This window comes from Rhizobium sp. USDA 3886 (assembly GCF_056279785.1).
In genome coordinates this window covers 337513-395183 of the sequence record NZ_JBWCDC010000002.1, presented here as the reverse complement: position 1 = coordinate 395183, position 57671 = coordinate 337513, and the positions used below count along the sequence as shown (strand labels likewise).

Annotated in this window: 33 protein-coding genes and 22 pseudogenes (2 of these 55 only partly in view); 25 read left to right on the top strand and 30 right to left on the bottom strand. The window is 57.7% G+C overall.

Annotated features, from left to right (window positions below; translation table 11 throughout):
- The 3 genes and pseudogenes from tnpA (ACZ9BX_RS22150) to ACZ9BX_RS22140 form a co-directional block, all read right to left on the bottom strand.
- Positions 1-79 carry the start of an IS66-like element accessory protein TnpA gene (gene tnpA / locus ACZ9BX_RS22150; RefSeq protein WP_132568908.1) on the bottom strand. It extends 284 nt beyond the left edge of the window, so only the first 79 of its 363 coding nucleotides appear in the window; its start codon is at positions 77-79; its stop codon lies off the left edge, out of view.
- 107 nt (positions 80-186) lie between these two features.
- Positions 187-348 (bottom strand): annotated as a pseudogene (locus ACZ9BX_RS22145) (IS6 family transposase); the annotation flags it as partial.
- A 159-nt stretch (positions 349-507) separates the two neighbouring features.
- Positions 508-1161, bottom strand: a complete 654-nt coding sequence (locus ACZ9BX_RS22140) for a hypothetical protein (protein WP_132568939.1) — start codon at positions 1159-1161, stop codon at positions 508-510.
- Between the two features lie 220 nt (positions 1162-1381).
- Between ACZ9BX_RS22140 and ACZ9BX_RS22135 the strand changes: the two genes are divergently transcribed.
- Together ACZ9BX_RS22135 and ACZ9BX_RS22130 are read left to right on the top strand one after the other, a co-directional pair.
- A complete protein-coding gene (locus ACZ9BX_RS22135) occupies positions 1382-1729 on the top strand; it encodes a hypothetical protein (RefSeq protein WP_132568940.1) in 348 nt (115 codons plus the stop codon).
- A 191-nt stretch (positions 1730-1920) separates the two neighbouring features.
- Positions 1921-2283, top strand: a pseudogene (locus ACZ9BX_RS22130) (DDE-type integrase/transposase/recombinase); the annotation flags it as partial.
- Positions 2284-2663: 380 nt separating this feature from the next.
- On the opposite strand, the gene ACZ9BX_RS22125 reads toward ACZ9BX_RS22130, so the two are convergent.
- The 5 genes and pseudogenes from ACZ9BX_RS22125 to ACZ9BX_RS22105 form a co-directional block, all read right to left on the bottom strand.
- A complete protein-coding gene (locus ACZ9BX_RS22125; protein ID WP_051336868.1) occupies positions 2664-3428 on the bottom strand; it encodes a sulfotransferase in 765 nt (254 codons plus the stop codon).
- A gap of 185 nt (positions 3429-3613) precedes the next feature.
- The gene (nodC, locus tag ACZ9BX_RS22120; RefSeq protein ID WP_087006290.1) at positions 3614-4924 is read right to left on the bottom strand and encodes a chitooligosaccharide synthase NodC; all 1311 of its coding nucleotides are present in this window, start codon (positions 4922-4924) and stop codon (positions 3614-3616) included.
- Between the two features lie 22 nt (positions 4925-4946).
- A complete protein-coding gene (nodB, locus tag ACZ9BX_RS22115; RefSeq protein ID WP_132568941.1) occupies positions 4947-5579 on the bottom strand; it encodes a chitooligosaccharide deacetylase NodB in 633 nt (210 codons plus the stop codon).
- Complete coding sequence (locus tag ACZ9BX_RS22110; RefSeq protein WP_425299113.1) at positions 5576-5629, bottom strand: hypothetical protein; 54 nt, start codon at positions 5627-5629, stop codon at positions 5576-5578. The genes nodB and ACZ9BX_RS22110 overlap by 4 nt, the downstream gene beginning before the upstream one ends.
- A gap of 5 nt (positions 5630-5634) precedes the next feature.
- Positions 5635-5760 (bottom strand): annotated as a pseudogene (locus ACZ9BX_RS22105) (acyltransferase); the annotation flags it as partial.
- A 236-nt stretch (positions 5761-5996) separates the two neighbouring features.
- Here ACZ9BX_RS22105 and ACZ9BX_RS22100 point away from each other — a divergent pair.
- Positions 5997-6529, top strand: a pseudogene (locus ACZ9BX_RS22100) (LysR family transcriptional regulator); the annotation flags it as partial.
- Between the two features lie 145 nt (positions 6530-6674).
- On the opposite strand, the pseudogene ACZ9BX_RS22095 reads toward ACZ9BX_RS22100, so the two are convergent.
- Positions 6675-7426: pseudogene (locus tag ACZ9BX_RS22095) on the bottom strand (IS6 family transposase).
- A 462-nt stretch (positions 7427-7888) separates the two neighbouring features.
- On the opposite strand from ACZ9BX_RS22095, the gene ACZ9BX_RS22090 reads away from it, so the two are divergent.
- Complete coding sequence (locus tag ACZ9BX_RS22090; RefSeq protein ID WP_027513916.1) at positions 7889-8479, top strand: NodA family N-acyltransferase; 591 nt, start codon at positions 7889-7891, stop codon at positions 8477-8479.
- A gap of 69 nt (positions 8480-8548) precedes the next feature.
- Positions 8549-9167: pseudogene (locus ACZ9BX_RS22085) on the top strand (carbonic anhydrase).
- A 716-nt stretch (positions 9168-9883) separates the two neighbouring features.
- Here the strand turns inward: ACZ9BX_RS22085 and ACZ9BX_RS22080 are convergent.
- Positions 9884-10824, bottom strand: a pseudogene (locus tag ACZ9BX_RS22080) (IS630 family transposase).
- A gap of 794 nt (positions 10825-11618) precedes the next feature.
- Here ACZ9BX_RS22080 and ACZ9BX_RS22075 point away from each other — a divergent pair.
- A pseudogene (locus ACZ9BX_RS22075) lies at positions 11619-11807 on the top strand (IS6 family transposase); the annotation flags it as partial.
- A 121-nt stretch (positions 11808-11928) separates the two neighbouring features.
- Here ACZ9BX_RS22075 and ACZ9BX_RS22070 read toward each other — a convergent pair.
- The 5 genes and pseudogenes from ACZ9BX_RS22070 to ACZ9BX_RS22050 form a co-directional block, all read right to left on the bottom strand.
- A pseudogene (locus tag ACZ9BX_RS22070) lies at positions 11929-12450 on the bottom strand (IS6-like element ISRH1 family transposase); the annotation flags it as partial.
- A 108-nt stretch (positions 12451-12558) separates the two neighbouring features.
- Positions 12559-13335, bottom strand: a complete 777-nt coding sequence (gene istB, locus ACZ9BX_RS22065) for an IS21-like element helper ATPase IstB (RefSeq protein ID WP_132568962.1) — start codon at positions 13333-13335, stop codon at positions 12559-12561.
- Between the two features lie 18 nt (positions 13336-13353).
- Positions 13354-14907, bottom strand: coding sequence for an IS21 family transposase (istA, locus tag ACZ9BX_RS22060; RefSeq protein ID WP_027513949.1), 1554 nt, complete (start codon positions 14905-14907; stop codon positions 13354-13356).
- Between the two features lie 187 nt (positions 14908-15094).
- Positions 15095-15846, bottom strand: a pseudogene (locus ACZ9BX_RS22055) (IS6 family transposase).
- A gap of 71 nt (positions 15847-15917) precedes the next feature.
- Positions 15918-17972 carry a carbamoyltransferase family protein gene (locus ACZ9BX_RS22050; RefSeq protein ID WP_027513857.1) on the bottom strand — a complete coding sequence of 685 codons (2055 nt, stop codon included), beginning with the start codon at positions 17970-17972 and terminating at the stop codon, positions 15918-15920.
- 942 nt (positions 17973-18914) lie between these two features.
- Between ACZ9BX_RS22050 and ACZ9BX_RS22045 the strand changes: the two are divergent.
- Positions 18915-19866 (top strand): annotated as a pseudogene (locus ACZ9BX_RS22045) (IS481 family transposase).
- A 12-nt stretch (positions 19867-19878) separates the two neighbouring features.
- Here the strand turns inward: ACZ9BX_RS22045 and ACZ9BX_RS22040 are convergent.
- Positions 19879-20835 (bottom strand): annotated as a pseudogene (locus ACZ9BX_RS22040) (IS630 family transposase).
- Between the two features lie 109 nt (positions 20836-20944).
- Between ACZ9BX_RS22040 and ACZ9BX_RS22035 the strand changes: the two are divergent.
- From ACZ9BX_RS22035 to ACZ9BX_RS21995, 9 genes and pseudogenes are all read left to right on the top strand, one after another.
- Positions 20945-21808, top strand: coding sequence for a tyrosine-type recombinase/integrase (locus ACZ9BX_RS22035; protein ID WP_132568935.1), 864 nt, complete (start codon positions 20945-20947; stop codon positions 21806-21808).
- A 4-nt stretch (positions 21809-21812) separates the two neighbouring features.
- Positions 21813-23000: an IS91 family transposase gene (locus ACZ9BX_RS22030; RefSeq protein ID WP_087006119.1), complete on the top strand. Its 1188-nt coding sequence runs from the start codon at positions 21813-21815 to the stop codon at positions 22998-23000.
- A gap of 128 nt (positions 23001-23128) precedes the next feature.
- A pseudogene (locus ACZ9BX_RS22025) lies at positions 23129-23879 on the top strand (IS6 family transposase).
- A gap of 347 nt (positions 23880-24226) precedes the next feature.
- Complete coding sequence (locus tag ACZ9BX_RS22020) at positions 24227-24508, top strand: acyl carrier protein (protein ID WP_027513873.1); 282 nt, start codon at positions 24227-24229, stop codon at positions 24506-24508.
- Positions 24508-25716, top strand: coding sequence for a beta-ketoacyl-[acyl-carrier-protein] synthase family protein (locus ACZ9BX_RS22015; protein ID WP_027513872.1), 1209 nt, complete (start codon positions 24508-24510; stop codon positions 25714-25716). Before ACZ9BX_RS22020 ends, ACZ9BX_RS22015 begins: the two co-directional genes overlap by 1 nt.
- A gap of 455 nt (positions 25717-26171) precedes the next feature.
- Positions 26172-26909 carry a 3-oxoacyl-[acyl-carrier-protein] reductase gene (gene fabG, locus ACZ9BX_RS22010; protein ID WP_027513871.1) on the top strand — a complete coding sequence of 246 codons (738 nt, stop codon included), beginning with the start codon at positions 26172-26174 and terminating at the stop codon, positions 26907-26909.
- A 375-nt stretch (positions 26910-27284) separates the two neighbouring features.
- Complete coding sequence (cysD, locus tag ACZ9BX_RS22005) at positions 27285-28184, top strand: sulfate adenylyltransferase subunit CysD (RefSeq protein ID WP_027513870.1); 900 nt, start codon at positions 27285-27287, stop codon at positions 28182-28184.
- The gene (nodQ, locus tag ACZ9BX_RS22000; RefSeq protein ID WP_027513869.1) at positions 28184-30085 is read left to right on the top strand and encodes a bifunctional sulfate adenylyltransferase/adenylyl-sulfate kinase NodQ; all 1902 of its coding nucleotides are present in this window, start codon (positions 28184-28186) and stop codon (positions 30083-30085) included. Before cysD ends, nodQ begins: the two co-directional genes overlap by 1 nt.
- A pseudogene (locus ACZ9BX_RS21995) lies at positions 30082-30688 on the top strand (3'(2'),5'-bisphosphate nucleotidase CysQ family protein); the annotation flags it as partial. The gene nodQ and the pseudogene ACZ9BX_RS21995, both read left to right, overlap by 4 nt.
- A 36-nt stretch (positions 30689-30724) precedes the next feature.
- On the opposite strand, the pseudogene ACZ9BX_RS21990 reads toward ACZ9BX_RS21995, so the two are convergent.
- Positions 30725-31475 (bottom strand): annotated as a pseudogene (locus tag ACZ9BX_RS21990) (IS6 family transposase).
- A gap of 156 nt (positions 31476-31631) precedes the next feature.
- Here ACZ9BX_RS21990 and ACZ9BX_RS21985 point away from each other — a divergent pair.
- Both ACZ9BX_RS21985 and virG read left to right on the top strand, forming a co-directional pair.
- Positions 31632-32210 (top strand): annotated as a pseudogene (locus tag ACZ9BX_RS21985) (NodA family N-acyltransferase).
- A gap of 186 nt (positions 32211-32396) precedes the next feature.
- On the top strand, positions 32397-33122 hold the full coding sequence (gene virG / locus ACZ9BX_RS21980; RefSeq protein ID WP_027513861.1) for a two-component system response regulator VirG: 726 nt from the start codon (positions 32397-32399) through the stop codon (positions 33120-33122).
- 96 nt (positions 33123-33218) lie between these two features.
- On the opposite strand, the gene virD4 is transcribed toward virG, so the two are convergent.
- Positions 33219-34934 carry a type IV secretion system ATPase VirD4 gene (gene virD4 / locus ACZ9BX_RS21975; RefSeq protein ID WP_037144402.1) on the bottom strand — a complete coding sequence of 572 codons (1716 nt, stop codon included), beginning with the start codon at positions 34932-34934 and terminating at the stop codon, positions 33219-33221.
- A gap of 1225 nt (positions 34935-36159) precedes the next feature.
- Here virD4 and ACZ9BX_RS21970 point away from each other — a divergent pair.
- Positions 36160-38715 carry a two-component system VirA-like sensor kinase gene (locus ACZ9BX_RS21970; RefSeq protein ID WP_051336862.1) on the top strand — a complete coding sequence of 852 codons (2556 nt, stop codon included), beginning with the start codon at positions 36160-36162 and terminating at the stop codon, positions 38713-38715.
- 72 nt (positions 38716-38787) lie between these two features.
- Here the strand turns inward: ACZ9BX_RS21970 and ACZ9BX_RS21965 are convergent.
- The 5 genes and pseudogenes from ACZ9BX_RS21965 to ACZ9BX_RS21945 form a co-directional block, all read right to left on the bottom strand.
- Positions 38788-39666, bottom strand: a pseudogene (locus ACZ9BX_RS21965) (IS3 family transposase); the annotation flags it as partial.
- Between the two features lie 43 nt (positions 39667-39709).
- Positions 39710-41302 (bottom strand): IS66 family transposase, encoded by a 1593-nt coding sequence (tnpC, locus tag ACZ9BX_RS21960; RefSeq protein WP_027513938.1) that lies wholly within the window; start codon positions 41300-41302, stop codon positions 39710-39712.
- A 73-nt stretch (positions 41303-41375) separates the two neighbouring features.
- On the bottom strand, positions 41376-41720 hold the full coding sequence (tnpB, locus tag ACZ9BX_RS21955; protein WP_018329060.1) for an IS66 family insertion sequence element accessory protein TnpB: 345 nt from the start codon (positions 41718-41720) through the stop codon (positions 41376-41378).
- Complete coding sequence (locus tag ACZ9BX_RS21950; RefSeq protein ID WP_280173993.1) at positions 41717-42067, bottom strand: transposase; 351 nt, start codon at positions 42065-42067, stop codon at positions 41717-41719. Before ACZ9BX_RS21950 ends, tnpB (ACZ9BX_RS21955) begins: the two co-directional genes overlap by 4 nt.
- A gap of 105 nt (positions 42068-42172) precedes the next feature.
- Positions 42173-42439: pseudogene (locus ACZ9BX_RS21945) on the bottom strand (transposase); the annotation flags it as partial.
- A gap of 271 nt (positions 42440-42710) precedes the next feature.
- On the opposite strand from ACZ9BX_RS21945, the gene tnpA (ACZ9BX_RS21940) reads away from it, so the two are divergent.
- The 4 genes and pseudogenes from tnpA (ACZ9BX_RS21940) (at position 42711) to ACZ9BX_RS21925 (ending at position 46490) form a co-directional block, all read left to right on the top strand.
- Positions 42711-43166, top strand: a complete 456-nt coding sequence (tnpA, locus tag ACZ9BX_RS21940) for an IS66-like element accessory protein TnpA (protein ID WP_087005347.1) — start codon at positions 42711-42713, stop codon at positions 43164-43166.
- Positions 43163-43516 (top strand): IS66 family insertion sequence element accessory protein TnpB, encoded by a 354-nt coding sequence (gene tnpB / locus ACZ9BX_RS21935; RefSeq protein WP_087005350.1) that lies wholly within the window; start codon positions 43163-43165, stop codon positions 43514-43516. The genes tnpA (ACZ9BX_RS21940) and tnpB (ACZ9BX_RS21935) overlap by 4 nt, the downstream gene beginning before the upstream one ends.
- 64 nt (positions 43517-43580) lie before the next feature.
- Positions 43581-45231: pseudogene (tnpC, locus tag ACZ9BX_RS21930) on the top strand (IS66 family transposase).
- Between the two features lie 124 nt (positions 45232-45355).
- A pseudogene (locus ACZ9BX_RS21925) lies at positions 45356-46490 on the top strand (IS110 family RNA-guided transposase).
- 40 nt (positions 46491-46530) lie between these two features.
- Here ACZ9BX_RS21925 and ACZ9BX_RS21920 read toward each other — a convergent pair.
- Both ACZ9BX_RS21920 and ACZ9BX_RS21915 read right to left on the bottom strand, forming a co-directional pair.
- Complete coding sequence (locus tag ACZ9BX_RS21920; protein WP_244564782.1) at positions 46531-47355, bottom strand: class I SAM-dependent methyltransferase; 825 nt, start codon at positions 47353-47355, stop codon at positions 46531-46533.
- Positions 47356-47399: 44 nt separating this feature from the next.
- Complete coding sequence (locus ACZ9BX_RS21915) at positions 47400-47987, bottom strand: recombinase family protein (RefSeq protein ID WP_027513912.1); 588 nt, start codon at positions 47985-47987, stop codon at positions 47400-47402.
- 152 nt (positions 47988-48139) lie between these two features.
- Here ACZ9BX_RS21915 and ACZ9BX_RS21910 point away from each other — a divergent pair.
- Positions 48140-49502 (top strand): annotated as a pseudogene (locus tag ACZ9BX_RS21910) (DUF4158 domain-containing protein); the annotation flags it as partial.
- Between the two features lie 107 nt (positions 49503-49609).
- On the opposite strand, the gene istB (ACZ9BX_RS21905) reads toward ACZ9BX_RS21910, so the two are convergent.
- The gene (istB, locus tag ACZ9BX_RS21905; RefSeq protein ID WP_132568962.1) at positions 49610-50386 is read right to left on the bottom strand and encodes an IS21-like element helper ATPase IstB; all 777 of its coding nucleotides are present in this window, start codon (positions 50384-50386) and stop codon (positions 49610-49612) included.
- 18 nt (positions 50387-50404) lie between these two features.
- On the bottom strand, positions 50405-51958 hold the full coding sequence (istA, locus tag ACZ9BX_RS21900; protein WP_027513949.1) for an IS21 family transposase: 1554 nt from the start codon (positions 51956-51958) through the stop codon (positions 50405-50407).
- A 196-nt stretch (positions 51959-52154) separates the two neighbouring features.
- Here istA (ACZ9BX_RS21900) and ACZ9BX_RS21895 point away from each other — a divergent pair.
- Positions 52155-53775, top strand: a pseudogene (locus ACZ9BX_RS21895) (Tn3 family transposase); the annotation flags it as partial.
- Positions 53776-54719: 944 nt separating this feature from the next.
- Here the strand turns inward: ACZ9BX_RS21895 and virB11 are convergent.
- The 3 genes in view from virB11 to virB9 are tightly spaced (at most 38 nt apart) and all read right to left on the bottom strand, a layout consistent with a single transcriptional unit that may run on beyond the window.
- Positions 54720-55760, bottom strand: a complete 1041-nt coding sequence (virB11, locus tag ACZ9BX_RS21890; protein ID WP_027513742.1) for a P-type DNA transfer ATPase VirB11 — start codon at positions 55758-55760, stop codon at positions 54720-54722.
- Between the two features lie 38 nt (positions 55761-55798).
- Entirely contained in the window at positions 55799-56908 is a 1110-nt protein-coding gene (gene virB10, locus ACZ9BX_RS21885; protein WP_132568905.1) for a type IV secretion system protein VirB10, read from the bottom strand.
- Positions 56905-57671 carry the 3' portion of a P-type conjugative transfer protein VirB9 gene (gene virB9, locus ACZ9BX_RS21880; protein WP_027513744.1) on the bottom strand. It continues 115 nt past the right edge of the window, so only the last 767 of its 882 coding nucleotides appear in the window; its start codon lies off the right edge, out of view — the gene reads right to left on this strand; it ends in the stop codon at positions 56905-56907. Before virB9 ends, virB10 begins: the two co-directional genes overlap by 4 nt.

The window sequence follows — 57671 nt, the reverse complement described above, 5'->3', positions numbered from 1 at the left end:
CCGCCAATATCCTCAGTTTCGCCTCGTCCGACCAGCGCCGTCTGCGCTCAGTACCGGACATGATCTCAATTCGAGCCATGAAACCTCTTTGATCTGGTATTAATGTCAGCACTAATGCTGGTTCTAATGCCAGAACATCGCCTGATTTGCCCGATCAGCAAAAACCGCTCACCGGACGCTCACACCCCATCTCCGGATCGTCTCATGGGAGACGACGATACCGCGCTCCAGCAGCATCTCCTCGACCATCCTCAGGCTCAAAGGGAACCGAAAATACAGCCAGACCGCACGGGCGATGATCTGCGGTGGAAAGCGGTGGTTCTTGTAGCTTACGGCCGGACTGTTCATCCCAACCCGTTACCCGACAACCGTTAAGCCGCTGACAACGTGACATCACCCGACGAAGTGATGATCGGCTGCAGCAGTGAGATTATTGCCCTCGGCTCGTATCGGCGTCGCCCGTTCCGACCTACGTCTAACGGTCCCAGCCTGAAGGGTTCAGATCGACTATAGATGCGGCGGACGGTCGGGCGAAAGTCCCATTGTGGAAAAGAACTCGTCCCACGCCTTATAATTGTCTGGTTGATCAGGCACATGGTGCTCCTGATGGACACTGCAGCGCTCTGGGACTGGCCCTCTAAATTCCGAATCATCGTAAGCCCCTCCGATGGCGCGAAAATAGGCGATGTGGAAGCTTGAGTGTCCTAATTTTTCCTCAAGGAGAGTGACCATCTTCTGGAGATCATCTGCTCCAAACGGCTTCCCTCGCTGCTGATCCCCCGGAGAATCTGTCCCCGCAACATAGCGGACGAACAACGTTTTGCGAGTCCGAGCGATGTTGATCATCTTGTTGTATTTGTAAGTCAGCTTCTCGCGACAAGACTGTAACGCCTCCGGTGTGAAAATAACGGCGCCCGACTTCGTTCGCTCAAATTCATGATGGTAAAGAACTCCGTAATTCTCACATAGAGCAGTCGTCCCATTTAAAGCAGATACACGAAGTCCAAATTGTGCTCCATCGTCTGCCAGTATTCTCTCGATGGAGGCCACAGGCGTCACAAGCCAATCAAAACAGCTACTTGGGCGCCCTTTGAAATATCGTATAAAATGGGACGCAGGCCTGCAGTCCGAGCCAAGACTAAAGATTGCTTCGTATGACATTGTACCGGTCCTTACGGGTTCATCAGGAATGAAAAAGGAGTAGGGCGCTTCTCTGAAGCCTGGTATTCAACGAAAATCACTTCCAGAGTATGCGGCAAGATTCCAGATGGCTGCTCCTGCTCTACAGCCGTCGCGCTCGACAGGACAATCGCCCAGTCATACGTCAGGTGATGCTAACGCTCGCAATTCGATTCGTCCTAAGGACGAAATCGCGTGAGCGGTGAGCAAGCTGTCTTCGTTGATGCATCCTGGCATTCCTGCGCACCCGACGGCGAGTGCATTTGTGATGGAACTTTGGGAACGAGAACCGGCGGGCGATCGCGTGATGCTCACTCGAACTGGTTCTGTCGCGCTGCCACGGATCGTCTACGGCTTATTCCCCATTTGTGTCCTGTTCGGGCCTGGTCCGGCCGCTCTCGCCGAAAACTCCGTCAGAAGGTTCTCCGCAACGTTGCCCGCCGGCAGATTTCGCGTCTATCCGTTTGGTTTCGTGTTTGGTAATGAAGCACTTCATACCATCAGTAAAATCGTACGTTTGGATGCATTCCATCCGCGCCATGGATACTAAGCAGGCAACATCGAACTGAGCCAGCGTGAGGACGTGACATCGCGCGCGGCTATGAACCGAAAGGGATGCCTGAATTGCGGCACTAAACACTTCCTTCAGCTCTTCCGGAGGGTGCCGACCTCAAGTCCGTCACAATGACAATCGCCATCACGCCGTTTTCCCTGCAGATGCTCAAACACGAAATGTGGGCTCAGGGCCGAGCCCTCTTGCTGGTCAGGCTGCTGAAGAAGCAAGGCCTGACGCCGAAGCGGATCGTCACCGACAAATTGCGCTCATATGGTGCTGCAAGACGGGAGGTGATGCCCGCCGTCGAACATCGATCGCACAAGGGCCTGAACAATCGAGCCGAGAATTCTCACGTGCCGCTTCGAAAACGGGAGCGGATGATGCAGGGATTTCGATCCGTCGGCGGCTTGCAACGGTTCATATCGATCTTTTCGGCACTCCGAAATCTTTTCGTCCCCCCGCACCAGAAAAACTCAGCCCTCGCCATCCACATCCATCGGATCCGCGCAATGGCGCAGTGGAAAGCCGTGACCGGCGCAACCGCCTGACGTCTCACATAAGCGCCTTGTTCCGACCTTGATCAAACAACGTGACATCGCCGCTCTCGGCTTCCAATCGGCTGAGATAATCGCTCTTAGGTTCCGCGAATTAATTATGATGGGTAATCTCAAAGGTCTTCAAGCTCGTCGTCCAGTCTTGTTTCTAAAGCAAATTCCCAATGTGGATACTCTTTCTCGTCCGACACCCCCCGCAGGCAGCGAGGTGCGTAGAGAGAATTCCTTCGCTGGACTAAGGAGCGAGCCGCTGTCAGCATCAGATATATCCCTCGACTTTCTTCATCCCGGTAGAGAACGGGTAAGCGCCATCGAGCTGCTTGCTACTCTGGATTGCTGAATTGAATGGGTCGACATACCTGCACTTTTTCTAGTCAGCCTTGATCAAGATCAACGAATTTCGCGTAAGGTCCATATGCGAAGTGATCCCGCAACTCTCGGAAATTCCGTACCGTTTCACTCAACGGGCGCGATTCTTGTCGTTGTAGAATGCCGCGACCCCAAAGTTTTAGGGGTGAAACATCAAGGAAATTGAAGACGGTTGCCACACAAGCTCTAGGATCGCGAAGAAGGTCCTCGTATTCGATTTGAATTATGCTTGTAGGCTCGAAGGCGCTTGCGACGCGGGCGTGGAAATCTTCGGCAGCTTTGAAATAGGCCTCGCAGGCGGCGATTGACAATTTCACGGGTCGCGGTGGAGCGGCCGGCTTGTCGGAACTGAACTTAAGCCACCTCCGGGTCTGCCTTGCCTGCACGAGCGATCTGAGAGATTCCAAGGTGTTCCTGCGAACCACAAGGACAACCTTAAGCAGCGGCCAGCGGGCCAGCTCGGAAAAAAAGTTCGGACGCTCGCGAAACTGAGGTTCGTTGATCTTGCAGCCGACATGCGTCACCTCCTTATTTTCTCTCGTCGGGTGGCGCACGAAGGCACGCTCAAGGAGCTCGCAGTCACTACCTGACAGGCGATCTTTATCGCCCCAATTCGCATCATAGGTGTTGAGCAGCTCGCCGTTGCTCAACACATTCGGATGCTCGTTCAGCAGTTCTTCAAGATAATGCGTGCCGGTTCTTGGCATCCCGAGGACTACAAATGGCTCAGGCGAGAGTGTGGATCGGATCGTGCGTGTTCCAATTAGCATCTGCGGTAACTCCAGCAAAAGTCCTGACTGTCATTATGTGCGCCAGCCCGTTCAATCTGAGCTAGCGGTGCTCCAAGAGCCCGGCAAACTTGCTCCGGTTTCAGAAGGGACTGCAAGCTCTGCCCTTGCTCGCGAAGCTGTACTTCGTTGCGCCTGCGCCTCAGCCCTATTTTCTGTTTGGCCATTCATTTCCGTCCACCTGCGGAAACGCGGCGATCACTCGCCGCTGCAAGTGCCTCAAGCGCCGCCGGCCTCGACTCTTGGGTGGCGTCATGCGTTCTGCTAATGTCTTGCACATTGGCCGCGCTCCCGCGCGATAGCCAATCGCTATTGGACAAGGTACACAACGCATAAGCCTTCAAGGGAAGTAAGAGAAAGATGTTCACAAGCGTGTGCAGCGAAAAGCCAATAAATCTTAGTTGGCGAGCGCGACACGCAGCCACGCTGCACCGTATCAGAGTCATTAAGGCGATCATCAGGATCGTCCACCAGGGGAGCGTGCCTGTCAGTATGAACTGCCCCGCTCCTGTGACTACCGACAGGGCGAGAAGCAGTGGTCCGAGGTTCTGCCCGACCACGTCCAACGTGAGATACCGATCGAGCCCAGGTAGGAGGGGAAACGCGAGCAACGTGTCACGGAACGTACTACGTGCCCAGCGCAGTTGTTGGAGCAGATACGGCCCCAACTTGTCCGGAACAACTGTCGCCGCTATGGCGTCTGGGACGTACTCCGTCCGAAAACCAGCCTTCAGCATGAGGATCGTCAGATGGCGGTCCTCACCAAAATCGCTTGGTTTGCCTCGATAAAGCTGCGTCTCGTACTGGTCCAACAGCGAGAGCAGCGCGGATCTGCGGTACATTGCACACGGGCCGCAGCAACACATGACGGCACCGAAGCGAGCCTGTGCCGCGCGCTCTTCGTTGCAGGCAAGCCAATATTCCATGTCAATCAACCGCGTCAGCCATGTTTCGGTCCGGTTGCTGGCCGTCAACTGGCCCATGGCCGCACCCAGCACTAAATTTTGCATTTTGCGCGCAAGTTTGGCGACCACATCAGGCGCGATAGTGCTGTCCGAGTCTACATTCAGGATGAGGTCTCCGCTTGATTGCCTAATCGCGGCAATCTGCGCTTTGCGCTTTCCGACGTTCTTCGGTAGCAAAATGAAGTTGAATCTCGGATCGTATGCATAGGCTTCACGTACAGCCATGACTGCGTCACGGTTCCTGGAACCATCATCGACCACAAAAAATCGCAACTCTCCCGGATAGTTCTGGTCTGCAAGGGACGCTAGGCACGCTGACAGAACGCGCGGGTCCTCATTATAGGAGGGTACAATGATATCCACACTCGACAGAGCACTAGCTTCGACTGTTTTGGCCGGTACCGCTGATCCGTTTGCGGGGCGAGCATAAAGGACCTGCATGCTCTTGTAAGCGGTCGAGAGCAGGGCATACATCGATATGGCGGCGATGCTGGTTGTAGCAAGCAGGGTCATGGTTTCTCGTCGTCCAGTGATGCTAGGGAAGTAACCGAATTGCAAAACCACGGCTGTGCAGCGCCGGGATGAGACGTGAAAGCGCCAAAAGAGTTTGGTCACGCAGACCCGAAAGCCCAACCTCATCGGGAGGACAGCCGTCGTGCAAAAGCACGATTGCGCCAGGTCGAGCAGTAGAAAGTACTGCATCAACAATCGCGTCGACGCCCGGCCGAGACCAATCTCTCGGGTCTGACGACCAGTGGACGGCCTCAAGTCCGGCGCTCGCTGATTTGGAAAGCACGTCCTCGGTCCAAGCCCCGTAAGGCGCTCGTATATGGCGGACCGCAGCCTCGGGACACGCCGAGAGAATGGCTCTACTCGCCTCGTTTATCTCACGTTCTATATCTTGGGGTTCGCAGGCCGTAAGATCGGGATGGGTCATCGTATGGTTGGCGACGTCGTGACCTTCCGCCACGATCCGCCGGATGAGGTCAGGCTGCTCTTTCGCAAACACACCGACCACAAAAAATGTGGCCGGCACGCGGTGTTCAGCCAGGACATCCAATATCTGTGGCGTAGAAAATGGGTTAGGACCGTCGTCAAACGTCAAATAAACGCTGCGATCATCGGCGCCAGCAACGGGCACTTCGCGTAAACAGTCGCGCTGAATCATAGTTCAGGCCCATTTCGTTCTATTATCGTGCCGGACGGCCACTCGCTCATCATGCGCCGCCCTCGAACCGTTCAGCGTGATATGCCCCTGTCGGCCCAAAGGTCGATAGAAAGAGCTCTGAGTGGTCTGATCGTCGCAACTCATTTTCCCAGCATAGCTTCCATTGCACCTTCGAGGACATGCAAAAACTCCTGTTTGTTGTTTTATTATCGGGCACGATCGAAGTAGTGGTAAGATCTGGTAATCTGGTGTGACGCTAGTTTGACGAACTCTTAAGTAGAAAGCGGAACCGTCCTACGCTTCTTAAGCTTGCGTCGACGCCTTGATCACGGAATGTAGTGGGTTTCTAATAGCACCCCGGGAGAGGGGTAAAATTGATTGTTTGAATAGCAATCATCTAAGAGATGGATAACCCAAATGCGTTTCAGGGGCCTGGATCTAAATCTCCTCGTAGCGCTTAATGCTTTGATGACCGAACGCAGCTCACCGCAGCGGCGCAGCATCAACCTCAGTCAAGCCGCCATGAGCGCGGCCATCGCCAGGCTGCGCGCCTATTTCGGTGACGAGCTTTAATAATGCAGGGACGCGAACCTATTCCAACGCCACGTGCGGAAGCGCTTGCCCCGCCGTGCGGGAGGCCCTACCGCATATTCAGGTCTCCGTCATTGCTTGGAATCCAATAATTCCAGGCGAATCCGACCGCTGTTTCAGGATTATAATTTCTGACTTCATGACAATCGTGTTCTTTGACAGGGTCGCGAAACGCGTGGCTCGCGAAGCTCCCGGCATCAGCTTCGAATTGCTGGCTCTCGACGACAAACCTGATGAGCTTCTCCGTCGTGGACTTGTCGATTTCCTTATTTTTCCGGATTTGTTTATGTCACGCACATCCCAAAGCGAAACTGTTTGACGATAAACTGGTGTGTGTCGGCTGCCCTTCCAACAAACGTAAGGGACAAGCTGACCCCATCTGGCGTCGGTAGCGTTGGCCCCTGTATTGCGGACAGACGATTCACAAACTGTGAGCTTCTATGTCTGCGCCTGGCGATGTCACGTTGTTTGATCAAGGTCGGAACAAGGCGCTTGTGTGAGACGTCAGGCGGTTGCGCCGGTCACGGCTTTCCACTGCGCCCTTGCGCGGATCCGATGGATGTGGATGGCGAGGGCTGAGTTTTTCTGGTGCGGGGGGACGAAGAGATTTCGGAGTGCCGAAAAGATCGATATGAACCGTTGCAAGCCGCCGACGGATCGAAATCCCTGCATCATCCGCTCCCGTTTTCGAAGCGGCACGTGAGAATTCTCGGCCCGGTTGTTCAGGCCCTTGTGCGATCGATGTTCGACGGCGGGCATCACCTCCCGTCTTGCAGCACCATATGAGCGCAATTTGTCGGTGACGATCCGCTTCGGCGTCAGGCCTTGCTTCTTCAGCAGCCTGACCAGCAATCGCCTGGCGGCTTTGGGTATCGCGGCGGGCTTGAACGATCTCGTCGAGAACGTAACCGTCTTGGTCAACGGCACGCCAGAGCCAATGTTTGCGGCCGCCGATGGAAATCACCACCTCGTCCAGATGCCAGATATCCTTTCGCGAAGGCCTCTTTCTGCACAACTGCCTGGCATAAGCCGTTCCGAATTTGCGACCCCATCTCCGGATCGTCTCATGGGAGACGACGATACCGCGCTCCAGCAGCATCTCCTCGACCATCCTCAGGCTCAAAGGGAACCGAAAATACAGCCAGACCGCACGGGCGATGATCTGCGGTGGAAAGCGGTGGTTCTTGTAGCTTACGGCCGGACTGTTCATCCCAACCCATTATCCGACAACCGTTAAGCCGCTGACAACGTGACATCACCGTTCTACGGGCTCCCTGAGTAGGCCGATGAAGGATGGAAGCACGGTACGTCAGCGCCTTTTCTTTCTTGTAAAGCGCGAGACAGCCCTCTTGAAGTTCCTGTTTGGGATACGAGTCAAGGCCTTTGAACCGCATGTCTTCAGCTATCCATAGTGTGGATGCGTCAAATCGAAACAAACGATTTTACCGGTTTTGCAGAACGTCGCATATTGACATTTCAAGGAAGCCCCTGAAGGAAGTTGTCGATGTTTGCGTTAGCTCTGAGGAGCACTTTCGGCTCCGCGGAGCATTTTCCGGTGTACGCCTTCCGGTGTACGCCGAGCGTCAACCAAGCCGCATGTCCATCGCGGCTGGGTTCTTCGGTGATCCGCGCAAGCTACGTCGCGTCGGCTCAATGCGACTAGCTCTTCATGCATAGGCGCTTACCTCAAGAAACAGCAATAAAGACGAGGTCTGTCCATGCGCTCTGACGTACGGTGGCGGTTGTGCTGGGAAAACGATTTGCAACTGGCCGACCATGCCGCTCTCTCCGACTTCTTCCGAGAGAGCTATGGACGGACTGGGGCCTTCAATACAAAGCCATTCGAAGACGGCAGCAGCTGGGCCGGTGCGAGGCCGGAATTCCGCGCAATCGGCTACGACGCGCACGGCGTAGCCGCTCATATTGGTATACTGCGCCGCTTCATCAAAGTTGGCGAGGTCGATCTATTGGTGGCCGAACTAGGGTTGTATGGGGTCCGTCCGGATCTTGAGCGACTCGGAATCAGCTTTTCACTGAGCGATGTGTTCCCGGCGCTGCAGCAGCTTAGGGTCCCATTCGCTTTCGGCACGGTGCGGCACGCGATGCGCAACCATATGGAGAGGCTGTGCCGAGGCGGTCTGGCGACGATTGTGTCGGGCGTCCGCGTACGGTCGACTCTCGCTGATATGCGTCTCGACCTGCCGCCCACCCGCGTCGAGGACGTGCTCGTCGTCGTTGTGCCCTTTGGACGCTCGATGGACGAGTGGCCGTCCGGCACGCTGATCGACCGAAACGGCCCGGAACTATGAAGCGGGATTTAATATGTGGACTTCCAAGTGGTCGCCGCCGAGCGCCGTTTGCTTCTCATCCGAAAGGGAATGAATATGGAAAGGCGTGGCTCATCAAACGTTTGGCCTTGCTTGCGGCTTGCCCGCTTTGCGTCAAGACCGCTTATGCAGCGGAAGGCGTGCATTGGAGCTATGAAGGCGAAGCGGGTCCCGAGCCCTGGGTGTCTTTGACAAAGAGAACAGTGCTTGTTCGGCCGGTTCGCAGCAATCGCCGCTCGACATCAGGGCGCGATCAAGGCCGATATCCCGGACTTGGCATTAGACTGGAAAAGTGGCGGCGCGATCCTCAACAATGGGCACACAATCCAGGTGAAAGCCGCGCCCGGCGGCACGCTCCGCCGCGGCGACAAACGTTATGAGCTGGTGCAGTACCATTTCCATGCGCCGAGCGAACATCTGGTGGCCCGGCCGGTGAGCAGACCGCACTCCCGATGTCGATCCGAGCGGTTTGCTGCCGGCGTCACTCAAATATTGGACCTATGAGGGGTCGCTCACCACACCACCCTGCAGCGAGATCGTCGACTGGATGGTAGCGCAGGACCCGATCGAGGTGGACGCGGCCGATATCGAGAGGTTCACTGCGCTTTATTCGATGAATGCGCGTCCGGCACTCGTTTTAAGTCGCCGTTATATCCTGATCTCTAGCTGACGCGAGCTCGCAGCCTCTCGACCGCTCTACGGAACCGATTGCTCGATTTCGGCAGGGCAAAGCTTTGCCGAGATCAGATCACGCCTTCCGTGTTGGAGACTGCGCTGACGGTGTTTTTGCCCAAGCGATTTTGACGGCAGGGCAGAATAATGATGTTTTCGGAGACCATCAGATTGTTGGACGTGAGCCAACTCTCTGGTCCATAATGGGGATGGCGTGCGCATCATGGGCGACGTTTCGCGATATCTCGATCAGATGTAGCCCATCGAGACCGAGACATGGAATTCCTCCCAAAGCCATTTGGCCAGATCGCACCGACGCCAGCGCACGACCCATCGAGATAGGGCGTGGGACCACGCTCGACGGCTTGTGCCAAGGCCGCACGTTGATCGTCGGTTTGCCCGGAGCCTTGCCGTTGATCAAACCGTCGGGACCACGGGCGTTGAACCGCACCACCCAGTGACGCACGATCTGCACCGTGACTCTGCCGAGCCGAGCAGCATCAGCACGAGAGCCCACCATCATAAATCGACGCGCCTGGCTGGCATCCTTTGTATGCCGTGCCAGAAGACGCAACCCGTCCCCGTCCAAGTCTGACCGCAACAAAATCGCTGACCCCATCGCAAACCTCCTGTTTGCGCTATGTATTCAGATTCGTCGGTTTTTGGAATCCCGAGAGTCAGCATCAATGAGGCTCGAATTAGAGCACGTCCACTTTAACCCGGGTCATATCCTGCTGCTGCGAAGTAGTTCGCACATTGTTGCGGTTCGAAGAGCTTGACGATGTCGCCAACGGTGTTCCACAGGGCGTCGACGGAGCGTTCGGCCCTTGCCGCAGAAGCGCCTTGAGCTTTGAGAAGGCGTTGTCGATCGGGTTGAAGTCAGGGCTATAAAGCGGGAGATAGGGTCAGCGTGCAGCCGGCGGTTTCTATGGCCTGTCGGATGCCATCTGCCTTGTGGGCCGGCAGCTTTTCCATGACGATGCCGCCGGGCGTGAGGGTCGGCACGAGAACCTGCTCGACATAGGCCCGGAAAGCCACTCCGTTCATCGCCCCGTCAATGACCATCGGCGCGGTCATGCCGGAGAGCCTGAGCGTCCTGGTGAACGTCGTAGTTTTCCAATGACCGTGCGGAACGCCCGATCGGCAACGCTCTCCGCGCGGCGAGCGACCGCGAAGCCGGGACATCTTCGTGGAAAGACCCGTCTCGTCTATGAAGACGAGGCGGGCTGGATCGAGATCAAGCTGTGCATCGAACCAGTCCTGACGCCGCTTCAGGAGGTCTGGCCGCGCCTGCTCCAATGCATGTGCGGTCTTTTTTTGAATGTGAAGCCGCGCTTGCGCAGCCAGACGTCGAGGGTGCTGCGGCCGATAGAGACGGATCGGCCCTCTTCCAGCCGCAAAACCATCTCGTTCAGCGTGATGTCCTTCGGCGCCTCGATCATGCCGATGATGAAAGCCTCATCATCGTCGAGACGGCAACGTCCAGGTCGACCCTGCTTGGCAGCGCTCACCTGACCCTGCCGGGCGCTCGCGATCCAGGCAATCGCCGTCGAAATCCCGATCCCGAACCGCGCTGCAGCCGACCGCGCGGACATCCCACCAGCCGACGCAGCCAAAACCCGGTGGCGAAGATCATCACTCAATGCTCGGGCCATATTCCCTCCGACAAATCAAAGACAGGAGGAGGGGATCACAGAAGCTCTAAAAAAGAATCCTCACGCGGATTCTGCTTTCATCGGACGCGCTCTAGCTCAATCCATCGCGCGAATGGGTGCTATGAAAACAAACGATTTTACCGTGTTGCTCAATGCAGATAAGACGACTGCACCTGACCTGCATCGATCTCGTCGCGGTTTGATCTTGTGACGAGGCCTATGGGGTTGGGCATGAAGCCCCTATCCCGAAAACAGAAAAGGAGTTACGACATGCATAACCCTATAGACCCAGACTTGGAGGACCTTTTTCGAGAGATTTGGGAACCGTCGCCCGAGGACGCGGTACGGTTGCTCGGGGATGAGCGCTTTGAAGTCCCTGTGGATATGAAGCCGGACGAGTCAGACTTGGAGGACCTTCTTCCAGTATGGAAGTTGCCCGATCCCCGGTCGCTCGACGATGAGGGCTCTGACTTCCCTGTGGACCTCTTCGAATTCAAGTCGTTCCAAACTAAGTCCGCTGCGGATTCCGTGCTGCCGAGCGTCAGCGAGGCTCGGGACTTACACTATCGACTGGGACTGGGCGACGACGCGCCTTCTCCAGGAGCACCCCAAGACGACGGTTGCGAGCTGTGCGCGGATTGGTTCAGCGCACATTCTCACACAGACTGGCTTATCTGAGCGGTCGATCGTGTGGACGCCACCGAGCAGTGCCGAGGCTCACTTCTCGAAATTAGGTCTCGATCCGGTGATGTCACGTTGTCAGCGGCTTAACGGTTGTCTGGTAATAGGTTGGGATGAACAGTCCGGCCGTAAGCTACAAGAACCACCGCTTTCCACCGCAGATCATCGCGCGTGCGGTCTGGCTGTATTTTCGGTTCCCTTTGAGCCTGAGGATGGTCGAGGAGATGCTGCTGGAGCGCGGTATCGTCGTCTCCCATGAGACGATCCGGAGATGGGGTCGCAAATTCGGAACGGCTTATGCTGCGGGTTTCGGTAATTCGCGGACAGGGGTTCCATTGAATCCCGGACAGCGATTTCACTAAATCCGGGACGGCGATGTCACGTTATTTGATCAAGGTCGGAACAAGGCGCTTGTGTGAGACGTCAGGCGGTTGCGCCGGTCACGGCTTTCCACTGCGCCATTGAGCGGATCCGATGGATGTGGATGGCGAGGGCTGAGTTTTTCTGGTGCGGGGGGACGAAGAGATTTCGGAGTGCCGAAAAGATCGATATGAACCGTTGCAAGCCGCCGACGGATCGAAATCCCTGCATCATCCGCTCCCGTTTTCGAAGCGGCACGTGAGAATTCTCGGCCCGATTGTTCAGGCCCTTGTGCGATCGATGTTCGACGGCGGGCATCACCTCCCGTCTTGCAGCACCATATGAGCGCAATTTGTCGGTGACGATCCGCTTCGGCGTCAGGCCTTGCTTCTTCAGCAGCCTGACCAGCAATCGCCTGGCGGCTTGGGTATCGCGGCGGGCTTGAACGATCTCGTCGAGAACGTAACCGTCTTGGTCAACGGCACGCCAGAGCCAATGTTTGCGGCCGCCGATGGAAATCACCACCTCGTCCAGATGCCAGATATCCTTTCGCGAAGGCCTCTTTCTGCACAACTGCCTGGCATAAGTGCGGATTTCGGATTAACGGGACAGCGATTCCGGTAAATCCCGGACAGTCGTTTCACTAGATCCCGGACAGTCTCGCGGGATCGACTTTCGTTCGCCTGGTTGATGTCATTGGTTATTGATTTCGGCGTTTCGCGCTTCGGTCAAGAGCGGTCGTGGTTTTTGCCTCCTCATGCTGTCTCCCTCGAGCGCAATTCGATGGGCGTTATGGACGATACGATCGAGGATGGCGTCAGCGATCGTCGGTTCCCCGATCATCTCGTGCCACTGGGCCACGGGCAGTTGGGCGGTGATCAGAGTGGATTTCCTGCAGTAGCGCTCTTCGAAGATTTCCAGGAGATCGAGCCGCTGCTGATCGCTGAGCGCATGGGTTCCCCAATCGTCGAGGATGAGCAATTGGACGCGCGCCAGTTTGTCGAGCAATCGGGGAAACCGACCGTCGAGGCGTGCCAGCGCCAAATCCTCGAAGAGACGAGGCATGCGGACGTAGAGAACGGAATAATCGAGGCGGGCCGCCTGCCGTCCGATGGCGCAGGCAAGCCAGGTTTTGCCCGTTCCCGTTTGACCGGTCAGGATCAGGTGCTCATGGGCTTTCAACCATTCGCCTTGGGCCAGCGAGAGAAGCTGTCGGCGATCGAGGCCGCGCTGGGCGGCGAAGTCGATATTCTCGATGCAAGCGTCGGGGAAGCGCAGTTTGGCGCTTGCAAGCCGGTTGGTCAGGCGCTTGTCGCCGCGCACGGCCATCTCCCGGTCGAGCATCAGACCCAGCCATTCATCGCGGTTGAGATCGCTGCCCTCAGTTTGATTGGCCAGTTCGCGATAAGCTGCCGCCATGCCGGATAGACCGAGTGCGTGCATCTGGTCGAGGGTTGGATGTGTGAGCATGTGAGTGTCTTCCTTTCTTCACTGGTAATAGGAGCTGCCGCGGATGTTGCCATGCGCCGGGGCTGGCTTGACCGGCTCGGCGACAGGCGGCGCCTGATCGAGGCCGGATTTGAGGATGGTGCTGACGGAGGAATAGCTGAGCGCATTGATGGTCAGTGCCCGAGCGCACGCGGCTTCAAGACGCTCAGGCCCGTACCGGCGCGCGAGCGATAGAACGCCTTGAGCGGCGCGGTATCCCTGCTGGGGATGGGGCCTGTCGCGCATCAGCCGCTCGATCAGGATTGCAGCGTTGCGGCCAATCTTTGCAGCCTGCTTGATGAGGCTCGCCGGCGTCGTGTTGGCATAGTGCTGATGTGTCTTCGGCATGTGCTCGTTGACGGTGACATGACCAGCCCGCTGCGACGTCCGGCGGTGGCTGGCGACGCGTTGGTGATCATGGAAGATCTCGACGATCCGGCTTGTGAGCCGGACATCGACCTGGCGGCCGATCAGGCGGTGCGGCACGGAATAGAAAGCCTTGTCGACTTCGACATGGTAGTCGGGATGAACCTTTGCCGATTTCCATTCGGAATATTCGAATGCGGTTGCCGGCAAGGGTGCAAGCGCTTCGCGTTCGATCTCCTCGAAGAGCTGACGTCGGGATTTGCCAACCCGTCGCATCGACCGGTTATTGAGATCGTTGAGAAGCTGGCTGATCCGCACGTTGAGATCGACGAGGCTGAAGAAGCGGTCGTTTCTCAGCCGCGCCAGGATCCAGCGCTCAACGATGAGAACGCTGCCTTCGACCTTTGCCTTGTCCTTCGGCCGTTTTGGACGGGTCGGCAGGATCGTCGTGTCGTAATGCTCGGCGAATGCTGCAAAAGTGGCGTTGATGGTCGGCTCAAACCACAAGGGCTTGGCAACACCGGCCTTGAGGTTGTCGCAGACGATCGCTTTCGTCACGCCACCGAAGAAGCTCAGCGCCCGTTGCTGACCCTCGATCCAGTCCGGCAGCCGTTGAGTGAAGCTTGCATAGGCGAAGGTGTACAAGGAGGCCGGCAGAACCGCGACGAAGATCTGCGCCGACCGGATCTCGCCCGTCGCCGGATCGATCACCGGGACGGTGTGGCCGGCGTAGTCGGTCTGCATCGCCGCGCCGGCAGTGTGGCGATTGCGGAAGGTGGCGCTGGCGCGCTGTTCGAAAGCGGCGAAACGCTCGCAGAACCAGGTGTATCCGTAACCGTTGGGGTGCCGCTCGCGATATTCCTGCCACAACAGCGTCAGCGTCACGCCCTTTCGCTTCAGTTCACTGGCGATCTTGCCCCAGTCGGGCTCGTGCATGTCCTGGGGCGGGCGGCCGCGACGATGGAACAGGCGGCGCTGCAAAACAGCGTCCTCGTCAAGCCCAGGCGGCAACGGCCAGCCCGTCAGCCCGGCCTCACGCGCCCGCAACAGATAGGTCGAAATGGTCGTTTTGCTGATCTTCAGCCGTTCCGATATCGCACGAACCGAAAGCCCCTGTTCGTGCGTCAGCCGCAATATCGATCGAATGTCCTTCACACTCGTAAGCCTCGCCTGCTTCCGTCTCGCCATTCATCAGCCCCTCGTTCAAATCGAGGCTCAGAATGGCAAAACGGCGCGCGCGAAAGTCGATGTTTTAATCGCCGAAAGACTGTCCGGGATTTACCGGAATCGCTGTCCGCGAATTAGCGGAAATGCTGTCCCGGAGGCGATGTCACGTTGTTTGATCAAGGTCGGAACAAGGCGCTTATGTGAGACGTCAGGCGGTTGCGCCGGTCACGGCTTTCCACTGCGCCATTGCGCGGATCCGATGGATGTGGATGGCGAGGGCTGAGTTTTTCTGGTGCGGGGGGACGAAGAGATTTCGGAGTGCCGAAAAGATCGATATGAACCGTTGCAAGCCGCCGACGGATCGAAATCCCTGCATCATCCGCTCCCGTTTTCGAAGCGGCACGTGAGAATTCTCGGCCCGGTTGTTCAGGCCCTTGTGCGATCGATGTTCGACGGCGGGCATCACCTCCCGTCTTGCAGCACCATATGAGCGCAATTTGTCGGTGACGATCCGCTTCGGCGTCAGGCCTTGCTTCTTCAGCAGCCTGACCAGCAATCGCCTGGCGGCTTTGGGTATCGCGGCGGGCTTGAACGATCTCGTCGAGAACGTAACCGTCTTGGTCAACGGCACGCCAGAGCCAATGTTTGCGGCCGCCGATGGAAATCACCACCTCGTCCAGATGCCAGATATCCTTTCGCGAAGGCCTCTTTCTGCACAACTGCCTGGCATAAGCCGTTCCGAATTTACGACCCCATCTCCGGATCGTCTCATGGGAGACGACGATACCGCGCTCCAGCAGCATCTCCTCGACCATCCTCAGGCTCAAAGGGAACCGAAAATACAGCCAGACCGCACGCGCGATAATCTGCGGTGGAAAGCGGTGGTTCTTGTAGCTTACGGCCGGACTGTTCATCCCAACCCATTATCCGACAACCGTTAAGCCGCTGACAACGTGACATCACCCGCAACACGCATCTGGAACAGGTCGTTATGAGTCTATGCCCTAACCGATTTCTGCCGATTCAGAAACTCACCGGACGGACACTTGATCCGGCGTTTTATCGCAGTTTCGGTGGACGTGAACAGCTCGTGAGGGATGCAACCGAACGAGGCGCTGCTCCCACAGTCGTTGCAGGCCCTTCATCAGACCTTCACGCTTAGCCTGATGCGGCCCAATTGCATCGAGGAGATCTCCAAGCACGGATTCACCCTCAATCCGCATCAGCAGATCAAACAAGTCATGTGAAATTCGCACACTGTCACGGTTGGAGTGGCTCGTACGGATCTCGCAGACTGTCTCCTGACGATCTACCGCTGTATAAGCGCGGACTTGATGGAGCGACATATAAGGCGGCAATGAAACCGCGAGCGCAGTCCAATCCTGCAGCGTTGCGGCCCGCTTTTTGACCAGGAACGGCCCGACCACAAGTCCATCCAGCTCTGTCGTCAAAAATGTGGCAATCGCGTCTGCAACCGAATCCACGATCGGTTCGGCATTGTTGTTAAAGGACGTATTAAGCAAAATTGGGGTGCCTGTCCGCTTCTTGAATGCATTGATGAGCTCCCAGTAAGCGGGATTGGCGTTGCGCGATACTGTTTGCAGGCGAGCCGTACCGTCGACGTGCGTAATAGCACCGAGCAAGGCGCGTTTTGAGTCACGCACGCGAACGACGAAATTCATGAATGGAAATTCGTCCCTGCCATCCGGGAGGTCGAAGAATTCGCTCGCGTCTTCTTGCAGCACAGATGGCGCGAACGGCCGATAGCCTTCGCGCTTCTTGACCATCGCATTGATCCGGTCCTTGTTTGCGGCCGGCCGAGGGTCGGCAAGAATGCTACGGTTGCCCAGCGCACGTGGCCCGAACTCCGAACGACCCTGCACCCAACCGATCACGGCGCCGTCGGCGATCCAGTCGGCTGCACTAGTTGCCACGTCATCAGAGCGTTCAACCTGGAGATGTCCGGCCCATGCATTCAGTTCCTGCTGCACGGCGCAGTCGCTGCCGAGATCAGGACCCCAATAGACCTCCTGCAGTCGCTCTCGGGGCGCGGGACGGCCCATCTCGTTAGACACCATCAGCGCAGCGCCTAAGGCACAACCGGCGTCGTGAGACGCGGGTTGCACGAAGATGTCTTCGAAAAGCCCTGAATACAGCAGCTTACCGTTCATCGTGCAGTTGTGGGCTACCCCCCCAGCCAGACACAACCGCTTCATACCGGTGGCCTCACGGTGATGCCGGAGAATGTGGAACACGATCCGCTCCAGCGTTTCCTGCAGTGATGCACTCACATCTCGATGCTGCTGGGTAAACGGCATCCCCTTTCGCCTGACCTCGATATTGCGGAGCAACGCCGGACCGATGCGGTCGAGATAAACACGGTAGCCACCGTTGGCGGAGAGGTCGTAAAAGTGCTCGAAGAGCTCGCGATAGGGCGCGGGATCGCCGTAGGGGGCGAGTCCCATCACCTTATATTCATCGAACATGCCGTAGCCGAGATAACGGATCGTCTCGAGATAAAACAGTCCAAGAGAATTGTTCTCGGGAAAAGCTTCCAGTTGCGTAATTTCTGTGCCAGCTCCTACTGCCAAGAGTCCCGATAGAAAATCACCACAGCCATCAATTGCTAGAATGAGACTCTGATCGAAGCCCGACATTGCAAAAGCGCTCACGGCGTGCGCCTGATGATGACTCACGAATGAAATACGCGAACCGTCCAACTTAGTACCGAACTCACGCGCTAACAGATCCTGCACCAACACTTTAGCATCCGGAATGGAGAGAATGTCCGGATGGGAATTGGACATCTCACCAACCATGGCGTTGACATAGGGCTCGCTAGCGTAGATCGCGAGACGATCAATGTCGCTGAGCTGAATCCCCGCCGCTGAAAGACAGTATTGAATCGAACGACTTGGGAGCTTGTTGGAGTGTTTGATCCGATTGAGGCGTTCCTCTTCTACGGCGGCTATCACCTGTCCGTCTCGAACGAGCACCGCGGCGCCATCGTGCACAGAGGTGTTCGGAAGCTCGAATCGGTTTTCATGGACTTGGTCAAGTCCGCCGCTAATCCCTAGAAAAAGCATCTGTTTCTCCACATTGTGACGGGAAAGCCAAACTGGCCTCCTCAGACTGTTTCCGTATAAGAAGGCCGTGTTGCCGCTTGCTGCTGCAAACGCCTGTTTCGGACATCATCGGCCTCAAAAGAGGCCTCATATCGGTCCGCCTGGATCCGCATGAGATGCTCGATCGTGGCGCCCGTGTTCCGTGACGCCGAGGAGATTGGGTGCATCTTCGAACGTTTCAGCGGCGGCCGACTTCCTGGCGATGTCGTTTTCATTTCCAGCGCGGCGTCAATGACTGCCGAGTGGCGTTATCGATGCGAACGGGCGGTTGTTCACGAATGATACCGCACCGTGGACTGGCCTGATGTCGCTACACCATCGCCAGGCGAGTGCTGCGCTGGTCGTCTGCTCCCCGGCCGCACCCGATGACGCGTTCTTTTGTGCAGGAACTCGCATAGGGCGTCGGACAAACCGGACATTGACAAGAAGCACGGCAATACAACATATCTGCAAATCGCGCTGATGTTGCAGGGCGACGCGTCCGGCCGGGTACCCAAGCCGCGGCCCAGACGGGACGACTACATCTGCAAAGGGCAATAAGCCCGCCACGCGCACCCGCTGGGCAGCTGGTTCGCCGGTAAGACTTCGCAGCTCAAGAACGTGGGGGTCACGACCAGCCTCGAACCGCTCCACATGGTCGGGCAGTTGCAATTCACTTTCGTCAGGGAACATGGAGGATTTTCTCCTTATCGGTGCGCGTAAGGTGCTTTTGTCCATGCAAGATTTCGTTCGATTGATGAAATCGTTTGTTTCGATCAAGCCCATCCACGTTATGAATGACTGCCGGACATGCGCTTCAAAGGGCAAAAGGCTAGCTAGATGTGAGCTTTCAGTAGGTTGTCCATCCGGCCCAGACCGGGAAAGCTGAGGTTGTCGAAGCTTCAGTGATTCTCGGAGGACCGGATGAACATCCACAAGAATGCCCGGCTGACGCCGCGCGGTCGAGAGCGAATTGTAAGGCAGGTAGAGAGCGGGCAGACGCCGGAGGCCGTGGCCAAAGCCGCAGGCGTCTGTCTGCGGACCATTCGGAAGTGGATAGACCGATATCGCCGCGAAGGATTGGCAGGATTGCATGATCGCTCCTCCCGGCCTCATCGACTGCGCCGGCCGACGCCTGCGGCGATAGTCGAAACGATCGAACGGCTGCGCCGCCAACGCTGGACGGGCAAACAGATCGCCGCTGAGGCCGGCGTCTCGCCAGCGACGGTGAGCCGTATTCTGCGCCGGTTGGGCTTGAATAAGCTGAGCGCGTTGGAGCCGGAGCCCGTGCGCCGCTATGAACGGGAGCATCCCGGCGAACTCATTCATCTTGATATCAAGAAGCTCGGCCGGATCGGCTCCGTCGGACACCGCATCACCGGACGACAAACTGGCATGGTCAACCGTCACATCGGCATTGGCTGGGAGTTCGTCCATGTCTGCATCGACGATGCCTCGCGCGGCGCTTTCGTCCAAGTTATGCCCGACCAGCGCAAGAAGAGCGCTGTCGCCTTCCTTGAGGCCGCCGTTGCTTATTACGCCAGTCTCGGCGTCAAAGTGCAGCGAGTGATGACCGACAACGGTTCCTGCTACCGGTCAAAGACTTTTCGGGCAGCCTGCAAGCGTCTCGGCCTGCGCCAGATCTTCACCAAGCCCTATACTCCCAGGACCAACGGGAAAGCCGAGCGCTTCATTCAGACAAGCTTGCGCGAATGGGCCTACGCTCGCGCCTACAACCTCAGACGAACGCACCGCCGAACTGCCGCGATGGCTTCACCGCTACAATTGGCATAGACCTCATGGCAGTATCGGCTCAAAACCACCTATCAGCCGACTCGGTCTGACCGGGAACAACCTGTTGAGGCTCCACAGCTAGAGCATCGTACGATTAATCGAACCCATAGCCTGCGGCTGTAAAATAGTTTCGACATTCATCGGTGTCGAAGAGATTGCAGATTGAACCGAGTGCGTCCGAGAGGGCGTCGAACGTTCTGGCCGCTGCGGCTCTCAGGTGGGCTTTAATCTTGGCGAAGGCCATTTCGATCGGATTCAAATCGGGCGAATAAGCCGGTAGGAAGAGGAACCACGCACCGGCCTGTTTGAGCAAGCCTGCAGCTTTGGCACTTTTGTGAACCGAGAGATTATCAAGGACGACCACGTCGCCTCGATTGAGGGTCGGAGCCAGTTGCGTTTCGACATAGGTATCAAAATGGCGCGGTTCATCGGCCGGTCGATAATCCAGGGTGCGGTCAGGCCGAAGCATCGCAAACCTGCAACGAATGTCTGTGTCCCCCAGTGGCCGAACGGCGCATCCATGGCGAGGCGATTGCCGCGTTGAGAGCGGCCGCGCAGTCTCACCATCTTCGTGTTCACCGAGGTTTCGTCCAGGAAAACAAGCCGATGCGGTTCAAGTCGCATTCTGGGTTGGCGTTTTCCAATCCAAAAATCACGGTCCCGACGCACATCAGCGCGTCCGCGTTCCGATGCCATCAGCTGTTTTTTTATATGTGAAGCCCTGCAATATCAAAAAGCGCGACAAAGACGATGGCGGCACAACAACAGCATGTTTCTCCTCAAGACGGCGGGCCAGCTCCGGCATGGTGATATCAGGCTTGGCCTCGACCTGCGCGACCAGGAAATCGCGATAGGCCGATAGCTTTCCATTGCCTGGTGGTCTGCCTTGTCGGGCGGGGGCTATGGTGCCAGTCCGCTCACGACGCTGGATCAGTTTGATCGCAGAGCTGTCGCTGACACCGAAATGGCGAGCTGCGGCGCGTCGTGACTGACCGCTGGCAACCATGGCAACGACACGCTGGCGAAGATCAACAGAATGAGATTTTCCCATGTGATTGAACTAAGCCGCTAATCGCGGCGATTTGAGGCGGGCTTTGACGAGAGCCCCCTGACTGAGAGGATGGTTGTGTTGCAACCCACCCTTCAGGCAGGAGGCCCCGATGGCTGAGATAAGCCCTCTTCGTCGCCGGATGATCGAGGACATGACGGTCCGCAATCTTTCCCCGGCAACCCAACGATCCTACATCAACGCTGTACGGAAGTTCAGCCGCTATTTCGACCGATCGCCTGATCGGCTCGATCTTGACGATATTCGTAGCTTCCAGGTTTACCTCGTCTCAACCGGGATATCCTGGGCATCGTTGAACCAGATTGTATGCGCTCTTCGGTTTTTCTATGGGATCACTCTGGGTCAGGATGATGTCCCCGAGCGGATCCCGTACGCGCGCGAGCCACGGAAGCTCCCCGTTATTCTGTCGGCGGACGAAGTGGCGCATTTTCTTGAGGCCGTCTCCAGTCTGAAGGCGCGCGTGGCGCTGACTACGGCTTATGCCGCTGGCCTCAGGGTCGGTGAGGTCTGCGGACTGAAGGTCGAGGATATCGACAGCTCCCGCATGGTGATGCATGTTCGCCATGGTAAAGGCGCCAAAGCCCGATACGTTATGCTGTCAACCGAACTACTCGGGATCCTGCGCAGCTATTGGCGTCTATCGCGCCCCACGGCTTTCCTTTTTCCAGGGCGTGATGCTGACAAGCCGATCGAACCGACAGTGTTAAACGCCGCCTGTCGGTCGGCGGTTTCGGCAACAGGCCTTTCAAAGCGCGTTACCGTGCATACGTTGCGGCATCCCTTTGCCACTCACCTGCTGGAGAATGGCACCGATATCCGGATCATCCAGGTCCTGCTCGGCCATGCCCATCTGTCGAGCACGGCACACTATACGCAGGTTTCCACCGACACGATCCGGTCGACAGCTAGCCCGCTCGATCGGTTACGGCTGGAGGTGACACCGCCGGAATCGTAATCGGTTGCGCCCTACCTTCGAAGTCGCCGACATCTTTCGACGACATGGAGGCTCCTACAGGCGAGAGAACGCCGGCCATCTTGGCCGCGGCGAACGACGCGTCATGGGCGCGATCGAAGCCTGCCGCACACCCAGGCTTGGTGGTCACGTCGATGCCTGCGATGACTGCGGCAGGACCCGCATCTCCTATAATTCCTGCCGCAATCGCCACTGCCCGAAGTGCCAGGGCGCGGCCCGCAGGGAGTGGGTTGCGGCCCGCGTCGCCGATCTCTTGCCGGTCCCATACTTTCATGTGGTCTTCACACTCCCACCTGGCATCGCCGAGATCGCCTTCCACAACAAGGCGGTCGTCTATGCGTTGCTGATGCGGATCTCGGCCGAGACGCTGCAGACGATCGCCGCCAATTCCAAATGGCTGGGCGCCGAGATCGGCGTCACCGCCGTACTTCACACCTGGGGCCAGGCGATGACCCATCATCCCCATGTCCATTGCGTCGTGCCGGGCGGCGGTCTCTCGCCCGACAGATCAAGGTGGGTCGCGTGCCGACCGGGTTTCTTTCTGCCTGTTCGCGTGCTGTCGCGTCTGTTTCGGCGGCTCTTTCTGACTGCGCTTGCTGAAGCCTTCGCTCATGGTGAACTCCGCTTCTCCAACGAACTCACCCATCTCAACGACGACGACGCGTTCACCCGCCATCTCGCGTGTGCTCGCAGAATCGAATGGGTCGTCTATGCGAAGCCACCTTTCGGCGGGCCGGACCAGGTGCTTGCCTATCTCGGTCGGTATACCCATCGTGTCGCGATCGCCAACAGCCGCATCGTCGATGTCGATGACGACCATGTTGCCTTCCGATGGAAGGATTACCGTGGCAATGGTCGCGACCGTGAGAAGATCATGCGCCTTCACCCGCACGAGTTCATCCGGCGCTTTCTCCTTCATGTGCTTCCTGACGGCTTCCACCGCATGCGCCACTTCGGCTTTCTCGCTAATCGCCATCGACGGGATCGTGTCGGTCTCTGCAGGAGCCTCCTCGGCCAGCCATCACCAACAGGCGGGCAACCCCATCCCGCCAAATCACAGCACGGGCAGTCCTACGAATGCCCCGATTGCCAGCGTCCCATGCGTAGGACAGGTGTCAACGTTGCCCCAGTTGCGCCGCTCCGACCTTCATCCTTCCGGTGCGATACATCATGATGCCCGACGATCTGCGCCAAGTGATACGCCCACAGACCCAACGCATCTCCAGCGTGCGATATCGCTTGACCTTGGCCAGGGCAAAAGACCGCCGATACCGATCTATATCGCAAATAGATCCGCGGGTGATGTCACGTTGTCAGCGGCTTAACGGTTGTCGGATAATGGGTTGGGATGAACAGTCCGGCCGTAGGCTACAAGAACCACCGCTTTCCACCGCAGATCATCGCCCGTGCGGTCTGGCTGTATTTTCGGTTCCCTTTGAGCCTGAGGATGGTCGAGGAGATGCTGCTGGAGCGCGGTATCGTCGTCTCCCATGAGACGATCCGGAGATGGGGTCGCAAATTCGGAACGGCTTATGCCAGGCAGTTGTGCAGAAAGAGGCCTTCGCGAAAGGATATCTGGCATCTGGACGAGGTGGTGATTTCCATCGGCGGCCGCAAACATTGGCTCTGGCGTGCCGTTGACCAAGACGGTTACGTTCTCGACGAGATCGTTCAAGCCCGCCGCGATACCCAAGCCGCCAGGCGATTGCTGGTCAGGCTGCTGAAGAAGCAAGGCCTGACGCCGAAGCGGATCGTCACCGACAAATTGCGCTCATATGGTGCTGCAAGACGGGAGGTGATGCCCGCCGTCGAACATCGATCGCACAAGGGCCTGAACAATCGAGCCGAGAATTCTCACGTGCCGCTTCGAAAACGGGAGCGGATGATGCAGGGATTTCGATCCGTCGGCGGCTTGCAACGGTTCATATCGATCTTTTCGGCACTCCGAAATCTCTTCGTCCCCCCGCACCAGAAAAACTCAGCCCTCGCCATCCACATCCATCGGATCCGCTCAATGGCGCAGTGGAAAGCCGTGACCGGCGCAACCGCCTGACGTCTCACACAAGCGCCTTGTTCCGACCTTGATCAAATAACGTGACATCGCCGACGAAGGCGCTTCTAGCGCCAGCTTGCAGTATCCATCGAACGAATGGATTTCATCCAAACAATCGATTTTACCAATCTTAGCAGTTGCTACATAGCAAAGCTCCACACGCCTGGGAAGCCGGCGACTTTCTTTCGTCATCGGAGCCTACGCGGCACAGAAGCCGGAACTCCTCCGGCCCTTATAGGCATCGGCCTTGCCCAGTCGTGCAAGTCTGGTGGCAATTTTCACGATGGGGGGGCAGCCTCAGGAATTGAGCCGCGTCCACGTCGAAACACAAGCTGGAAGGCACTCGAATGGTAGACCAACTCGCAACGGAAATCATTGCCATAGTCAAGAAACGCGTCGAATCGGAGAGCGGCGAGGGAATGACCGCATCCATTGTCGGCGAAATAACGACTGCCACCGAACTGACCGCGCTCGGTATTGATTCACTGGGATTAGCGGACGTGCTCTGGGACCTGGAGCAAGCCTACGATATCAAGATCGAAATGAACACGGCCGAGGCGTGGTCGGATCTCCAGAATGTCGGCGACATGGTGGAAGCCATGCGCGGCTTGCTTGTTAAGGTGGCTTGATGGACAGGCGCGTCGTCATCACCGGAATGGGCGGGCTGTGCGGACTAGGCACCGACGCCGCTTCCCTCTGGACGGGGATGCGCGAAGGCCGCTCCGCTATCGGCCCGATTGTCAATTCAGAGCTTCATGAGCTGAAGGGCATGATCGGCGCCGAGATCAAGGCGTTGCCTGAGCACGACATTGACCGCAGGCAGCTCGTCTCCATGGATCGTTTTAGCGTGCTTGCCGTGCTTGCAGCGCACGAAGCCATGCGACAGGCCGGACTTTCCTGGGATGAAGGAAATGCCCATCGCTTCGGCGCGACAGTCGGCTCCGGCTTCGGCGGCTGGGACGCGACCGAAAAAGCCTACCGTACGCTCCTTTTGGGCGGAGCGACGCGCACCGAACTCTTCTTTGGCGTAAAGACGATGCCGAGTGCCGCTGCCTGCCAAGTCAGTATGAGCCTCGGCCTGCGCGGCCCGGTCTTTGGCGTCACCTCCGCCTGTGCTTCGGGCAACCATGCGATCGCTTCGGCGGTAGACCAGATCAAGTGCGGCCGGGCCGACGTCATGCTTGCCGGAGGCAGCGACGCGCCACTCGTCTGGATGGTACTGAAGGGATGGGAAGCCATGCGGGTACTCGCTCCGGATACTTGCCGACCCTTCTCCGCCGACAGGAAGGGCGTGGTAGTGGGCGAGGGTGCCGGTATGGCGGTGCTGGAAAGCTATGAACATGCCGCTGCCCGCGGTGCAAGAATACTTGCCGAGGTCGCTGGCGTCGGCCTTTCCGGCGATGCCTCCCACATCGCCGCGCCGGCTGTCCACGGGCCGGAGGCGGCGATGCGCGCTTGCCTGGCCGATGCCGGACTGAATGCCGAGGACGTGGACTACCTCAACGCGCATGGCACCGGCACCAAGGCCAACGATCAAATGGAAACGGCGGCGATCAGGCGCGTCTTCGGTGACCACGCTAATTCGCTGTCCGTCTCGTCCACCAAGTCCACCCACGCCCATTGCCTCGGGGCAGCGAGTGCGCTTGAAATGATCGCCTGTGTGATGGCGATCCAAGAGGGCGTCGTGCCGCCGACCGCCAACTATCGTGAGCCAGACCCCAATTGTGATCTCGATGTCACGCCAAACGTGCCGCGCGAGCGCAGGGTGGGCGTGGCCATGAGCAATGCCTTCGCCATGGGCGGCATGAACGCAGTTCTGGCATTCAGGAAGGTGTAGAAGACATGCCTCCTGAAAAGATCACCCCTTCAGGTGCTTGCGGGATCGCCGTATCTCGCCGGTGATGACCCGTTGCTGATGTAGGCTGAGGGTGCAAGTCTTAGTGCAAGCACCAAGTGAAGTCCTGTGACGAAGCATCAGATTGAGGTGATTCGCCGGTCGAAGCACGTCGGCGCTGGCCTCGACGGGAGAAGAAGCGGCACGTTGCCAGGGCGAATGTACCGGCTTCAGCGGTGGAATGAATCTCCCCTCCGAACGGCGGCTCGACGATCTAAAAGCGGTGCCGCTAAGGTACTGTCTGGCCTGGCGCGGCGCATCAACCGCGATGTCGCCGCCGTTAGTAGGCGGCACCGCTGGCGCTTGAGTGCTCGGGCGAACCAGCCCCCCGCGAGGAGTTCTGGGCGCGGCGGCTTAACCGAATTCATCAGCCTGCATGATTGAGAAGAGGATAAGACATGTTCGAATTGACCAGCCGTAAGGCGCTCGTCACCGGCGCATCGGGAGGTATCGGCGAGGTGATCGCCCGCGCGCTGCATGCGCAGGGTGCTATTGTCGGCTTGCACGGTACCCGCGTTGAGAAATTGGAGATGCTTGCCGCTGAGCTCGGGGACCGCGTCAAGCTGTTCCCAGCTAATCTGGAGCATCGTGACGAGGTCAAGGCGCTCGCTCTGAAGGCGGAGGCCGATCTCGAAGGCGTCGACATCCTCGTCAACAATGCCGGCATCACCAAGGACGGCCTGTTCGTGCACATGTCAGACGCCGACTGGGACTGTGTCCTGGAGGTCAACCTCACCGCGGTGTTCCAGCTAACTCGGGAGCTCACCCGTCCGATGATGCGCCGCCGGAATGGCCGCATCATCAACATCACTTCGCTCGCCGGCGTGACCGGCAATCCTGGCCAGACCAATTACTGCGCCTCCAAGGCCGGTATGATCGGCTTCTCCAAGTCTCTGGCGCAGGAGATCGCCACACGCAACATTACCGTCAACTGCGTCGCCCCGGGCTTTATCGAATCGGCTATGACCGACAAGCTCAATCGCAAGCAGAAAGAGACGATCATGGCGGCGATCCCCACCCGCCGCATCGGCACCAGCGCCGAAGTCGCGTCCGCGGTCGCGTATCTCGCTTCCAATGAAGCGGCCTACGTCACCGGCCAGACCATACACGTGAACGGCGGCATGGCAATGATTTGAGCACGGTCATGCGCCAGGGGAGATATTGATTTGCGCGGGCATAGCACGTCTTAAACCAGATCGGATCGGCTGCCTTGTCGCACGGAGTAGGTGCGGGGGAACTCCGCTCACGTAGAAAATTTCCGATGTGTAGAAAGCTATGCGATGGCCCAGCCTTTCCTGCGATGAGGAAAATGCGCATCGCTTCGGCGCGACCGTGGGGGCGTCGGCTTCGGCCGGCTGGGACGCGGGTGCGCGTCGCCATGAGCAACGCCTTAGCATGGGCGGCATGAATGCAGTTCTGGTATTCGGGAAGATGTATAGGGAGACGTCATTCCAAGGGAACGGCCATATAGCGTAAGTCGAATGATTACCTAGTAAACGCAAGGCGATAAATTGACTCTTATTCATCTCCGTCGGCTTGAAGCCGAAGCGATCCATGTCATTCGAGAAGTCGTTGCAACATTCTCTAACCCGGTCGTGCTTTACTCGATCGGCAAGGACTCCTCGGTATTGCTGCATCTGGCGATGAAGGCGTTCTACCCCGCCAAACCGCCTTTTCCATTCCTGCATGTAGACACCAAATGGAAGTTTCGGGAGATGATCGAGTTCCGCGACCGGATGCCGCGAGAGCTCGGCTTCGATCTCCTCGTTCACGTCAATCAGGATGGGGTGGACCAGGGCATGGGTCCATTCACGCACGGCTCGAACGTGCACACCCACGTCATGAAGACGATGGGGCTCCGGCAGGCGCTGGAGAAATACGGTTTCACCGCGGCTCTCGCAGGTGCGCGGCGGGACGAGGAGAAGTCGCGGGCCAAGGAGCGCATTTTCTCCATTCGCAGTCTCCAACACGGCTGGGATCCGACGCGCCAGCGCCCGGAAATGTGGAAGACCTACAACACGCGCGTCGGCCAGGGGGAGACGATGCGTATCTTCCCGCTCTCCAACTGGACCGAGTTCGACATCTGGCAATACATCCTGCGCGAGGAAATCCCGATCGTGTCGCTCTACTTCGCGGCCCGGCGTCCGGTCGTCAAGCGTGACGGCATGCTGATCATGGTCGACGATGAGCGGATGCCGATCCAGCCGGATGAGAAGGTTCTGGAGCAGCAGGTTCGCTTCCGGACCCTCGGCTGCTATCCGCTGACCGGAGCGGTCGAGTCCGAGGCCGCCACGGTTCCGGACATTTTGCGGGAAATGCTGACGGTGCGAACGTCTGAACGGCAGAGCCGCCTGATCGACACGGATGAAGTCGGGGCGATGGAGAAAAAGAAGCGGGAGGGCTACTTCTGATGTCGTATGTTCAATCCATACCGCCGCATGACATTGAAGCACATCTGGCCCAGCACGACCACAAGTCGATCCTGAGATTTTTCACTTGCGGCTCGGTGGACGATGGAAAATCGACCCTTATCGGGCGCCTGCTCTACGACGCGAAACTGATCTTCGAGGACCAGCTCGCCAATCTCGGGCGCGTCGGCTCTCCCGGTGCCGCAAACGGCAAGGAGATCGACCTTGCCCTGCTTCTCGACGGGCTCGAGGCAGAGCGCGAACAGGGCATTACCATCGACGTCGCCTATCGCTATATCACGACGTCCAAGCGCAAGTTCATCGTTGCCGACACGCCCGGCCACGAGGAATATACGCGCAACATGGTGACCGGCGCTTCGACGGCGGACCTCGCCATCATCCTGATCGACAGCCGGCAGGGCATCCTCCAGCAGACGCGGCGCCATTCCTACATCGCTTCGCTGCTAGGCATCCGCCATGTCGTGCTGGCCGTCAACAAGATCGACCTCGTCGGTTTCCAGCAACAGGTCTACGAGGAAATTGTCGCCGACTACATGGTTTTCGCGAAAGAGCTCGGCTTCGCCAGCATCCGTCCGATCCCGATTTCGGCGCGGGACGGGGACAACGTCATCTCGGCTTCCGCCAATACGCCCTGGTACAGGGGGGCGGCGCTGCTGGAATATCTGGAGGCGGTCGAGCTGGATCCGATGGACCAGGCGAAGCCATTCCGCTTCCCGGTTCAGATGGTCATGCGGCCGAATGCGGATTTTCGTGGCTATGCCGGGCAGATTGCTTCCGGCCGAATTTCGGTGGGCGATCCGGTCGTCGTGGCAAAGAGCGGACAGCGCACGTCGGTCAAGGCGATCGTCAACTATGACGGCGAGCTTGCGACGGCGGGGGAGGGCGAGGCGGTAACGCTGGTGCTCGCCGACGAGGTGGATGCCTCGCGCGGCAATATGCTCGTCGCCCCCGGTGCCCGCCCTTTCGTGGCGGATCAGTTCCAGGCGCATGTGATCTGGTTCGACTCGAGCCCGATGTTGCCGGGACGAAGCTACATTCTGCGAACGGAGACCGACAGCGTCAGTGCCATGGTTACCGCGCTCAAGCACCAGGTGAACATCAACAGCTGCATCCGCGAGGCCGCGAAATCGCTTCAGATGAACGAAGTGGGTGTTTGCAACATCTCGACGCAGGCGCCGATCGCCTTCGATGCCTATACGGACAACCGGGCGACGGGCAATTTCATCATCGTCGACCGCGTGACGAACGCCACCGTCGGCGCAGGGTTGATCGATTTTCCGCTCAGGCGCGCAGACAACGTCCACTGGCATGCGCTCGAGGTCAACAAGAGCGCGCGCAGCGCCTTGAAGAACCAGCTCCCGGCCGTGCTCTGGTTCACCGGGCTCTCCGGCTCGGGAAAATCGACCATCGCGAACGAGCTCGACAGGATACTCCACGCCCAGGGCAAACATGCCTACCTGCTCGACGGCGACAATGTACGCCACGGCCTGAACCGGGATCTCGGCTTTACCGAAGAGGACCGGGTCGAGAACATCCGCCGCGTGGCGGAGGTGGCCAAGCTCATGGCCGATGCCGGTCTGATCGTGCTCGTGTCCTTCATCTCACCGTTCCGCGACGAGCGGCGGATGGCGCGGGAATTGATGGACGAGGGCGAGTTCATCGAGATCTTCGTGGATACGCCGCTCGACGAGTGCGCACGCCGCGATCCGAAGGGCCTCTATGAAAAGGCGCTCGCCGGGAGGATCGCGAATTTCACCGGCGTATCCTCACCTTATGAAGCCCCGGAAAACCCGGAACTTCATATACGCACCGTCGGCCAGGAACCGTCCGATCTGGCGCTTGCGATCGAGGAATTCCTCGAGCGGAGGATGGAGAGCAAATGACGGCCTTTTGCGAAATGCTCGAGCGCATAGCGCTCGACGCGGCCGCGGCGATTATCGAGGTCTACGACGCAGGTCCCGAGGTCTGCTACAAGGAGGACCAGTCGCCCGTCACGGAAGCCGACGAGCGGAGGCAATGATTCTGGAGGGACTTGCGGCGGCGTTTCCGCAGATCCCCGTGGTTGCCGAGGAGTCCGTCTGCTCCGGCCGCGTTCCGGATATCAGCGGCGGCACGTTCTTTCTCGTCGATCCGCTGGACGGCACGAAGGAATTCATCAACCGCCGTCACGACTTCACCGTCAACATTGCCCTCATCGAGGGCAATGTTCCCGTAGCCGGCATCGTTTATGCCCCCGCGCAGCGCTGCGCCTATGTCGCCGACGGCGGTAGAGCGGAGAAGCTCTTGCTCGACGCGGCGTGGGGGCTCGAACACCGCCAGCCATCCGCGTGCGCATGCGGGGTGCCGAACTGACGGCGGTCGCAAGCCACTCGCACAACAGTGCCAAAACCGAAGCCTTCCTTACGGGCCATGGCGTCATGAACTAAGCTTCCGGCGGCTCGTTGCTCAAGCTCTGCCTTTTGGCGGAAGGGGCGATGTCACGTTATTTGATCAAGGTCGGAACAAGGCGCTTGTGTGAGACGTCAGGCGGTTGCGCCGGTCACGGCTTTCCACTGCGCCATTGCGCGGATCCGATGGATGTGGATGGCGAGGGCTGAGTTTTTCTGGTGCGGGGGGACGAAGAGATTTCGGAGTGCCGAAAAGATCGATATGAACCGTTGCAAGCCGCCGACGGATCGAAATCCCTGCATCATCCGCTCCCGTTTTCGAAGCGGCACGTGAGAATTCTCGGCTCGATTGTTCAGGCCCTTGTGCGATCGATGTTCGACGGCGGGCATCACCTCCCGTCTTGCAGCACCATATGAGCGCAATTTGTCGGTGACGATCCGCTTCGGCGTCAGGCCTTGCTTCTTCAGCAGCCTGACCAGCAATCGCCTGGCGGCTTGGGTATCGCGGCGGCCTTGAACGATCTCGTCGAGAACGTAACCGTCTTGGTCAACGGCACGCCAGAGCCAATGTTTGCGGCCGCCGATGGAAATCACCACCTCGTCCAGATGCCAGATATCCTTTCGCGAAGGCCTCTTTCTGCACAACTGCCTGGCATAAGCCGTTCCGAATTTGCGACCCCATCTCCGGATCGTCTCATGGGAGACGACGATACCGCGCTCCAGCAGCATCTCCTCGACCATCCTCAGGCTCAAAGGGAACCGAAAATACAGCCAGACCGCACGGGCGATGATCTGCGGTGGAAAGCGGTGGTTCTTGTAGCTTACGGCCGGACTGTTCATCCCAACCCATTACCAGACAACCGTTAAGCCGCTGACAACGTGACATCACCCGTCAGATCAAGGCCTATGAAGTTACACCTCATTTATTCATGCCATGGATGCCGGCTATCCAAACAATCAACTTTACCGATGTCCCGTAGTACCATTAGAAGACGCTGAATTTTGATCCCAATCAAGCATCAGGTGGCAAGACTTGCGATCGGTGCAGGAGGAAGCACATGCGCTGCGGTGGAAACTATGCTGGGAAAATCAGCTGGAGCTTTCGGATCACATCGAGCTCGCTGAGCTCTTTCGAAGGACATATGGTCCGACTGGAGGCTTTAGTGCAACACAATTTGAAGAGAGTCGAAGTTGCCGGAGCAAGGGCTGAGTTTCGTCTAATCGCTTACGACGAACGGGATAGCGGCTCATGTGGGCCTGTTGCGCCGTTTCATTAAAGTCGGCGAGGTTGAGTTAATGGTGGCCGAACTGGGACTGTTTGGGGGGCCGTCCAGACCTTAATGGTCTCCGGTTGAGCTTCGCTGCACGACAGGGTGTATCCAGTGTTGCAGCAGCTTGGCACCATTCGGCACGCGCTGCACAAGTACATTAAAAGGCTCTGCATATACGGTGTGGCGACAATTGTGGCGGGGGTTCGAGTGTGGTCCACCATTTCAGACGTGTATCTCGACCTGCCTCCACGCGCATCGAAAACGTACTTGTCGTGATTTTTCAACTTGGACGCGCGATGAGCGAGTGGGCCGACGGCACACTGATCGATCGGAATGGTCCGGAGCTGTGAAACATCCTGCCTACATACGCGAAGCGCCGAGTCGTCACGCACCAGATCGTCTTCATCTCTGCGAATGTAAGCGCGGCAGGGACGGCGAGTGGGTTTGGGATTGGCGAAAGCTGTGGCGTACAGATCGTGTTCATCTGCCCTACGAGGAAGTTTTTGCCAGCCAGTTTCAAGAGTGAAGGAGAGCCATTGAAACACGTTCTTGTCATCGATGACGATGCCGCTATACGGCACCTCATTGTCGAATACCTAACGATACATGCCTTTAAGGTAACCGCGGTAAGCGATACTAGGCAGCTCAATCGCGTACTCTCGTGTGCGCCGGTCGATCTCGTGGTTGTTGATCTTAATCTGGGTCGCGAAGATGGTCTGGAAATCGTCCGCAATTTGGCGACAAAATCGGATATTCCAACTATTGCCATCAGCGGCGATCGTCTTGAGGAGGCCGAAAAAGTCGTTGCACTGGAGCTCGGGGCAGCTGATTTCGTTTCCAAGCCTTTTGGAATGCGCGAATTCTTGGCCCGCATTCGAGTAGCATTGCGCCAGCGGCCCATCAATCCAGGGGCAAAAGATCGACGTTCGTTTTATTTTGCTGGTTGGAGACTCAATCTTAATCAACGCCGATTGATCTTTGAACAAAGCGGCGAGGTCAAGCTGACCGCAGGTGAGTTCAATCTACTAGTCGCCTTTCTGGAAAAACCACGGGACGTTTTATCCAGAGAGCGGCTTTTGCTTGCGAGCCGAGTGCGTGGAGAAGAGGTGCATGACCGAAGTGTTGATGTCCTCATATTGCGTTTGCGCCGAAAGCTTGAGGCGGATCCGGCCCACCCTCGTCTGATTAAAACATCCAGGGGTGCAGGCTATTTCTTCGACGCTGATGTGGATACCAACGACGGGGGCGCATTGGCCGCCTGATCGGTGTCCATGGGAGGGTCGGCGGCTCGGCGCCTGTTGCCCACGAGGTGCCGCCGTGTAATGCGGTTCCCGAGATGGCCGTGTCGGCAGCGGCCGTTAAGATTGGCAATTTGCGCCGAGTCCCTCCTCGGTGATTATCAAGCGTGCGGGCTCCGGAAGGCCTCCTGTCTGGCTTTCAAAGATGCGCTTTAGTGCGCGATCGGAGTAATATCGAACCTTTCGCAGTTGCAATGGTGGCTGGCCCTTAATGAGGACAATTTGGCATTTGTCGTCGAGCAGACGGACCTGCTCGGGCCGCAGTAGAGGTGATCCTTGATCTGAAATCTGAATATTGCGATCGAACATTCGCCCTTGGGTATGGGAAGTGGAGCGCGCTTGAAACGTATATTCACCGATCGCTTTCGAAATATAATTTGGTGTCTCGTCATCGGCGGTGGCCATGAAGACTTGCACGCCAGTATTGCTGAGAAAGTTTTGTTTGCCGGCCTCGTCGTATGTTCCCGACAATGCCGAGAGGCTTTGGATAATGAACATAAAGCGGCCCTTGTAGCCCGCGATGGTCGTGATTGCCGTTTCAACCGCCTCCAGCTTGCCCAAGTGCTTGAACTCATCCAGCAGGAATAGCACCTCGTGCTTCTCATCCTTGCCAGGCAGCGAGCGTTGTAGAATTGAAACGACCTGCTGAAAGAGTAGGCGCATCAGAGGCGCGACGACCTCAAGATCGTTTGGGCTAACGCAAAGATAAATGCAAGTTCTTCGGCGACGCAAATCATAGATTGAGAAATCTGAGCGGCTTGTCGCGGCTTTAACCAGGGGGTCCGCCCATAAGTTGAGCCCGCCATCGCCCAGCACAGAAGTGTAGGAGGTTAGAATTTTTGTATCGTTGCCCGCCATGTCGTCGAAGATCCGCTGAGCCTCTTTGTTCTGGGTCTCCTCCGCGAGGCGCGCAAAGAGCCTATATTTCTCGCCTGGCTGAGCAAAGAGGTCGTAAACGGCCCCGATTGTTGGCGTGCCGCGCTCGATGCAGGCAAGAATGCCGGCGACAAAAAGATCTCGAGCGCCGTTGATGAAACCTTCCGCGCCCTGTCCCTTGGTCGTAATGAGGTTCGCCGCCAAGCGGCGTGCCTCGGTGAACTGCCGCTCTGGAGGCAATGCTATGATATCCAACAGAGGATTATAGCAACTCGTCCGCCGTTCTGGATCTAGCGGTGCGAATTTCAACACACTGTCGCCATCGGCTTTGCGTGCCCTAGAGGTGAGTTCAAAAAGCTCACCCTTAACGTCGAGAGCTATCACTGAGCCCTTGAAAGTAAGTAGCGTGGGAATGACAATGCCCACGCCTTTTCCCGCGCGGGTCGGCGCAACGATAAGGCTGTGAGGCTGCTCGCCATTGGTCAGGTAATAGTCGGACCAAAAAGGGCCACTTGTCTTTCCAAATATTGGACCACTGATGCGGCTGTACCGCTGCAGATAACCTGTACGGCGCATTTCACCCACGCCAGCCCAGCGCGCCGTGCCGTGATGCTCGCGGCTGCCTTCGGAAAGCATCTGCTGAACCAGCAGGACGATTCCCGATGTTGAGACGACGACAGCTAAGCCATAATAGAAGGCAAGCGTTGTATAGCCCAAATAGAAAGGCGTCTCGTACCAAAAAGCGAGGATGTCAAACGCCATCAACGCTTCACCGCTAATTCCGTGACGGAATGTTGCGTACAGACTTGCCGCACAAAAACCTGCAGCCAGTGAGCACAGAATGCTCAAAGCGATGCTTGAGGGCGTAGTTTTGTTTGAAAACGTAGTTTTGCTTGAAATGGTCGTTCCACCGTATGATTCGAGCGGCTGCAAGATGCTGCGACACCCCGGCCGGAGGTCGCGACTTTATGGCGCCGCGTGAAGAGCGGAAGACGCGGACCTGCCCGATATGCAGATATCCGCCAACCATCGATAAGGATCTAAGCACTGAAGATATTGGAATCAAGGTGAAAGAAAGAAATTCTGTTGCAATGTCAATCGATTAGAAATCGTTTTGTAACGTGCCCCTATTGCTTGCTACGTCTCCGAACATAACAGGAAAACAAATTCATCCCGCCCTTCACGAATTGGGATCGGCAAAGGAAAACGTCGCCTGTCGGCCCCAAACGGCGTCATTGAACGTCAGGGCTCCGCTTAAGAGTCAGTCAAATTGATAAAGCTCGGCTGATCTATCAGTAGCGGCCCTACGGAAGGCTGCCGTCGGCGAAGCGTAAGTGAAATCCGCCTCTCACAAGGGGGCGCATTGACGTGCCCTGGCCATAGGATTGCGAAACGCCGATTGTCTTGCACGCTCGCTTTGCTTGTTCTTCGACACATATAACATACCTAAAGTGGCGATGAGGGGGTATGTCCGCGGCGGCAACCTTCAGTAGGACTACAAATGTAACGCTAATTCGATTTAGCAGATCAAGCTTCGATGGTAGCCTCATAGGGCAATGGAAATTACTTCGGAGTCCTATCATAGATCACGATAGCAAACGGATACGCACACCTGAAGTTCATCCCCGCGACGGCGGGAGGGCGGCCGAGGTACGACGTTACCTTTCTGATCTCCCAGATGGGCTGCTGACTAATATTGCAGAACGGTTAGTAACTGATAAACCGCGCGAAACAGCACGCAATTTTGGGGAAAACGTGTGGCTGCAACTAGCTTGGTTGCGACGGACTTTGGCAAGTTTGGTGATAGCGAAGAGAAAAATCCCTTGTCAGTCGCGTCATTGAAATGCTGGAGGCTCCTGATGTCTACGGGGCCTACGTGTTCGCACAAAATACCATCACGCGAGGGTAAGCCACTTAGATGCAAATCGGAATGCGCGAGCTTACTGGTGGCCCAGGTCTGCAAGAGATGTCACAGAGCTTGCAGCAGTGTCTATGAGCAGTCCCATCGAGATCCACAAAAGACGAACAACCTTCCTCGCCTATGCGTCCCGGACGTCGCGTTGCGATGCGTATCGATTGCAGTGGGGAATAGGCGTAGTCACGCTACTGAACGGGGAGGGGCGTGGTGTTTCAGGTTCAGCACCGACCGTGCATCCATCAGCGCGAAACCGAGCTAATGTTCAGATCGCGATGCTCAGGAAGGCGGGCGAACGCGGATGATTCGTCGCTGACTTCTTGGGAGAAGAAACTCAGCACCAAGATAGTTTTTGTGTTGGTCGTCACGACTGTGTTGTTGACAGTGCTTGCAAGCTGGTGCGGGCAAGACAATCAGACTAATCAGGTAATACTAAGTGAATTGCAAAGAATTAAGACCAATGGTGCATTGCTGCAGCGCGATGTGCTTCGCGTTCACGCCGGCATGCTACGGGATTACAGCCCTGTTGCGGAAAAGTTACAGGCAGTGCAGAAGAGCCTGATTGACCTTCAGGAGTTGTTTGAAAAGGCGACTCACGAGAACGCCAGTGATCTCTCTCAACTGCTAACTCGGGTAAAGCTGTCGGTCGAAAGGACAGATGCGATCGTCGCCGGCTTGGGCGCACAGAACGCGCGCTTGCAAAACGCTCTCTCAAGTTTCGAACACTTTGTGAGCTTGCTTCCGGGATCACCGAGGCTCGAACTCGGCCATTTGATTCTGCAGTTTTTGCTTCGTCCGAGTTCGAACCTTGCGTCAGAGATCGATAGAAATCTTGACCGGCTTCAATCGACGGGGGGTGAGAATGAGGCCATTGAACATGTTGTACGCAATGGTCGAGTCATCCTGTCTTTGCTGCCGCAGGTGAACGAAGCCGTAAATAGCATTGCGTCATCCGACACTATTGCCGAAGCCGCGAAACTGGAGCGCGAATATGTAAAACACCACAGCTTGATCAATCTGGGCGAGAAGTGGGCACGAATGTTTATGACCTTCGAACCAATATGCCTCTGCTTTTGTATAGTCGTGCTCCTCTCAAGATTGCATCTGTACACGAATCGGTTGGTAAGGCGCTTGCAATTTGAAGCGACGATGAAGGAAATTGAGGCTTGCTTCAGAGATAGTGGAGCAACAAAGATGTCGTTAACTTCCTCAACCCAAGCCGCACTTCGAGTTGTTCAGCGCTTTTTCAATGCTGATCAGTGCGCGCTGGCACTGGTCGAAGTGAGTGCCAGGAGGGCGGCTGAGTGCTTCGCCGCAAACAATCCTGGGTCTACATGGAACGATGGGCTGCTGCTTGAAATTGTTTCGCTTGTCCAGGCGGGGGAACAACTGCCCCCGTTTGCCATCGTTCCCGCGCAAAACGTTCGCGGGGTTGCGGAGGGGACTTCTGGTCTTTCTCAGGTGCTTGTCTTCAAGGCCTCCGATCAGCTAATCACCGTTTGTTGCCTTGCCTATGAGCAAGACCGTTCAGGGCTCTCTTCCAGTGAGGTCCAACTTCTTGAGTGCGCTACTGGTCGTGTCTGCGATTACATCGATCTTCGACGTAGGCAGATGGAACATAACCTTCTGGAGAGGCGGTTGGAGCATGCGGAACGGCTGAAGGCCGTCGGCACACTTGCAGGCGGCATGGCGCATGAATTCAACAACCTTTTAGGGGCAATCCTCGGCTATGCCGAGATGGCCCACAGTCTTCTGCACCCCCTCTCGAGAACAAGAGGTTACATCGGCCAAATCATTGCTGCAGGCGATCGAGCAAGGCTGATCATTGATCAGATCTTGGCACTGAGCCGAAACCAGAAACGTAAGACCAAGGCCTTCAACGTCTCCGAGGTGACAATGGATTTAGCTCCGTTGCTGCGCGTTACGCTTCGTGCGGATGTAGAGCTGGATTTAAAAATTGACGAGAGGCAAACGGTAATCGATGGAAACCCATTGGAAATACAGCAGATCCTGATGAATCTCTGCAAGAATGCCTCGGAGGCTGTCACGAATGGAGGCCGCGTTGAGGTCAGCGTCTCTCGCACTTATGTCTCCCAATCGAAGACACTTGCTCCTGGCGCTTTGCCTCCCGGGGACTATGTCCTCCTTTCTGTCGGCGATAACGGCAACGGTATTGCTGAAGCAGTACTACCGTATATTTTTGAGCCCTTTTTCACCACGCGCTCGTGCATGGGCGGGACGGGGCTCGGTCTCGCTGCAGTTCACGGGTATGTGAAAGCGCATGCAGGATGTATTGATGTTAGCTCAACCGTTGGGCGCGGTACGCGCTTCGACATTTATCTACCGCCTTCCTCAAAGGAGCCGGTGAGTGCGGACAGCTTTTTTGGGCCTTGTGAAATACCACTTGGTAACGGAGAGGTCGTCGCAGTAGTAGAGCCCGACCGAGGGACGCTGGAGATGTATGAGGACAAGATTGCCGCATTAGGCTATGAGCCAGTCGGCTTCAACACATTCGACAATCTTTGCGATTGGATGTTTAGGGGGAAAGCAGTCGATCTTATTGTGGCGGACCATTTGTCTTTTCCCGGGCGATGGCGCGCCGAAGCCATACATGCAGCCCTTAAAACAGTGCCTGTCATCATCATTGGTGGAGCTAACCTTAACATGCCACCTGCGGCTGATGACCGAGCCTCCGCGATTGCCCTGGCTAAGCCAGTCTCGTCGAGGACCATGGCATGTGCAATTCGTATGATGATCAGGACGTGAGGCTGCAGTCGTGCACAAGGAAGACCTACTGAGATTGGACTTGCTTCGGAGAAGTGGAGAGGCATTTTCAGATCATGCGGCCAGTGTCTCGAACTGTGCGGGGCTTAGGTAGTCAAGCGCCGAGTGCCGCCGGGTGGGATTGTAGAAGCCATCGATGTAGCGGGCAGTGGCAATTTCGGCCTGATTTCGCGTCTGATAGTCCTCCAGATAAGCTCTGATTTCAACCTCTTGAAGAACGTTTCGACCATGGCGTTATCATAGCAGTTTCCCTTTCCTGACATCGAGATTAGGATGCCATTGCTGCGCAGCGGGGCCTGATAGTCAACTGAACAATATTGACTGCCGCGGTCGGAGTGATGGATCAGGCCAGGCTTTGGTCGACGCATGATAATGGCTTTTCGAAGAGCATTGACTGCCAGTTGGCGATGGAGCCGATCACCGGTATCCCAGCCGACGACGCGGCGGGAGAACAGGTCGATGACAACGGCCAGATAGAGCCAGCCCTCGCGGGTCCATACGTAGGAAATATCAACACCCCATTTTCTGGTTTGGCCCGGTCGCTGCAAAATCCTGATCGATGATATTGGGGGCTACCGGAAAGGCATGTTGGCTATCCGTAGTGCGCTTGAACCTCCGCCTCTGCCGGGCGTGCAGGCCATTCTCGCGCATGAGCCGGGCGGTTCGTCGTCGGCCGATGGCAAAGCCGCTGTCCTGCAATTTTCGCGTCATGCGTGGGCTGCCGTAGGTCTCGTGAGAAAGCGCATAGGCAAAGCGCACATGCGCCAGCATCACCATGTCTTCGCGCTGCCGACGACGTGCGGGCCGGTCTTTCCAGGCAAAATAGCCGCTCTGGCTGACGCCCAGTACCTTGCAGAGACGGTATGCGGGGAATTCCGTTTTCGCCTGGTCGATGAAACGGAACTTCATCGACTTCCCTCCTTGGCGAAAAAAGTCGCGGCACGCTTCAGTATCGTAAGCGACAAGCTGGGGCCGTTCAGGCCGTGTAGTTCCACGGCATGAGGGCGTCGATTTCGCTGCTGGGCCATCCATTTGCGAGGCGCTCAAGTGCCTGGGTAAGCCAGGCTTGCGGATCGACGGCATTCATCTTTGCCGTTTGCAGGAGCGTTGCGATGGTCGCCCAGGTCTTGCCGCCACCGTCGCTTCCGGCGAATAGGCTATTCTTCCTTGTGATCGCCTGAGGTCTGATCGCCCGCTCGACGATGTTGGAGTCGATCTCGACGCGACCGTCGGTTAGGAAGCGTTCGAAGATGTCGCGACGCGAGATGGCATAGCGGAGGGCTTCCGCGAGTTTGGATTTGCCGGAGACCCGTGGCAGGGTCGCCTGCCAGAAGGTGAAGAGGTCTTTGACGATCGCGGCAGAGACTTCCTGACGTGCTGCAGCACGAGCCTCAGGGTTTTGACCCCGGATGGTTTCCTCAATCTCCCAGAGCTTCGCCATACGTTCGACCGTCTCTGTGGCAACCTTTGAGGTTTTTGCGACATGCAACTCATAGAACTTTCTCCGACTGTGCGACCAGCAGCCAGCCAGGGTGACCCCGTCATTGCCACCATCCTTGCGGACAAGCTTATTGTAAGCACCGTATCCGTCGACTTGCAAAATCCCCCGATAGCCGCTCAGGTGCCGTGCAACGCACTCGGTCGCGCGACTGTCCTCGAAGCGATAGGCCACCATCGGCGGGCCACTGCCTCCGAAGGGGCGGTCATCCCTTGCATATGCCCAGAGCCACGCCGTCTTTGCTGATCCGGAACCAGGCGCAAGTGTCGGCAAGGTCGTTTCATCGGCAAAAATTCGTTCGGCCTTCTTGATCTCGTTCAGGATGTAGTCCGCGAGGATGTTGAGCTCGAACCCCAGCTTGCCCATCCATTGGGCCATCAGCTTGCGGTCAAGTTCGACCTTGTCACGGGCGTAGATGGCTTCCTGGCGATAAAGTGGCAGGCCGTCGGCATATTTGGAGACGGCGATCTGGGCCAGAAGCGCTTCTGTTGGAATGCCGCCTTCGATGATGTGTGCCGGAGCCGCAGCCTGGATGACGCCGTCTTCGTTCTTAAAGGCATATTTCGGCCGGCGGGTGACGATGACCCGGAACTTCGCTGCGACGACGTCCAGCCGTTCGGAGACGTCTTCTCCGATTAGGATCTTCTGCTTACCCGCGTGTTCCGGCAACTCTTCCGGCTCGATCACGACCTCGACGCGCTCAAGATGCGGCGCGAAGCCCTTGCGTGGCCGCGGAGCACGTTTGGCATCCGCATTCCCGCGGCCTTTTGTGATCTGAGCCCTGATTGCCGCAATGCCAGTCTCGATTTCTTCGAAGACAAAGGCATGCTGCTCGTCGTCGACCGTGGATGCTGCAAGCTTTTCCGAACGCCGTCCAAAGCGAGCTCGATCGAATGCTTTCAAGATTTGCGTCAGCCGCTCGATGCGCTCATCGGCGTCAGCGTTCCGGGCCTGGAGGTCATCGACCTGCTTCTCCAAAGCCTCGACGCGGGCTGCCTTTGCGGCCATGGCAAGAACCATGGCTTTCAGTGCCTCTACATCATCCGGAAGCTCAAGATCGGGTGGCGTCATGGGTCTGATCAGAGCATATTTTGCTGCAATCCGCCCGTGGTTTCAGCCACCTGATTTACTTCGCCGCAGCGGTTTACCCAACAATTTCGGGAGGTTTGACTGGCGTGAAGCGAACCCGCTTCCAGTCCATTCCATCGACCAAAGCCAGAAGCTGCGCATGGTTGAGTTGGACCCGGCTGTGGCCGATACGTGGCCAACAGAACTGCGCTTTCTCCAACCGCTTGGCATAGAGGCAAACCCCGGAACCATCCCACCACACGATCTTGATCCGGTCCGCGCGCTTTGCCCGGAAGACATAGAGCGCCCCGTTGAACGGGTCACTGCCGGCATCGCGCACCAGCGACAGCAAACTGTCCGGCCCCTTGCGGAAGTCGATGGGATGGCTCGCAAGAAAGACCTTCACGCCCGACGGGATCATGCCGATCGCACCGCCCGGATCACTCGCCGCAGGTGTGCTTCATCGATATCAGCGCCAGCTCGGACAACGATATCGCCGATGACAAGCTCGATCACTGCTCTCGCGCCAACTGGCCCAGCTTCTATCTGAACAGCCGGATCCTGCGAAAGCGATCGTTGTCCGGCACGAGCATCGCGGCGCCAGCCAAATAGTTGGGACGGATGTATGCCGATGCGATGCGCAATCGCTGACACGCTTGCACCGGGCTCCATCGCCTCAGCCACAGCCCGCTCCTTGAATTCATCGGACCAGCGCCGCCGAAATTGCCGCGGCGCGCCCTCAAGCCGTTCCGGAACGGCCTCGATCATATGGAAGTTTCTAGTTCCAGAGCTAGGCGCAGACATAGAAGCTCACAGTTTGTGAATCGTCTGTCCGCAATACAGGGGCCAACGCTACCAACGCCAGATGGGGTCTGCTTGCCGCTTACTCAGTATCTCGCGTTCCTGCCGCAGGACTTCGTTCTCCCGGCGTAACCGTTTCAGCTCGGCCGTCATGTCCTCGGTGGCAGCCGACCCTATCGGCGCGTCCATCGCCTGATCACGGCTACGGCCAATCCACCGCACCAGCGTCGATAGGCCGACGCCCAAGTCCTGGGCAATCTCGCGCTGCGTCCGGCCGCTCGTCTGCGCCAGGCGCACCGCTTCCTCAAATTCCTTGGTAAAATTCTTCTGCTTCGGCATTCCGGTTTCCTTTCGATTCAAGAAAACCTCTCCACTTCTCCGAAGCAAGTCCAGATTAAGGAAAGCGGAAGCGGGAGGGATGGCGGTTCTAGACTAAATGTTCGCCTGGGACCGGTGTGACCCGTCTCACAATATGCAGGTATCGAGGGTTGCGAGAGCGATCCTCTCGTAGAGCCTCATGGTATGCGCCGCCTACGCCCCATTGATTCCGCATGTTTCTGAACATTGAGGTTTCTGCCAGAAGGTTTTCGGCAAGAGCTGGAGATTTGGAATGGCGGATGGTGAGGGATTTGTTGGGCGATGCGAAGTTGTCGAGCCTCGTCGTGGAAACCGGCGATGGCCCAATGATCTGAAGGCGCGGATTGTAGCGGAGAGCCTTCAACCCGGTACGCGGGTTGTTGATGTTGCGCGTCGCCATGATCTGCTTGCGCACCAGCTATCGGACTGGCGCCGGCAGGCGCGTCAGGGACTTCTGGCGCTGCCTGCGGAACTGATGGCAGGGGTTCCTTGCGAGGATAGCGGAGCATTCGTGCCTGCCTTTGTGCCCCTGGCGATTACGACGGAGCCGAAGGAGGCTGCCGATGCATCACCAATACCGGAGCCGGTCGAGATCACTTCGGGGATCATGACAGTAGAAATAGGCGCAGACCTCCTGGTGCGGGTTCCCGGCGATGTGCCGGTTGATCGGGTTGCGGCCTTGGTGCGGGCGATGCGAGGGACGGCATGATCGTCGCGGGCCAACGATTGCCGATCCTGATCGCGACGCGGCCGGTGGACTTCCGCTGTGGCCACCAGGCGCTGGCATTGATGGTGCAGACCGAGTTGAAGCTTGATCCGCATTCCGGCGTCACCGTGGTCTTCCGGTCGAAGCGCGGCGATCGTCTGAAAATCCTGGTATGGGATGGCACCGGAATGGTGCTGACCTACAAAATCCTGGAACAGGGCAGTTTTGCCTGGCCCAAGGTGCAGGATGGAACGATGCGTCTTTCTCGGGCTCAATACGAAGCCTTGTTCGAAGGTCTCGACTGGCGACGAGTTATGGCGCGGCGGGTAACAGCGCCGAGTGCGGCAGGATGACTCACCTGCTTGATTTTGGCATTGTTTTATTGGGCTTTTCTGCTTCGATTTGCTATGAAGACGCATGTCGCAACCGATCGATCTCAGCCAGTTCCCGGACCTTCCTGTCGAGGTATTGAAAGCCTTTGCGGCGGTGCAGTTCGAGCTGTCGGTCGAGCGTGCGGCACGCCAGCATGAGCAGGCGGTGGTGGCCGAAAAGGACGCCTTCATCAGCGAGCTGAAGGAATTGATCGAGAAGCTGGAGAGCCAGGTTCAGGATTACCGCCGCACGAAGTTCGGGCCGAAATCGGAAAAGCTCGATCCGGCGCAGATGGAACTGGCGCTGGAAGACCTTGAGACGGCGATTGCCGAAACACAGGCCCAGATCGCTGTTGTCGAGGGAAAGATCGCGGCCAGCGGATCCGATCCCGAAAAGGCCGTCCCGCGCAAACAGCGCAAGGCGCGCTCGCTGCCTGAGCACCTGCCGCGAGTCGAGCGGGTGATCGAGCCCGATAGCATTGCTTGCCCCTGTGGTTGCGGCAACATGGTGCGGATCGGCGAAGATCGGACGGAACGGCTCGATCAAATTCCGGCTTGCTATCAGGTGATCGTCACGATCCGCCCGAAATACGCGTGTCCCAAGGGCCGCACCGGCGTGGTTCAGGCCAGGGCGCCGGCACATCTGTTGGAAGGCAGCTGGCCGACCGAAGCCCTGTTGGCGCAGATCGCCGTGTCCAAGCCTTCCGAACATATGCCGCTCAACCGTCAGGCGACAGTCATGGCCCGACACGGAGTGCCGATCGACCGCACGGTCCTGGCCGATTGGATGGGGCGGACGGGTGCTGCGATCGCGCCGGTGGTAGACCGCATGGCCATGCTCCTGAAACAGGGCAGTTCAAGACTTTATGTCGACGAGACCACGGCCCCGGGTGTTGGATCCGGGCCGCGGCAAGACGAAAACTGGCTATCTCTGCGCTATTCTGCGCGACGACCGCGGCTGGAACGGATCTGCGCCGCCGGGCGTGGTGTTCCATTATCGGCCGGGGCGTAAAGGCGAATATGCCGCAGAAATCCTCGACGGCTTCGACGGCACGATCCAGGTCGATGCCTATGGCGGCTACTCCCATCTCGCCACGCCAAAACGCACGAGTGGCGATCCGTTGAGGCTGGCCTTCTGCTGGGCACATGGCCGCAGAAAACTGATCAAGTCCCAGCCGAAGAAGGGTTCGCCCATCGTCGACGAGGCGTTGTTGCGCATCGCCGCTCTCTACAAGATCGAGGACAGCATCCGAGGTTGTGATCCCGATCATCGCCGGGCTATCCGCCAGAACCTGTCCCGCTCGCTGGTGGACGAGTTCTTCACCTGGCTGACAGCTCAGGCCGCGCGCGTCTCGCGCAAGTCCGACCTCGGCGAAGCCATGGCCTATATGCTGAAACGCCAGGACGGCTTCCGGCTATTCCTCGACGACGGCTGCGTCGACATCGACTCCAACCTCGTCGAAAATGCAATCCGCAGCCCAGCCATGAATCGCCGCAACGCGCTGTTTGCCGGGCATGACGAGGGTGGCCGTAATTGGGCCCGTTTCGCCAGCCTGATCGGCACATGTAAGATGAATGGCGTTGAACCATATGCCTACCTGCGCGATCTCTTCATCAGCCTCGCAAATGGCCACCTCGCCAAAGACATCGACGCCCTGATGCCCTGGGCCTATGCGCAACGGATCAGTGCCTCATAATGACCTCGTCCGGGACTCCTCGACGAGCTCACAGAACCACCAGCAAGCAAAAGACCTGACCGTTGCAACCGCATAATCAATGGGACGGAGACGCCGCATACGCCTCATGCATAGGAGACGGGCCATGGACGAGACTATCACATATGTCGGATTGGATGTTCACAAAGAGACGATCGCGGTGGCGCTCGCTGATGGTGGTGGGCGCGGTGACGTGCGTGCGTTTGGCCAGATCGTAAACACACCAACGGCCTTGGCCCGTATGCTGGCCAAGCTGTCGCAGCCGGGCCGGACGTTGAAGTTTTGCTACGAAGCAGGACCTTGCGGCTACGGCATTCAGCGGCAGCTCTCTGCCGCAGGCCATGACTGCGTCGTCGTCGCTCCCTCTTTGATCCCTACCGGGCGATCGCATAAAGACAGACCGTCGGGATGCCAGCAATCTGGCAAGACTTCACCGCGCTGGGGAACTGAGTGCGGTTTGGATACCAGATACCGCGCATGAGGCGATGCGTGATCTGGTTCGGGCGCGCTTGGCTGCCGTTCGAAGCCTGCGGCAAGCGCGCCAGCAGCTCAGTGGATTTTTACTGCGCCACGGCTTTCACTACAGCCGCCCAGCCTGGACGCAGATGCATCGACGTTGGTTGGCCGGTCTTTGCTTTGAGCAGCCAATTCACCATATCGTGCTGGAGGATCATATCGCCACAATCGAAGCAGCAACCGAGCGGCGCGAGCGGCTGACGAAGCAAATCGAGATCATGCTGCCTGACTGGTCGTTGGCTCCGGTTGTCCTCGCGCTGCAATCGCTACGCGGCATGGCTCTGGTGACGGCCGCTACGATGATTGCCGAATTGGGCGACCTGAGCCGCTTCACAAACCCGCGCCAATTGATGGCCTATCTCGGGCTGGTACCATCGGAGCATTCAAGCGGAGGAACTCGGCGGCAGGGAGGAATCACGAAAGCAGGCAACACAACGGCACGTCGCATGCTGATCGAAGCCGCTTGGAGCTATCGGTTTCCTGCAAAGATCAGCCGCGAGCAATTGATCCGCCAGGAGCAGCTTCCAAAAGCAATCCGAGACACGGCATGGAAGGCGCAGTTGCGATTGTGCAGCCGATACCGAAAGCTTGCGAAGGCCGGAAAGCCCGCGACAACCGTCACTACGGCGATTGCGCGCGAACTATCGGGCTTCGTCTGGTCGATTGCATGCCAGGTCTCAACACGGGGGCAGAACAAGAGCAGTTCAAAATCCTGCGCTAAGTAGAACGAGGCGTGAACTTCGACTTTCAATGCATGCGCGAGTGCTAGCGGGGGGCTGCTTTGGTCCGCGCGGTGACGACCCAGACGGAAGCCAAAAGCTGTACCACGGAGGGATCGCCTAAGGCAGCTAAGGCCTGGCGCAATCGGGGCTCGGATGTCGCCCGCAACGCAGGATTCTCGCGGATGATCTTTCCGAGCGGTCCCACCTTCAGAAGCACCGAAGTCATCGCATCGAGATCTCCGCTAGAGACTTTTTCATCGTGCGATTGGATGACTATCTCTTCGAAGCCAGCAGCTTCAAGGATGCCATGTATATATTCCGGATCTGCGAAGCTGAAAGGAGTTTCATCGACTTTGGCCCGGATACCGACCGCAGAGAGAGGGAAGTGATCCAACTCATTATCCTCAAGGGCACGCCAGCAACTAAAAGCCAATTTGCCGGATGGTTTTAGAAGGCGACGGAAATTCGTGAAAGCCGAGACAGGATCATTGAAACTCATCACACCGAATGGAGAGAACACAACATCCAAACTCTCAGACGGCAAATCCAAGGATTCCGCATCTGCCTGGATCAATCTGACCTGGCTCAGCGGTTTGGTTCTCTGCCCGGCAATTTCCAACAGCAGCGGCGCTACATCAACCCCGATCACTTGGCCTTCAGTTCCGACCTGCTCGGCAAGTTGGAGGAGGGTTTGCCCAGCTCCGCATCCTATATCGGCAACTGTGTCGCCGGCACTCAGACCTAGCTTTTTGATAGCCCCTAGCCCCAAGGGAGAAAGTTGAACGTCAATCAACTCATAGACCTCGGCCCATGCCTTTGCATGGAGAAGTTTTTGAGACGAAATATCCGCTAAATCCTGCTTAAGCATTGAAAAGTCCTTCGCTGCCACAGATGTCCACGCATCTCCCAGGATCACGCGGTTCGTGAACTTTCAGCGCGCACACGCGTGATGGTCTGCCGACTGGTGGTGAATTTCCTGGCGACGGCCGAAACGCTCATGCCTGTAGCGAGATCGTCGCGCGCATCCTGCTTCTGTTTGTCGCTAAGCGTCGAGGGGCGGCCGAGCACTTTGCCTTCCGATTTGGCGCGTTTGAGACCCGATTGCGTGCGTTCGATCAGCAAATCCCGCTCGAACTGTGCGACGGCATTGAGCACGTTCATGGTCATCGTGCCGGCCGAACTGGTCAGATCGGCTCCGCCGAGCGCGAGGCAATAGACGCGAACCCCCATTTCGGCCAGCGTCTTGACCGTAGTGCTGACATCGATGGCGTCGCGACCGAGGCGATCGAGCTTGGTGACGATCAAAATATCCCCTGCTTCCAGCCGGTCCATGAGTCGGGAAAAGCCACGGCGCTGCGCAATGGCGGTGCTGCCGGAAACAGTCTCGGTGACGATCCGACGTGGCTCAACCTGGAAACCGGCGGCTTCGATTTCCTGAATCTGGTTTTCCGTGGTTTGCCCGGTCGTGGAGACGCGGACATAGGCAAAGGTGCGTGGCATGCGCTCAAATCGTCCGAATAGGCTGTCCGTAACATCTGAGCTGTTCGTAACCCTGTCAAGATAATTTGTGGACAGGGCGTTTTGTCCCTGTACGGAAACCAACCTTTCCGTACAGGGCACGGTCATTGATGCGCAAATGTAGGGAGTAGCAAATGGCCAAGCGGAAACTTCTCAAAGTTCAGGACCGGCAGGCGCTTTTCGATATTCCGACCGACGAGGACAGCCTGATCCGCCACTATTCCCTGTCACCGGCCGACCGGCTCGAAATCGAGGTCCGCAGACGGGAGCATAATCGGCTCGGCTTTGCGGTGCAGCTCTGCCTGATGCGTTATCCAGGCCGCGCGCTCATGGCCAACGAGATGCCGCCCAAGGCGATGCTCAACTATATTGCCGAGCAAATCGGAGCCGATCCAGCTTCATTTGATCTGTACGCCCGCCGGGAAGAGACACGCATGAACCATGTAGCTCGCCTGCTGGGCTATCTGGAAATGAGGAGTCCTACAGCCGAGGATCGTCGCGCTGCACTGCTGTCAGCAATTGAGACTGCCTCAACGACCGACAAGGGTGTGACGATTGCGAATACCATCATCGTCACGTTCCGAGAGCGCCGGGTTCTGCTGCCGGTAGCGAACATGATAGAACGTATGGGTTTGGCAGCACGCGCCATTGCCCGTCGTCGCGCCGAGGCGGCGCTCCTCGCGGACCTCGATCAGCAGAAACTTGCAAACGTTGGACGGGCTGCTGGAAGTCGACCCGGCGATCGGCCAGACGCGCTTTCACTGGCTGCGGTCGGCTCCGGACGCTCCGGGTACGCTGAACCTGGTCGGATTGACTGAGCGCATTGCATTCCTGCGCACGCTGGAGATCGACCCGCGCTTGCAGGCCCGGATCGCTTCGGGACGATGGGATCAGATGGTCCGGGAGGGCGACGCCACACCGGCTTGGCTCGCCAACGACTTCAATGCCAGTCGCCGGCGTGCGACGATTGTCGCGCAGATCATCAAGCTCGGCCAGAAGCTCACCGACGATGCGGTGATGATGTTCATCAAGATGATGGGCCGGCTGTTCTCGCAGGCCAACAACAGGAAAAAGCAGCGTCATATGAGTGCCCGCGTGGAAACGTCCAAAGCGTTGCGGCTGTTCCTCGACAAGATCCTGGCCCTGCAGTCCGCCAACGATACCGACGCAGATCCCATGACGACACTGGATCGGCAAGTCGGCTGGCATCGGCTGCTGCAGATCAAACCCGGCCTCGAAGCCATGGTGGAAAGCAACGATGTGTCGGCGCTGATGACGGCGGCCGAACAACATGCGACCGTCCGTAAATATGCTGGTGCCTTTCTCGAGACGTTCACCTTTCACTCCCGGCGGCGGCACGATCCGCTGCTTGCTGCCGTCGCCACCTTGAAAATGCTCTATGCGGACGGACATCGCGTGTTACCCGTTCGCGTTCCGGTCGCCCATCTGGCAAAATCGGAGCGCGAACTGATCTTCGAAGACGAAAAGCCGGATCGGCTGCGGATTTCGGATTAACGGGACAGCGATTCCGGTAAATCCCGGACAGTCGTTTCACTAGATCCCGGACAGTCTCGCGGGATCGACTTTCGTTCGCCTGGTTGATGTCATTGGTTATTGATTTCGGCGTTTCGCGCTTCGGTCAAGAGCGGTCGTGGTTTTTGCCTCCTCATGCTGTCTCCCTCGAGCGCAATTCGATGGGCGTTATGGACGATACGATCGAGGATGGCGTCAGCGATCGTCGGTTCCCCGATCATCTCGTGCCACTGGGCCACGGGCAGTTGGGCGGTGATCAGAGTGGATTTCCTGCAGTAGCGCTCTTCGAAGATTTCCAGGAGATCGAGCCGCTGCTGATCGCTGAGCGCATGGGTTCCCCAATCGTCGAGGATGAGCAATTGGACGCGCGCCAGTTTGTCGAGCAATCGGGGAAACCGACCGTCGAGGCGTGCCAGCGCCAAATCCTCGAAGAGACGAGGCATGCGGACGTAGAGAACGGAATAATCGAGGCGGGCCGCCTGCCGTCCGATGGCGCAGGCAAGCCAGGTTTTGCCCGTTCCCGTTTGACCGGTCAGGATCAGGTGCTCATGGGCTTTCAACCATTCGCCTTGGGCCAGCGAGAGAAGCTGTCGGCGATCGAGGCCGCGCTGGGCGGCGAAGTCGATATTCTCGATGCAAGCGTCGGGGAAGCGCAGTTTGGCGCTTGCAAGCCGGTTGGTCAGGCGCTTGTCGCCGCGCACGGCCATCTCCCGGTCGAGCATCAGACCCAGCCATTCATCGCGGTTGAGATCGCTGCCCTCAGTTTGATTGGCCAGTTCGCGATAAGCTGCCGCCATGCCGGATAGACCGAGTGCGTGCATCTGGTCGAGGGTTGGATGTGTGAGCATGTGAGTGTCTTCCTTTCTTCACTGGTAATAGGAGCTGCCGCGGATGTTGCCATGCGCCGGGGCTGGCTTGACCGGCTCGGCGACAGGCGGCGCCTGATCGAGGCCGGATTTGAGGATGGTGCTGACGGAGGAATAGCTGAGCGCATTGATGGTCAGTGCCCGAGCGCACGCGGCTTCAAGACGCTCAGGCCCGTACCGGCGCGCGAGCGATAGAACGCCTTGAGCGGCGCGGTATCCCTGCTGGGGATGGGGCCTGTCGCGCATCAGCCGCTCGATCAGGATTGCAGCGTTGCGGCCAATCTTTGCAGCCTGCTTGATGAGGCTCGCCGGCGTCGTGTTGGCATAGTGCTGATGTGTCTTCGGCATGTGCTCGTTGACGGTGACATGACCAGCCCGCTGCGACGTCCGGCGGTGGCTGGCGACGCGTTGGTGATCATGGAAGATCTCGACGATCCGGCTTGTGAGCCGGACATCGACCTGGCGGCCGATCAGGCGGTGCGGCACGGAATAGAAAGCCTTGTCGACTTCGACATGGTAGTCGGGATGAACCTTTGCCGATTTCCATTCGGAATATTCGAATGCGGTTGCCGGCAAGGGTGCAAGCGCTTCGCGTTCGATCTCCTCGAAGAGCTGACGTCGGGATTTGCCAACCCGTCGCATCGACCGGTTATTGAGATCGTTGAGAAGCTGGCTGATCCGCACGTTGAGATCGACGAGGCTGAAGAAGCGGTCGTTTCTCAGCCGCGCCAGGATCCAGCGCTCAACGATGAGAACGCTGCCTTCGACCTTTGCCTTGTCCTTCGGCCGTTTTGGACGGGTCGGCAGGATCGTCGTGTCGTAATGCTCGGCGAATGCTGCAAAAGTGGCGTTGATGGTCGGCTCAAACCACAAGGGCTTGGCAACACCGGCCTTGAGGTTGTCGCAGACGATCGCTTTCGTCACGCCACCGAAGAAGCTCAGCGCCCGTTGCTGACCCTCGATCCAGTCCGGCAGCCGTTGAGTGAAGCTTGCATAGGCGAAGGTGTACAAGGAGGCCGGCAGAACCGCGACGAAGATCTGCGCCGACCGGATCTCGCCCGTCGCCGGATCGATCACCGGGACGGTGTGGCCGGCGTAGTCGGTCTGCATCGCCGCGCCGGCAGTGTGGCGATTGCGGAAGGTGGCGCTGGCGCGCTGTTCGAAAGCGGCGAAACGCTCGCAGAACCAGGTGTATCCGTAACCGTTGGGGTGCCGCTCGCGATATTCCTGCCACAACAGCGTCAGCGTCACGCCCTTTCGCTTCAGTTCACTGGCGATCTTGCCCCAGTCGGGCTCGTGCATGTCCTGGGGCGGGCGGCCGCGACGATGGAACAGGCGGCGCTGCAAAACAGCGTCCTCGTCAAGCCCAGGCGGCAACGGCCAGCCCGTCAGCCCGGCCTCACGCGCCCGCAACAGATAGGTCGAAATGGTCGTTTTGCTGATCTTCAGCCGTTCCGATATCGCACGAACCGAAAGCCCCTGTTCGTGCGTCAGCCGCAATATCGATCGAATGTCCTTCACACTCGTAAGCCTCGCCTGCTTCCGTCTCGCCATTCATCAGCCCCTCGTTCAAATCGAGGCTCAGAATGGCAAAACGGCGCGCGCGAAAGTCGATGTTTTAATCGCCGAAAGACTGTCCGGGATTTACCGGAATCGCTGTCCGCGAATTAGCGGAAATGCTGTCCCGGATTTAGTGAAATCGCTGTCCGGGATTCAATGGAACCCCTGTCCGCGAATTACCGAAACCCGCAATCGGCGGCTTTATGAGATCGCGACGCTCGCTTTGTTGCGCGATCGGCTGCGTTCGGGCGACATCTGGGTCGAGGGCAGCCGTTCATTCCGGCCGATCGATGAACATCTGATGCCGAAGCCGACCTTCGTTGCACTCAAGGAAGAAGACAAACTGGGTCTCGGCGTGCCGGGCGACGGTGCGGCTTGGCTGGCCGAAATCCGGCAGATGATGGACTTCAACCTGAAGCGGCTGGCCTGGCGCGCCCGCTACGGAAAGCTCGAGGGCGTGAGGATGGAGAACGGAACGCTGATCGTGACGCCCCGGGTAAGCGACGTTCCCGCCGCGGCTGAAGCTCTCAATGCCGAAATCAGCGAAATGTATCCACTCGTCGAAGTCCCTGATCTGCTCCGGGAGGTGCATGAATGGACCGGATTCGCCGATCAGTTCACCCATGTCCGGACGGGAGATGCGCCGCAGAACATATCCGCCATGCTGGCCGGCGTGCTCGCAGATGCCACGAATCTCGGCCCGAAACGCATGGCAGGGGCCTCGAAAGGCATCAGCGCCCATCAAATCGGCTGGATGCGCAGCTTCCACGCCCGCTCCGAAACCTATCGCGCTGCGCAGGCCAGCGTGACCGACGCTCATACGCGCCATCCCCATTCCCAACTCTGGGGAGACGGGACGACAGCGTCATCGGACGGGCAGTTCTTCCGGGCCAGCGACCGCGCTGCCAAGCGCAGCGACATCAACCTGCACTATGGCAGCGAGCCGGGGACGAAATTCTACAGCGGGCTTTCCGATCAATACGGCTACTTCAGCATTCTGCCGATCAGCCCGACCGAGAGCGAGGCCGTCTATGTTCTCGACGGCCTGTTCGACCACGACACGATCCTGGAGATCGAGGAGCTGTTTACCGATACCGGTGGCGCCAGCGATCATGCCTTTGCGCTGTTCGCCCTGATCGGCAAGCGCTTCGCGCCCCGGCTGCGCAACATCAAGGACCGGAAATTCCACGCCTTCGAGAAGGCCGATGCCTATCCGGCGATGGCAAGCCACATCGGTGCACCGATCAACACTGCTCTCATTCTGGAGCACTGGGACGATCTATTGCGCCTGGCCGCGTCAATCACGACGCGCACTGTCTCTCCCTCAACGATCCTTAAAAGGTTGTCTGCCTCATCGAAATCCAGCGACTTGGCCAAAGCGCTCCGCGAACTCGGCCGCATCGAGCGAACCCTGTTCATGATCGAGTGGTATTCGAGCCCGGCATTGCGCCGGCGATGCCAGGCAGGCCTCAACAAGGGCGAAGCGGCCCATAAGCTCAAGCGCGCCGTGTTTTTCCACGAGCGCGGTGAAAATCCGTGATCGCTCCTTTGACAGTCAGGCATTCCGCGCCTCCGGCCTCAACCTCGTCGTCAGCGCCATCGTGCATTGGAACACCGTCTATCTCAGCCGTGCCACGGCGCATCTGCGCCAGCACGGCAGGAACATTGCCGACGAACTACTCAAGCACGTCTCGCCGCTCAGCTGGGAGCACATAAACCTCACCGGCATCTATTCCTGGGATGCCGAGCAGCAAATGCCCGAAGGCTTCAGACCATTGCGACTTCCTGGCCGTCTTCTCCGGGCGGCATGATGTTCATCGTCCGTTCGATCTTAGGGCAGGATTTTGAACTGCTCTTGTCCTGACCCCAACACGTTGAACGTCGCTCGATTCTAACTCATCGAGGAGGACATAACCCGATCACAATCCACGTGCGCCTGGGCAAGGCTGGGGGCACGGTCACGGCAGGAGAACCCTCGCTACCACTATCAGCCGGATTTACTCCGACGCTGGCTTCTAGACCGAGGACGCTCCGCGACGCATCAGGTCCGGCGGTAACCAACCCGCGTATCAGAGCATGATCAACCGTCGTTTATTTGACCGTGCCTCCTGCTTTCCCCAGGATGCATTCACACGAAACGCGACGCCCGAACGATCGGGCGAAGGATTTTCTATTCCTGCGACTTGAAATGGCGAACATGAGAGTGGATTGATTCCAACACTTGGCGAGGCTACTATCGAAGCTCGATCTGTAAATCGATATTGCATTACATTTGAAGTGCTGCAGAGACTTTGCACCACCGCTAAAGGATATGGTGTTCACGGCGCCTTCGGTAATTGAAGATGAGATTCGATCGTTCACCGGGACTGGACGCGGCAGCATGGAACGGTGGCAGCCATCCTTAAAAGCGAGTACGAACATGGAGCGGTTGCTTGCCCGCCCTACTAGCCCGGTAGGGCTCGGCGCGAATCGAAAGCTGATCACAGATTAGGACGGCCGGGACAAGGTGGGGGCGGGACACCGGTTACGGATGACCGCTGATGTTGGGGTAATCGCTCATAGAACCTGAGATGCTCGCTGCCAGCATCATCGTGCATCCGCGTCGGGGGCTTCCCGGCACCACATAATCTTCGATACCGAGCGGCTCCGATGGCCACATCGCCCACAGCAACCTCAGCGACGAGTAGCTCCCGCTCGACGACCTCTTGAGAAATTAGCACTGCGAAGGACGCGGTCGGGGGCCGCTGGAATAAGCCTAATGCAGGTTGAGAAGATCAGCCACCGTCTCCCCCCGTCGGCGCGCGTCGGCCGCGAGCCATATCTCGCCTACCTCATATACATCACCGAAGGTGCGGAACGGCACGATCACATCGACAGCGGCAGATAGCATATCAATCAGCGTGCGATCTTCCACGGCAGCTCCCCGTGGACTGCTCTTGATGAGCGAAAAGAGCTTTTTGAAACCCTCGACCGGATCGGCGCCGTGAATAGTGGAGATTGATCCTGGATGGCCAGAAACGACTTCGCTGAGATAGGCCCATGCGGCATCGTCGCGTATCTCACCGAGCAGTATTCGATCCGGCCGCATGCGCAGGCTGGCCTGTAGAAGCTGCTCCGCCGTGACCGCACCCAAACCTGCTCCGTCTTTCGAATATAGTAGGCGAACGTGATTCTCGTGCGGAATTACGAGTTCGAGCGTGTCTTCGATAGTGATCAGTCGTTCCTGAGGCGGAATGGCGTTGGTCAAAGTCTTGCTCATCGTCGTCTTGCCGCTACCCGTGTGTCCGCAAAGCAGCATTGTCAGCCGCCCAGTCACACATGCATGCAGGAATTCTTCCAGATCACCGTGGTCATAGTACTCAAGGATCCTTTTATCCTGTTGAGTTTGGCGCTGATTGCGGGACTGCCATTGGTTCCAGCGCGGAGCGTCATAGCGAGATGACACATCTTTAAGTTCCGAAACACGTGAGGATGGGCGCCGGATCGTCAGGCTGACGGTGCCTGACGGCACCGCTGGTGGTAAACAGATCTGCAGCCGCTCTCCATTTGGTAACTCGGTGGCGCAGAGAGGGCTACGTGGTCCAACATCCTGCTTTCGTAACGCTCCCGCCAAGATCGCGATATCTTCGAGATCATCATAGGTCAGAGGTAAAGGATGTTTAGTAAACGCGCCGGCCTGCCGGACGAAAGCCTCTCCTGGTCTATTAATCGCGACCTCTTCGGTCTTTGGGTCCTCAAGCCATTTTAAAACCGGCTTGAGGAGCAAACGCAATTGAGGATCTGCCGCGGTTTGCATTGAGATCTCCGATCTTCGTTGTCGTTGGACTGCTTGAGTTAGGGCCGTCGATTTCTCGCTCTCGTTGTCGCAGCGGTCGTGCGAAGCTCGTATATATCTGAGAAATCAAGATCCCGGGCCACGAATATTGATACTGCGTCCCCCTGATTCTTTCGCAGGGTTGGCGGAATGTTGATGGTTGCTTTAAGCGCCGTGTCGGCGGCTTGTGCCCCATTGCTTTGAAAGCTGTTGAGGTTAGGCCCGCCAGAGTTTTCGGTGTATTGACTGGCGGTCTGGAACGCACCTTGGACGACGCTCATGAGCATTGCCCCTCCGAAACGTTGCCAGAAGTGATTGTCCACCGTGCCAGGCATACCTGAGCGCCCTAGCTCGTCAGCGCCTGGTGACGCGAGCGAGACCATGGCATGATGCGGTGTTTCGGCGCGATTCCAGATCACAAAAACGCGCGCGTCCCCTTGTTGCAGGCCACGCTGAATTTCGCCAATGACAGTTGTCCCGCGATCTAGAAGCACAACGTTGTTCGTTGTCCCACGGACGTCTTGAGGTAGGATGCACTTTACATAGCCGGGCAAACTTGTATCGATCGCTGTTTGTAAAATGCAGGGAATGATCGTTCCTTGCGTAACCATGAAGTCAGGGTGCGGCAAGAGTGTGGCGCGGCTTGGCTCCTGCACACCTACTTTCATCCGCTGTGATAGGTCATTATCGACTGAAGCTTCGTCCGCGAGCATCGAGGCATACTTTTCCGAGGTGGAATCCTCTTTGTCTTCGCGGGGTTGCTCACCGCTTTCATAGGCAAAAATAGGCGATTGCTCGGCCTGCGGATCATTTGCTTCCGAGGAGCTCTCTGCTGGCGGGGGAACTGACGGCTGTTCAGCCGGCGGGGGTGTTGAACGATCAGGCGCAACCTCAATCGGTGCCGGACGAAAAGGCTCGGTGTTGGTGAGAACTGTTGTTCGAGGCGTCGCAGGGGATTCCACTTCTTTCTTTGAAAGTCCGCTAACCCAGATTAGGGATAGTGATGATGCCAAAATAGCGCTTGCAATTATCAACTTCTGCGGTCTCGAAAGGCGCCGGCGAGTTGGCTCAGAGACCAGGGATCCGGCTGCATCTATGTCATGCCCGGTTTGTGGATTGGCGTCGTTCATCGACCTGCCTCCTTCAGAACGCGCCACACATCATGTCTCACTGTACCGGTGCCCGGCTTTCGTCCAATGGGATCGTATGCGCTATTCCAAATGCCTAATACTGTACGGCCATCTCTCAGACGCCATTCACGGGCAACTGCGGAAACCTCGACATAGTCTCCTTTGACCGAATAGTTGGCGGAGGCTTCCTTGCCGTCCGGATTGATCATGTAGATGGAGGGAATGCGCACATTACCTGGAAAACGGAATACAGTACTGACTCCGTTATCAAAAACCTCCAATGGCGTGAGCGAACGGTCGCCCTGTGCGACGTAATTAAAATTGTTGGTTCCGGGATCGGCGATTCCGGCCGGCTGATCCAGCAAATCTTGAGCCCTCTGTTGATACTGCGCTTTCGCTCGGAGCCGATCGCCGATCGATAACCTTTCTACTTCCTTTTGCCGAGCAGCAGCTTCGTCGGCAGGATAGATGAACTGTACACTGTAATAGAGATCCGGCTGCTCTTTGTTGAGCCGAGACATGGTCTTGGTGGAGATACTGAAGACATATCGTCGGGTACCTACCTCGCTCGCGGTCAGCACGACGACCGGCTGCGGCGGAAGGGCTTGGCTTGCCTTGAAAAAGAGATAGTGGCCGCGCGGAAGGGCTGCCAGATCTTTGCTATTAGAAACGGCGACAGCCGTTACGGTCTCGTTGCCACCGAATGTAACAACTAAAGTGGCCCCGACAGCGGTCGACAGTCGGACCACTTGGTCGGGATTGT

Excerpts from the sequence above, each read along its gene's own strand:
- ACZ9BX_RS22035 (WP_132568935.1), top strand. The coding sequence starts at position 20,945 with ATGGCTGAGATAAGCCCTCTTCGTCGCCGGATGATCGAGGACATGACG.
- tnpB (WP_087005350.1), top strand. The coding sequence starts at position 43,163 with ATGATCGTCGCGGGCCAACGATTGCCGATCCTGATCGCGACGCGGCCG.
- nodC (WP_087006290.1), bottom strand. The coding sequence starts at position 4,924 with ATGACCCTGCTTGCTACAACCAGCATCGCCGCCATATCGATGTATGCC.
- tnpB (WP_018329060.1), bottom strand. The coding sequence starts at position 41,720 with ATGATCCCGTCGGGCGTGAAGGTCTTTCTTGCGAGCCATCCCATCGAC.
- ACZ9BX_RS22090 (WP_027513916.1), top strand. The coding sequence starts at position 7,889 with ATGCGCTCTGACGTACGGTGGCGGTTGTGCTGGGAAAACGATTTGCAA.
- istB (WP_132568962.1), bottom strand. The coding sequence starts at position 13,335 with ATGCTCACACATCCAACCCTCGACCAGATGCACGCACTCGGTCTATCC.
- ACZ9BX_RS21920 (WP_244564782.1), bottom strand. The coding sequence starts at position 47,355 with ATGCTTAAGCAGGATTTAGCGGATATTTCGTCTCAAAAACTTCTCCAT.
- ACZ9BX_RS21915 (WP_027513912.1), bottom strand. The coding sequence starts at position 47,987 with ATGCCACGCACCTTTGCCTATGTCCGCGTCTCCACGACCGGGCAAACC.
- ACZ9BX_RS22125 (WP_051336868.1), bottom strand. The coding sequence starts at position 3,428 with ATGCTAATTGGAACACGCACGATCCGATCCACACTCTCGCCTGAGCCA.
- ACZ9BX_RS22140 (WP_132568939.1), bottom strand. The coding sequence starts at position 1,161 with ATGTCATACGAAGCAATCTTTAGTCTTGGCTCGGACTGCAGGCCTGCG.
- nodB (WP_132568941.1), bottom strand. The coding sequence starts at position 5,579 with ATGATTCAGCGCGACTGTTTACGCGAAGTGCCCGTTGCTGGCGCCGAT.
- fabG (WP_027513871.1), top strand. The coding sequence starts at position 26,172 with ATGTTCGAATTGACCAGCCGTAAGGCGCTCGTCACCGGCGCATCGGGA.
- nodQ (WP_027513869.1), top strand. The coding sequence starts at position 28,184 with ATGTCGTATGTTCAATCCATACCGCCGCATGACATTGAAGCACATCTG.
- istA (WP_027513949.1), bottom strand. The coding sequence starts at position 14,907 with ATGGCGAGACGGAAGCAGGCGAGGCTTACGAGTGTGAAGGACATTCGA.
- virB11 (WP_027513742.1), bottom strand. The coding sequence starts at position 55,760 with ATGCAAACCGCGGCAGATCCTCAATTGCGTTTGCTCCTCAAGCCGGTT.
- istA (WP_027513949.1), bottom strand. The coding sequence starts at position 51,958 with ATGGCGAGACGGAAGCAGGCGAGGCTTACGAGTGTGAAGGACATTCGA.
- tnpA (WP_087005347.1), top strand. The coding sequence starts at position 42,711 with ATGGCGGATGGTGAGGGATTTGTTGGGCGATGCGAAGTTGTCGAGCCT.
- ACZ9BX_RS22020 (WP_027513873.1), top strand. The coding sequence starts at position 24,227 with ATGGTAGACCAACTCGCAACGGAAATCATTGCCATAGTCAAGAAACGC.
- istB (WP_132568962.1), bottom strand. The coding sequence starts at position 50,386 with ATGCTCACACATCCAACCCTCGACCAGATGCACGCACTCGGTCTATCC.
- tnpC (WP_027513938.1), bottom strand. The coding sequence starts at position 41,302 with ATGACGCCACCCGATCTTGAGCTTCCGGATGATGTAGAGGCACTGAAA.
- ACZ9BX_RS22050 (WP_027513857.1), bottom strand. The coding sequence starts at position 17,972 with ATGCTTTTTCTAGGGATTAGCGGCGGACTTGACCAAGTCCATGAAAAC.
- virB10 (WP_132568905.1), bottom strand. The coding sequence starts at position 56,908 with ATGAACGACGCCAATCCACAAACCGGGCATGACATAGATGCAGCCGGA.
- ACZ9BX_RS21950 (WP_280173993.1), bottom strand. The coding sequence starts at position 42,067 with ATGATCGAGGCCGTTCCGGAACGGCTTGAGGGCGCGCCGCGGCAATTT.
- ACZ9BX_RS22015 (WP_027513872.1), top strand. The coding sequence starts at position 24,508 with ATGGACAGGCGCGTCGTCATCACCGGAATGGGCGGGCTGTGCGGACTA.